43 protein-coding genes (1 of these 43 only partly in view) are annotated in these 52721 nt (G+C 43.4%); 4 read left to right on the top strand and 39 right to left on the bottom strand.

The features are described 5' to 3' along the window. The coding region (locus tag H7844_05375; protein ID MEO5356714.1) for a hypothetical protein at nt 1–449 on the bottom strand (449 nt) is incomplete at its 3' end. Nucleotides 450–819: 370 nt separating this feature from the next. Then, nucleotides 820–1020, bottom strand: coding sequence for a hypothetical protein (locus H7844_05370; protein MEO5356713.1), 201 nt, complete (start codon nt 1018–1020; stop codon nt 820–822). A gap of 251 nt (nt 1021–1271) precedes the next feature. Between H7844_05370 and H7844_05365 the strand changes: the two genes are divergently transcribed. The 3 genes from H7844_05365 to H7844_05355 all read left to right on the top strand — a co-directional run bounded on the left by H7844_05365 (nt 1272) and on the right by H7844_05355 (nt 4475). Next, nucleotides 1272–2756 carry a hypothetical protein gene (locus tag H7844_05365; protein ID MEO5356712.1) on the top strand — a complete coding sequence of 495 codons (1485 nt, stop codon included), beginning with the start codon at nt 1272–1274 and terminating at the stop codon, nt 2754–2756. Between the two features lie 159 nt (nt 2757–2915). Next, entirely contained in the window at nt 2916–3992 is a 1077-nt protein-coding gene (locus H7844_05360; protein MEO5356711.1) for a radical SAM protein, read from the top strand. A 207-nt stretch (nt 3993–4199) separates the two neighbouring features. After that, nucleotides 4200–4475, top strand: a complete 276-nt coding sequence (locus tag H7844_05355; GenBank protein MEO5356710.1) for an alanine-zipper protein — start codon at nt 4200–4202, stop codon at nt 4473–4475. A 10-nt stretch (nt 4476–4485) separates the two neighbouring features. On the opposite strand, the gene H7844_05350 is transcribed toward H7844_05355, so the two are convergent. The 10 genes from H7844_05350 to clpS all read right to left on the bottom strand — a co-directional run bounded on the left by H7844_05350 (nt 4486) and on the right by clpS (nt 17213). Next, nucleotides 4486–5391: a L,D-transpeptidase family protein gene (locus H7844_05350; GenBank protein MEO5356709.1), complete on the bottom strand. Its 906-nt coding sequence runs from the start codon at nt 5389–5391 to the stop codon at nt 4486–4488. Then, nucleotides 5392–6126, bottom strand: a complete 735-nt coding sequence (locus H7844_05345) for an RNA methyltransferase (GenBank protein ID MEO5356708.1) — start codon at nt 6124–6126, stop codon at nt 5392–5394. A gap of 253 nt (nt 6127–6379) precedes the next feature. Beyond that, nucleotides 6380–9448 carry an efflux RND transporter permease subunit gene (locus H7844_05340; protein ID MEO5356707.1) on the bottom strand — a complete coding sequence of 1023 codons (3069 nt, stop codon included), beginning with the start codon at nt 9446–9448 and terminating at the stop codon, nt 6380–6382. Next, nucleotides 9445–10557, bottom strand: a complete 1113-nt coding sequence (locus tag H7844_05335) for an efflux RND transporter periplasmic adaptor subunit (protein ID MEO5356706.1) — start codon at nt 10555–10557, stop codon at nt 9445–9447. Before H7844_05335 ends, H7844_05340 begins: the two co-directional genes overlap by 4 nt. Next, on the bottom strand, nt 10557–11888 hold the full coding sequence (locus H7844_05330; GenBank protein MEO5356705.1) for a TolC family protein: 1332 nt from the start codon (nt 11886–11888) through the stop codon (nt 10557–10559). The genes H7844_05335 and H7844_05330 overlap by 1 nt, the downstream gene beginning before the upstream one ends. Before the next feature lie 191 nt (nt 11889–12079). Further along, nucleotides 12080–12994: a cysteine synthase family protein gene (locus tag H7844_05325; GenBank protein MEO5356704.1), complete on the bottom strand. Its 915-nt coding sequence runs from the start codon at nt 12992–12994 to the stop codon at nt 12080–12082. Between the two features lie 21 nt (nt 12995–13015). After that, nucleotides 13016–14005, bottom strand: coding sequence for a cysteine synthase A (gene cysK, locus H7844_05320; GenBank protein MEO5356703.1), 990 nt, complete (start codon nt 14003–14005; stop codon nt 13016–13018). Continuing rightward, complete coding sequence (gene aat / locus H7844_05315) at nt 13996–14673, bottom strand: leucyl/phenylalanyl-tRNA--protein transferase (protein ID MEO5356702.1); 678 nt, start codon at nt 14671–14673, stop codon at nt 13996–13998. Before aat ends, cysK begins: the two co-directional genes overlap by 10 nt. Continuing rightward, nucleotides 14673–16898: an ATP-dependent Clp protease ATP-binding subunit ClpA gene (gene clpA, locus H7844_05310; protein ID MEO5356701.1), complete on the bottom strand. Its 2226-nt coding sequence runs from the start codon at nt 16896–16898 to the stop codon at nt 14673–14675. Before clpA ends, aat begins: the two co-directional genes overlap by 1 nt. Then, nucleotides 16899–17213 carry an ATP-dependent Clp protease adapter ClpS gene (gene clpS / locus H7844_05305; GenBank protein MEO5356700.1) on the bottom strand — a complete coding sequence of 105 codons (315 nt, stop codon included), beginning with the start codon at nt 17211–17213 and terminating at the stop codon, nt 16899–16901. Between the two features lie 286 nt (nt 17214–17499). Here clpS and H7844_05300 point away from each other — a divergent pair, with 286 nt between their 5' ends. Continuing rightward, a complete protein-coding gene (locus H7844_05300; GenBank protein MEO5356699.1) occupies nt 17500–19938 on the top strand; it encodes a glycogen/starch/alpha-glucan phosphorylase in 2439 nt (812 codons plus the stop codon). 180 nt (nt 19939–20118) lie between these two features. On the opposite strand, the gene H7844_05295 is transcribed toward H7844_05300, so the two are convergent. The 27 genes from H7844_05295 to H7844_05165 form a co-directional block, all read right to left on the bottom strand. Further along, entirely contained in the window at nt 20119–21618 is a 1500-nt protein-coding gene (locus H7844_05295; protein ID MEO5356698.1) for a DUF2142 domain-containing protein, read from the bottom strand. Next, complete coding sequence (locus tag H7844_05290; GenBank protein ID MEO5356697.1) at nt 21609–27050, bottom strand: glycosyltransferase; 5442 nt, start codon at nt 27048–27050, stop codon at nt 21609–21611. The genes H7844_05295 and H7844_05290 overlap by 10 nt, the downstream gene beginning before the upstream one ends. 10 nt (nt 27051–27060) lie before the next feature. Continuing rightward, entirely contained in the window at nt 27061–29076 is a 2016-nt protein-coding gene (locus H7844_05285; GenBank protein ID MEO5356696.1) for an ATP-binding cassette domain-containing protein, read from the bottom strand. 11 nt (nt 29077–29087) lie between these two features. Then, the gene (locus tag H7844_05280) at nt 29088–29915 is read right to left on the bottom strand and encodes an ABC transporter permease (protein ID MEO5356695.1); all 828 of its coding nucleotides are present in this window, start codon (nt 29913–29915) and stop codon (nt 29088–29090) included. Nucleotides 29916–30113: 198 nt separating this feature from the next. Continuing rightward, nucleotides 30114–30263 carry a hypothetical protein gene (locus H7844_05275; GenBank protein MEO5356694.1) on the bottom strand — a complete coding sequence of 50 codons (150 nt, stop codon included), beginning with the start codon at nt 30261–30263 and terminating at the stop codon, nt 30114–30116. Between the two features lie 19 nt (nt 30264–30282). Then, a complete protein-coding gene (locus tag H7844_05270) occupies nt 30283–30519 on the bottom strand; it encodes a transposase (GenBank protein MEO5356693.1) in 237 nt (78 codons plus the stop codon). A 108-nt stretch (nt 30520–30627) separates the two neighbouring features. After that, nucleotides 30628–31404: a nucleotide-binding protein gene (locus tag H7844_05265; GenBank protein MEO5356692.1), complete on the bottom strand. Its 777-nt coding sequence runs from the start codon at nt 31402–31404 to the stop codon at nt 30628–30630. 1030 nt (nt 31405–32434) lie between these two features. Then, nucleotides 32435–32545: a transposase gene (locus H7844_05260; protein ID MEO5356691.1), complete on the bottom strand. Its 111-nt coding sequence runs from the start codon at nt 32543–32545 to the stop codon at nt 32435–32437. 867 nt (nt 32546–33412) lie between these two features. Then, nucleotides 33413–33664 (bottom strand): hypothetical protein, encoded by a 252-nt coding sequence (locus H7844_05255; protein ID MEO5356690.1) that lies wholly within the window; start codon nt 33662–33664, stop codon nt 33413–33415. Nucleotides 33665–33699: 35 nt separating this feature from the next. Continuing rightward, the gene (locus H7844_05250; protein ID MEO5356689.1) at nt 33700–35058 is read right to left on the bottom strand and encodes a YchF/TatD family DNA exonuclease; all 1359 of its coding nucleotides are present in this window, start codon (nt 35056–35058) and stop codon (nt 33700–33702) included. After that, the gene (locus H7844_05245; protein ID MEO5356688.1) at nt 35055–35945 is read right to left on the bottom strand and encodes a hypothetical protein; all 891 of its coding nucleotides are present in this window, start codon (nt 35943–35945) and stop codon (nt 35055–35057) included. The genes H7844_05250 and H7844_05245 overlap by 4 nt, the downstream gene beginning before the upstream one ends. 40 nt (nt 35946–35985) lie before the next feature. Then, nucleotides 35986–36672 carry a SprT-like domain-containing protein gene (locus H7844_05240; protein MEO5356687.1) on the bottom strand — a complete coding sequence of 229 codons (687 nt, stop codon included), beginning with the start codon at nt 36670–36672 and terminating at the stop codon, nt 35986–35988. 42 nt (nt 36673–36714) lie between these two features. After that, complete coding sequence (speE, locus tag H7844_05235) at nt 36715–37548, bottom strand: polyamine aminopropyltransferase (GenBank protein MEO5356686.1); 834 nt, start codon at nt 37546–37548, stop codon at nt 36715–36717. Between the two features lie 22 nt (nt 37549–37570). Next, nucleotides 37571–38734, bottom strand: a complete 1164-nt coding sequence (locus tag H7844_05230) for a type III PLP-dependent enzyme (protein MEO5356685.1) — start codon at nt 38732–38734, stop codon at nt 37571–37573. 3 nt (nt 38735–38737) lie between these two features. Next, on the bottom strand, nt 38738–39643 hold the full coding sequence (gene ftsY, locus H7844_05225; protein MEO5356684.1) for a signal recognition particle-docking protein FtsY: 906 nt from the start codon (nt 39641–39643) through the stop codon (nt 38738–38740). Nucleotides 39644–39793: 150 nt separating this feature from the next. Beyond that, on the bottom strand, nt 39794–40876 hold the full coding sequence (gene aroB / locus H7844_05220) for a 3-dehydroquinate synthase (protein MEO5356683.1): 1083 nt from the start codon (nt 40874–40876) through the stop codon (nt 39794–39796). Nucleotides 40877–40881: 5 nt separating this feature from the next. Further along, nucleotides 40882–41391 (bottom strand): shikimate kinase, encoded by a 510-nt coding sequence (locus H7844_05215; GenBank protein MEO5356682.1) that lies wholly within the window; start codon nt 41389–41391, stop codon nt 40882–40884. A 257-nt stretch (nt 41392–41648) separates the two neighbouring features. Continuing rightward, nucleotides 41649–42776 carry a hypothetical protein gene (locus H7844_05210; protein ID MEO5356681.1) on the bottom strand — a complete coding sequence of 376 codons (1128 nt, stop codon included), beginning with the start codon at nt 42774–42776 and terminating at the stop codon, nt 41649–41651. A 62-nt stretch (nt 42777–42838) separates the two neighbouring features. Continuing rightward, nucleotides 42839–44020 carry a chorismate synthase gene (gene aroC, locus H7844_05205; protein MEO5356680.1) on the bottom strand — a complete coding sequence of 394 codons (1182 nt, stop codon included), beginning with the start codon at nt 44018–44020 and terminating at the stop codon, nt 42839–42841. Nucleotides 44021–44128: 108 nt separating this feature from the next. Beyond that, entirely contained in the window at nt 44129–46420 is a 2292-nt protein-coding gene (gene pilQ / locus H7844_05200) for a type IV pilus secretin PilQ (protein MEO5356679.1), read from the bottom strand. A gap of 79 nt (nt 46421–46499) precedes the next feature. After that, nucleotides 46500–47819, bottom strand: a complete 1320-nt coding sequence (locus H7844_05195; protein ID MEO5356678.1) for an AMIN domain-containing protein — start codon at nt 47817–47819, stop codon at nt 46500–46502. After that, nucleotides 47816–48286 (bottom strand): pilus assembly protein PilP, encoded by a 471-nt coding sequence (locus H7844_05190; GenBank protein MEO5356677.1) that lies wholly within the window; start codon nt 48284–48286, stop codon nt 47816–47818. Before H7844_05190 ends, H7844_05195 begins: the two co-directional genes overlap by 4 nt. A gap of 26 nt (nt 48287–48312) precedes the next feature. Next, a complete protein-coding gene (locus tag H7844_05185) occupies nt 48313–48897 on the bottom strand; it encodes a type 4a pilus biogenesis protein PilO (GenBank protein MEO5356676.1) in 585 nt (194 codons plus the stop codon). Further along, nucleotides 48897–49481 carry a PilN domain-containing protein gene (locus tag H7844_05180; protein ID MEO5356675.1) on the bottom strand — a complete coding sequence of 195 codons (585 nt, stop codon included), beginning with the start codon at nt 49479–49481 and terminating at the stop codon, nt 48897–48899. Before H7844_05180 ends, H7844_05185 begins: the two co-directional genes overlap by 1 nt. Continuing rightward, nucleotides 49478–50542, bottom strand: coding sequence for a pilus assembly protein PilM (locus tag H7844_05175; protein MEO5356674.1), 1065 nt, complete (start codon nt 50540–50542; stop codon nt 49478–49480). Before H7844_05175 ends, H7844_05180 begins: the two co-directional genes overlap by 4 nt. A 419-nt stretch (nt 50543–50961) precedes the next feature. Beyond that, the gene (gene truB, locus H7844_05170) at nt 50962–51834 is read right to left on the bottom strand and encodes a tRNA pseudouridine(55) synthase TruB (protein MEO5356673.1); all 873 of its coding nucleotides are present in this window, start codon (nt 51832–51834) and stop codon (nt 50962–50964) included. Then, a protein-coding gene (locus H7844_05165) for a bifunctional oligoribonuclease/PAP phosphatase NrnA (protein MEO5356672.1) crosses the window boundary here: on the bottom strand, nt 51835–52721 show its 3' portion. 109 nt of this gene lie beyond the right edge of the window; the window shows 887 of its 996 coding nt (coding positions 110–996); its start codon lies beyond the right edge, outside the window; it ends in the stop codon at nt 51835–51837.

Below are 52721 nucleotides of genomic sequence, written 5' to 3'. Positions count from 1 at the left end.
AGCCGTTTTTTGATAGAATTCCCATACTGCTGAAAGGCCAGGGCGGGGTTGGTAAAAGCACAATGGCTGACTATATGCGGTGTAAAATCTGATAAGTTTTTATCAATTACAGCAGCCGGCGTTTTTAATATATGGAGGCTTTCGATACTGCCAAGCGGAGTGTCTGTCTCTGATTCCTCAGCCATTGACCACGGGAGATTCAGGATTTCGCTGTCGGAGTCAATGAGCCGCAGAGCGTAATGATTGCCGGTTGCAAGTGCATCTTTGACAATGGCCTTGACCTCAGAGTTAGCGTTGATGATGTATGAAAGCTCTTCTTTTAGCGGCTCAAGGGTTTTTTTATCAGCTCTCCCCCTGCTTTCCATCTCTTCGGCAAACTGCAAGCCGAGTTCTTTTAAGTTGCTCCTTTGCTCGTTGGAAATATTAAGTGTAACGCTTATCCATGGCATTGATACCCTCCTCCTCTGTCATAGCTAACATCATGCGAATTTAATTTAAACAGGAACACATTTCATACCAAGCTGTATTCATAAGCATATCACAGGCGGCTGGGAACAGGCAACTCAGGCGTACTTTTTCGTACGTTAATGTGCCTGTGACAATGCCGGCAAAGTTAGACGAATGAAGGCTACTTAGTATTACCAATTATATACAGTAGCAGATATAGAGCACAAGACGAAGTTGTTGTCCGAAATCCGACATAAAGGAGAGAAACAATATACTGAACACTCTCTAAAAATAGGGGGGAACTGCCAAAAAGTTTAGTAACTTTTTGGCAGTCTAAGGGGGATGAGGTGGATGTGTATTTAGAGCAACGTCTTATTTCGTATAGTACGGCATTGTTACCGATGCGGCCTCTTCTCTTACATGTCTGATAGCGTTCTCAAAATTGCTGTTCATCGGTAAGTCAATTTTCCCATGCTGCCTCAGCGCCATTATCACCGACATTATCTGTTCATCCTCATCAAGCATATCAAATGGTACGGAGCCCTTTACAACTACTGTTTCCTTTGCATTCATTGTGTGCCTCCTTATACTAATTATCTTTCTACCTAAACTCTGTCTGTTAGTCTATTAAGCCTAAGCTGATTATTTTTAAAACTATATTATACATAGCAAAAACTATGCCACGAGAGCAGAACTCGTATTTCTATACAAACATTGAAAAAATACTCTCCGGCTTATGACAAATATTTGCCGTTTCAGGGAAAAATTTTCCCGAATCAGGCAAAAAAGTTGTAACGTTATAGCCTTTTTTGATACACTCTCTCATGAACAATAATCAAACACCTGCGGAGGTGCTGACAAAGGCTCTTTACGGACTTATAATATGCCGCCTTGACGGAGCTTTTCTTGATTCCAATAAAAAAAAGGAGTATATAGACCTTGTTAAAAAGGGAATAGGCGGTTTTTTACTCTTTGGCGGCAAACGCAATGAATTAAAAGATTTCATTGCCGATATCCAAACACAGGCCGACTATCCTCTGCTGATTGCCTCAGATATTGAAAAGGGAACAGGACAACAGGTGGAGGGTACAACCGTTTTCCCATGTCAGATGGCGGTAGCTGCGGCTTTTTATAACAGAGACGATAAGGACTCCGCTGATATCACAAGACTTTTGCTCTCAATCTGCTCTGAGGCCGCTGATGTGGGTATTAATATGCCGCTTATTCCGGTTCTGGATGTTAACACCAACCCACTGAACCCTATAATATGCAACAGGGCTTTTTCTGATGATCCGGAAAAAACTGCATGGTATGGCCGCCTTTATATTGAGACAATAAAAAAGGCAGGGCTAATCTCATGTGCCAAACATTTCCCAGGACACGGCTCCACTCAGAGTGACTCCCACCTGACACTTCCCGTAATTCATAAAACCCTCGGTGAGCTTAACGAAATAGAACTTTATCCGTTTAAGGCGGCCATTAACTCAGGGGTTGACTCCATAATGGTGGGACACCTGAGCCTTCCTATGATAGACTCCCTGCCTGCCACCGTTTCTATGGAAATCGTAACAAACCTGTTGCGGCAAAATCTGTCTTTCAACGGAATTATTTTAACTGATGCTCTTAACATGGATGCACTTAAGGGTATCGAGGATGTACACACCAAGTGCTTAAACGCAGGAGCTGATGTGTTGCTTCACCCTGTTAATGTAACACAGGCTGTGTCGGAATTGCTTAACTCTTTAGACAACGGCACTCTTAAACAGCAGCGTATATTGGAATCATCAGAAAGGGTGTTGCATTTAAGAAAAAAACTAAAAACAACTGCTGCTACAGCCGCCGATTATGAAAGCCATAATGACTTATCACGCCGCTTATTTGATAAGTCTGTTACTCTGGTTAAGGGGGATGCCCCACCCTTTATGAAAAACTCATGTGACGTTAAATTTATCTACATGGGCGGTTTCTCTTCAAGGGTGTTTTTGTATAACCTCTTTGGGGGCCATAATATCATGGATAAACCCTTTATTGAAGGCAAGAAAGTAGTGGCAGCCATATATACCTCAATCTCCGCTTTCAGTAAAAACTACGGAGTTTCAGAGCTGGAAATAAAAACACTTAAACGTATAATCAAACGTGCCGGACACACAACAGTAATCTCCTTTGGCAACCCCTACGTGTTGAGACACTTTCAGGAGGCGGATGTTCTTATTGCCTCATACGATTCCTCTGAAAAGGCCGAAAGGGCGGTTTTACGTTGTCTTATGGGAGAAACACCTTTTAGCGGACATCTGCCCGTTAAACTATAGTGTGATATGCTCAGAGCATTTTGAGAGCACTGCCCAGGGTTAACAATTTACAGCCCCCCTGTTGACAAGGTTTATAGTATGGAGTATTATAATAGCCGGTGTTATGGAGAGTCTGCTATACATTGTGATGATTACGAGTTCATATCATTTGGTTAAGACATGAGTCTTCTTTATACAAAAATGAAGATATTCCACTTTAGAGAGAAGCTGGAGTCGCTTCCCATAGAAAACCCTGAGATTTTGCCTCCGATTCACATAAGAATAAAGCCTACAAACCTGTGTAACCATAATTGCAGCTACTGCGCCTACAAAGCCGATAATCTTCAGCTTGGCAAAGACATGAACAGGCGGGACAGTATTGCCGGGGATAAAATGCTGGAAATTATAGAGGATATTATAGAAATGGGAGTTAAGGCTGTTACTTTCAGCGGCGGCGGCGAGCCGTTTTTGTATCCTCACCTGATTGAGGCCGCCAAAAGACTCTCAGACTCTCCGGTAAAGTTTGCATCCCTTACCAACGGTTCAAACCTAAGGGGTGAGGCGGCTGAACTCTTCGCTCATAATGCTCTCTGGATTAGAGTCTCCATGGACGGCTATGACGATGAAAGCTATGCCGGATACCGCGGGGCCGGCCCTGGGGAGTTTACAAAAGTTATGACAAACCTATTAAATTTTAAAAAGCTGGGTGGCGGATGTTATCTTGGCGTAAGTTTCATTGTGGATAAAGCTAACTCCGCAAATGTGTATAGTTTTGTCGGCAGACTGAAAGACGCCGGAGTTGACAGCGTTAAGATATCACCGTGTATCGTAAGTAATTCAGGGGCTAAAAACAACGCATACCACAAGCCTTTTTTTAACACTGTGCGGGAGCAGACACAACGGGCAAAGGCTGATTTTGGAAACGCCGGTTTTGAAATTTTCGACTCCTATCATACGTTGGATGAAAAGTTCGATAAGCCCTACGGCTGGTGTCCGTACTTGCAGATACTACCGGTAATAGGGGCTGATTTAAATGTGTACTCTTGTCAGGACAAGGCATATAATCTTGAAGATGGGCTGCTTGGTTCGCTGTCCCCTGAAGATGTAAGGTTTAAGGATTTCTGGCTTAACGGTAAAAATAAATTTTTTAATATAAACCCTTCAAAGGTATGTAACCACCACTGTGTGGCAAACGAAAAAAATCTGTTGGTCATGGAATATCTCAATGCCGATAAAAAACACTTGGGATTTGTTTAAATGATAAGGGTTGTAATGAATCAACAAGTGCTGTTTAAGCGGCTGTTAACGGATAAAAAAAGGACAATGAAAAATTTTATAAAAAAACTTGATTTATTTGTTTTGGATGTTGTACTATGTCAATGTATTATGTTGTGCAAAGCCTTGCTATAAAAACCGTACATTCAGGCGGTTATCACGAAAAACCTTTAAAGGGAGGTATAGCGAATGAGACGTATAACGTTATTACTGTTGTTGGCCTTTACGCTTGTAACCTTTGGTTGTACTTATGAGCTCAGGAAAGAAGACAGAGATTATCTTGAAAGCGTGAAAGATAGCGCCAAGAAGTCAGCTGATGAGGCCAAAATGGCAGCAGACAGAGCAGAGTCAGCAGCTAAGAAAGCAGCAGCAGCCGCAGCAGCAGCAGAAGAGTCTGCAAGAAAAGCAGAAAGAGCCGCTGAAAAATGCGACAAGTGCTTTAAGAAAACTCTGAAAAAGCACTAAAAACACTATTTTATCTTGAAATTACAGTGGGAAGGCCTGTTGCTTTCTTAATGGCATCATTTAGTAAGCCGGTATCAACAAATTTAAACAGGTCCTTCCCACTAAGTTTCTTCTGAGCCAGTGCCAATAACTCATCCGGTTTAGTTATATTATCCTCGTTATAATTATTATGTACTTCTATATATATTTTGTTGTCCTGCTTAGCGACTTTTACCGGTTCATAGATGATTTTAACTTTCGTATTGGGCTTTACGTAGCCAAACAAGATTGCCACCTGTTCGTTATACATTCTTATACAGCCGCTGCTTACCCTATGCCCAACGCTATAGGGTATGTTGGTGCCGTGAATCCCGTAACCACTAACTGATAGTTGAAGCCAATGCTTCCCGAGAGGATTTTCAGGCCCTGGTTGTACTATAGACGGCAGCTCCGGAAATTCATCCCGTATGTGCTTTGGCGGCTTCCATGTAGGATTAACAACCTTACTTACTATACGATGACTACCCAGCGGGGTTGAATAGCCCTCATCGCCAACCCCTACCGGATAGGTTTTGACAAACTTGCTGGTTTTAAAATTAAAAAAGTAGTACAACCTCATCTCTGCAAGATTTATGACAATGCCATCGTCCAGAACTTCCGGCAAAATCCACTTAGTCGGTATGGTGACAATTGTTCCAGCCCCGGGAACCCATGGGTCTATACCATTGTTAGCAGAGACAATTGCATTATAACCGATTCCATACGAAACAGCAACATCATGAAGTGTGTCATTGTCGTTGTTAATCTGGTAGTACTGTTCAATTCCTATAACTTGTCTTGATGGATCGTTAAGTGAAAAAGTCCCGCCGGCAAAAGAATTCACACCTGTTAATAAAACAAATATGCTTATTAAAAAAGTACTTATTATATGGTACATCTATTCCCCCTCTGAAATTTTTTTATTTATATGGCTGAGTATTCCATGAATCATATCAACTTCCCACATCATCATACCACAACGGCCTAACAGATGTTTAATGTTACGCATAATTTCCCCATGGAGGTCATGGCTCCCACGCTTACCATACCCCGATGCCTTCAGAGTGTCATCTATTCTGCCATAGAGCTTGGTCAACTGATGAGTGGTAGCCCTTGGTTTTACCTTAAAAGCTGAATCTATAACAAAAACATCGGAGAGCTCATAAGCTGTAAGAAGTACGGCCTGAGCAAGGTTAAGTGAGGGCTGAGCGGCGGAGGTGGGAATAAAAACAAGAAAACCACATGATTCCACCTCTTTGTTGTTAAGCCCATTGTCTTCCCTGCCGAAAATCAGTGCTACCTTGCCTTCAAAAGACTCCACAACTATAGTCTTTGCCGCCTCACCGATGGGTTTAAATATGCCACGCGTTTTACCAAAACGCCTCGACATTCCTATAACAAGGTGCATATGCCCTACCGCCTCCTCAAAACTTTTATAAACAACAGCCTGCTCCAGCACATCCTCAGCACCATGGGCAAACAAGTAGGCGTCTATCGAAAGGTGGCCGTGAGGGTTTACCAACACAAGATTTGTAAATCCCATATTTTTGATAGCACGGGCTGAGGCTCCGATGTTGCCGGGCTCACGCGGCTCAATTAAAACAAAATATATATTCTCTGAAGCACTATTCACTAAAAAACCATCAAATTACATGCTTAACTAAAATCCCTGATATTATTTCAACAAGCTCTTTACCGGATATTGCGGGTAAAATATTTAAGAAGCAAGCGTTTTTCATTTGTTTCTTTTCATTTAATTGTACTTTTATTTTAACAACTGAAGGTAAAGAAAAGTCAAGAGATAAACCTGATACCGAGTTGCATTCATTCGCCTAATGCCAAGTAGTAGTCAAAAGAGCAACGAGGTGGCACCATCCTCCTTGTAGCTATTTAGCGGTAAATCGTCTGTTAATTCTATCCAGATACACATAGAAAACCGGTGTAACGTACAGAGTCAGCATTTGTGAAAACAGCAGGCCGCCGACTATGGCAAGTCCTAGGGGTTGACGTGCCTGAGCCCCTGCTCCTATGCCAAGAGCTATGGGAAGCGCTCCTAAGAGAGCGGCCATCGTAGTCATCATAATAGGACGAAACCGCACCATACACGCCTGATAAATTGAATCCTCAGCTGTGCTCGACCCTGACCTTTCAAGAGTCAGCGCAAAGTCAACCATCATTATCCCATTTTTCTTAACAAGCCCGACAAGCATTATAACGCCGACAAAGGCATACATGTCCAACTCCTTATGAAACAGCACAAGGGTGACAAGCGCACCGAATCCGGCAAGAGGAAGCGATGTTAGTATCGTCAGCGGATGAACAAAGCTCTCGTACAAGATGGCAAGTACCATGTAAATCACAGCGATTGTGATAATAAGAAGTACCAGCATGGTGTTGGATGATTTCTGAAATTCCTGAGCTGAGCCCTGAAATGAAGCAGTAATCGTCTCAGGCAATACCTCTCTTGCAAGTTCTGTCACCTTGCTAACGGCATCTCCGACAGACGTTCCGGGGTTAAGGTTAAACGATATTGTAGCCGAGGGCAGCTGACCTGTGTGATTAATTTGCAGTGGCCCTGAGGACTCGCTTATCGCCGCTATTGTGCTAAGCGGTACGAGCTTTGAATTGCCGCCTTTGAGGTATAGCATGGAAAGGGCGGCAGGATTCTTCTCATATTGCTCCTGCACTTCCAGTATAACGTCATATTCGTTTGTGTCGCCGTATATGGTGGATATAAGGCGTGTACCGTAGGCGGTATAGAGAGCGTCCTGAATTTGCCCGATATTTAAGCCAAGCGCAGAGGCTTTGTCTCGGTTGATTTTAACGTCAAGCCGCGGGGTGTTTAAAACAAGGTCGTTGTTAACTGAATTCAGACCATGTAACTTTGCCATTTTTTCGGTAAGCATACTTCCATACTTATAGAGTTCCGCCACATCTGTTGATTGAAGAGTAAACTGGTACGTGGAAAAGGTCTGATGAGCGCCCAGTTGAATAGGAGGCGGATTTTGTAAAAATGCCCATATGCCGCTAACTGAATTTGCCTGCGGCCAAAGCTCCATTATAATCTGATCAACCGATTTCTTTCTTGTGTAAAGGTTTTTTAGTATCGGAAAGATTATACCGCTGTTGTTGCCCTGAAAACCAACTACCGATACCATGTTTTGCACATCAGGATGTTTCATGACTATGCGTTCAACCTGCTTGTGATGAGCCACCATATCGTCAAAGGAAATATCGTCATCCCCCTTGGTGGCAACTATAAAGAAGTTCTGATCCTCTGTTGGGATAAACCCCTTGGGAATTACCGCAAAGAGGTGAAATGTTTCAAGAAAAATTAAAACGGTCACCACAAGTGTTGCAAACTTATGCCGGAGTATAAACTTTAAACTGCCGCTGTAGAGCCTAAACATTCCGTCAAAGAATTTCTCAAATATTGCGTAACGCCGGCTATGTTGTTGTTCGTTGTTTTTGTGAATGAGAAAACGGCTGCACATCATAGGGGTAAGAGAAAGAGAGACAAATCCTGAAATCAGGATAGCAACCCCGATACTTATTGCAAATTCGTGAAAAAGTCTTCCCATAATGCCGGCCATAAAGAGGATCGGAATAAAGACCACTACAAGGGAAATAGTCATAGAAATAATGGTAAAACCTATTTCACGTGAGCCGGTGAAAGACGCCTCAAGCGGACGTTTGCCCATCTCCGTGTGTCTGTAGATGTTTTCAAGCATAACCACTGCGTCATCCACAACAAAACCCACTGAAAGGGTGAGCGCCATCAGAGAAAGCGTATTTAAACTGTAGTTAAGTATGTACATAACTGAGAAAGTGCCGATAATCGACAGCGGCACTGCAACCCCGGGAATAACCGTGGCACGAGCGCTTCGTAAGAATATAAATATTACGATTGTTACAAGGATTATGGTAAAAAACAGTGTAAACAGAACGTCTCTGACAGAGGCACGTATAAAGTCCGCCCTGTTATACAGCATAAATACATTTACCGACTCAGGGATTTTCAGCTTAATCTGAGGCAGCATTTTTTCAATCCTGTCGGCAACTTCAACAGTGTTAGAGCCCGGCTGGCGTTTAACGGCAAGTATGATAGACTCTGTGGCTCTGTCTTTGCTTACATACCATGCGTTTAGTTTGTCATTACTAGTGCTGTCATGCACTGTGGCCACATCGCGTATTCTTACCGGATAGCCCTGCGAGTAGGAAACTATCAAGGGTTCGTATGATTTAGCGTCAAACAACTGTCCGGTGGTTTTGATAATATACGACCTATAGGGCCCCTCAATGGTTCCAGTCGGCATATTGACGTTTCCGGTTTTTACAGTCTTTGCCACCTCGTCAATACCTATACCCATAGAGGCAAGCTTGTTGGGGTCAACCTTAATTCTGACTGCGTACTTAGAGCCGTAAATAGCCACCTCTGAGACGCCGTTAATCATAGAGATACGCTTGCCGATAAAAGTGGAAGCATACTCGTAGAGGGCTGCCATGGGCATGGTTTCAGAGTTAAGGGTTATGTAGATAATTGGATTGTCGGCAGGGTTGGTTTTCTTATAGGTCGGGGGGGCCGGCATATCGGGTGGAAGCTTGGCCATGGCAGCGGATATGTAGGAGTTGACGTCCTGGGCGGCGGCGTCAATATGGCGGTTCAGTGAAAACTGAAGTGTTATTGATGTTGAACCGGTAGTGCTGGTTGATGTCATAGCCTCAAGGCCTGCAATTTGTGAAAATTGCTCCTCCAAAGGGGTTGCTACGGATGCCGCCATTGTCTCGGCACCGGCTCCCGGCAAGGATGCCGACACCACTATCGTTGGGAAATCCACTGTGGGAAGGTAATCAAGCGGCAGGTTGTTATAACTCAGCAGCCCAAATATCAACAGGGCGCACATTACAATTGTTGTTGCAACAGGTCTCTTTATCCAGATTTCAGATAAATTCACTTTTCCTTTCCGGGGTTTTCATCCTCTTTCACTATCACCACTTTTGCACCAGACTTTAATTTCAACTGTCCGTCCGTTACAACTGTCTCTCCAGCGGCTATCCCTTTAGTTATAACCGCCATGTCGTTATAGACCCTGTCAACCGTCACTAAACGCTCCTGTGCGCTCATATCGTTTTTCACAACATATGAGTACTTACCACGCTGGCTTTCTTTAACAGCTCTGTTAGGGATAGTTATTGCATTGTCCTCAACGCTGAGGCGTAACGTTACCTTGACAAAGCAGCCATCCCACAGGGTCTTGCCGGCATTTTGGAAAGTGGCCATAAGTTTAAACATACCGGTTTCTTTGTTGATTGTATTATCAATAAAAGTAAGTGTTCCCTCGGTTATTTTTGTTTCGTCGTCTGAGGGTGAGGCTGTGACTTTAAGTTCCCCGGCTTCCTTGTGACGTTTAACCTTAGAGAAGTTACCCTCAGGTAACGAAAACACAACATAAACCGGCGATAGTTTATTAATTACGACAAGTTTAGTGTCAGTGGTTTTAACAACATTACCCTCATCGGTTAAATGAGCCCCTGTGGTTCCCTCAATCGGGGACTTGATGTAACAATATGAGAGTTTGATTTTTGCATCCTCAAGCGTTGCGCGGTCAGCCTGAACCATTGCCTCATATACCTGTGCGCTTGAGGTGTTTTGCTCATATTCAGAGAGTGAGACTGCACCTTTTTCCTTTAAAAAAGCATATCGCTGTGCCTGAGCCTTATAAAAGTTGAGCTGCGCAATGTCTTTTTGAAGCGCTGCCTCCGCCTGCCTCAATGCCTCTTTAAAAGGAGCAGGGTCAATTGTAAAAAGCAGGTCGCCTTTTTTAACATCGGCACCGTCTTTAAAATGTATTGATTTCAGAACTCCCGTCACTTGAGAAAGTATCGTGACGGAATCATAAGCCTGTACGTTTCCAATTGTGGAAAGCTCAACTGGAATTGCCCGTGTTTGTGCCTCTGCAATCTTGACCGGCACAGGAAAATCCATCCCGTCTTTGGGGGGCTTAGATTTGCAGCCCAAAATGATAAGACAGATGGAAACTAAAAAAAGTGTCTTAATTTTCACTATTTACCCATGGTTTTTTCAATAGCGGCAATTGCAAGTTTGTAATCGTACAGGGCGTTGATGTGAGTCAGGTTGGCGTTTTGAAGAGTAACCATAGCATCGGTAAGTTCTACCGGGCTGCTCAGGCCGGATTCATACCTGATTTTAACAATATCCCTGTTCTCTGTGGCTTGCTGCAACTGTATTTCAGCATTAGTGATACTTTCTTTTGCAAGTTTGAGGTCAAGATATGCCTTCTGGGTACCGCTTTGGATTTCAAGTTTGAGAGCATCTATTTTAGAATCAGCCGTTTCCAGATTTGCCGCCGCCTCAGCCACCTTGTGTTTTGTCTCAAGCCCTTTAAAGATATTCCAACTAAGCGTAACTCCGGCGTTCCAGCCGTTATCAACCGGATACTGGCTGCCGTCAAACATGTAGGAGGCGGTGCCTGAAATCGTGGGATAGTAATCGGTCTTAGCATATTGTATGGATTTTTTAGCGGCTTCCTTTTGGGCGATTAGTGATTTCAAATCAGGACGGTTTTTTAGAGCCCGTTCCATGGCCTCTTCAAATGTTATATCAAACGGTGCATATGAGAGAGCCTCGGTAAGCTTATATTCAGAGATTGAGTAAATTCCCATAGTATTATTAAGAGTAACCCAGGCCTGCTTGAGAGTGCTTTCAGCCTTTAAGAGAGTTAACTTGGCATTGCTTAAATCCACCTCCGCTTTGGTCACGTCGTATTTGGATTTAGTACCGGCCTGATAGAAGTTTTTAGCTTGCTGCAGGTGCTGAACAAACTGCTTAACGGTTTCCTTGTTGACATCGGCAGACTTGAGGGCCTTTAGTACACCAAAGTATGCTTTTTTAACATCGTATATGATGGAGTCGAGTTTTGTAGCATAATCCATATTGGAGGCGTCAAGTTTGAGTTTACTGATTTCAAGGTTTGTGCTGATTTTGCCGAAGTCGTAGATGGTTTGAGTAATGCCCAGAGCAGTGTAGAAATCAGAGTTATTACTGATTTTTTGAGAAGTTGCAGAGTAATCGTGCACTAACTGAGTTCTCTTATAAGAGTAGGAAAAGTCAAGTTGCGGGAAAAATCCGGCACGTGCCTGCCCAACCTGCGCTTCCTTAGCTTTTACAGTGTAATAGTAGCTCAATAGTTCCGGGTGCTGCCTGAGGGCCATATCAACACAGGAATCAATGGTAAGCACTGCCCCCGGGGCTATTGTGTTATCCGCACAGTGTAAAAATGAGGCTGAAAGAAGTATTATTACAAAAAAAACCGCCACGAATAAAATATAAAATTTTTTAGAAAAATGTGATTTTAATCTTAAGAAACTTTTCATTGGTGTTATAGCTCCTCAACTTTAATTTGATATGTTGACAATTTTAATAATTAGTGTTTCCACTGCCGATAAAAATGCTAACAATAATTTTAATAATTTGTCAAAGGGTGACCGAGATAAAAAAAATCCCAAAACAGCGAAAAGAAATTACTCTTATCCTTGAAGCATTAGGTGTAGTGGAATGATGTGGCTTAATCAATACAGTGGCTGAGGTATCTGTCGCCGCCGTCGGGGAAGATGCAGACAATTACCGCCTCATCTCTACCCTCAGACTGAAGACGCCGAGCTAAAGCCAGCGCTCCTGTCAAAGCCGCACCTGATGAATGCCCCACGGCAAGCCCCTCTATTCTTACCAGCCGTCTCACCATTTCGTAACTCTCATCGGTTCCCACAAAGATTGTCTCATCGGCAAAGTTCAAATCATATATGCCAGGCACTATGGAGCTTGCCATGTGCTTTAAACCCTCTATGCCGTGCATGGCGTCATCCGGTTGAACTGCTATCACCTTTATGTCTCTATTGAATTCCCTCAGAGCCTTACCTGTGCCAGTTATCGTGCCCCCGGTGCCTACGGTTGCCACAAAGTGAGTCACCGTGCCGCCGGTTTGCTCATAAATCTCCGGGCCTGTCGTTAAATAATGCGCTTTCCAGTTTGAAGGGTTGTTGTACTGATCCGGCATGTAGTACATTTGAGGGTTTTCATTATAAATTTTCCTTGCAAGCCGGATTGCCCCGTCTGAACCTTCAAACGGGCTTGAATATATAATCTGTGCTCCAAAACCGGAGATAATCTTCTTTCTTTCGGGGCTTGCGTTTTTGGGGATTACTATTGTCACCTTATACCCCCTTACGGCCCCTGTCATTGCATAAGCTATGCCGGTGTTGCCGGAGGTTGAATCAATGATTATCTTATCCGGTGTTAACTGACCCGCCTCCCGGGCATCTTTTATCATCTGAAAGGCAGGCCTGTCCTTGACTGATCTGCCTGGGTTATACATCTCAAGTTTTGCATATATCATTATACCCTTGCTCTTAAGCCCTGTTGCACCATTTAGGCGTATAAGAGGCGTACACCCTATCGTATCTAAAATACTGTTAAGTATCAAAATCAGGCACCTTTCATAGTGTTAAAATGTCTTATCGGCATCGTTTTCCCAGCCGGAAAACAAAGGGGTGCTTAGGTATCGCTCCCCTGTATCCGGAAATACAGTAATAACCTTTTTTCCTTTTCCAAGTTTCCGTGCCGTCATCACCGCTGCATAGAAATTAGCGCCGGAAGATATCCCGGCAAGTATCCCCTCTTTCCTGATAAGAAGTCGTGCATACGTGTAGGCATCCTCATCGGAGACCTTTATTATCTCATCAATCAGCCCTCTGTTTAATACATTAGGAACAAACCCCGCTCCAATACCCTGAATCCCGTGGCTTCCAGGCGCATCCCCTGATAACACGGCACTAAGCTGCGGCTCAACAGCAACTATCTTAACCCTGCCGCCAAACCTTTCCCTTAACAGCTCTCCCACCCCGGTTATCGTGCCCCCTGTGCCAACCCCGGCTACAAAAGCATCCGGCTCTCCCAGCTCTTCTATTATCTCAAGCGCTGTGGTCTCCTTATGAGCCGCCGGATTTGCAGGGTTTTTAAACTGTTGCGGTTGAAAATATCCGTTTTGCAGGGCAAGCTTATTTGCTAAATCCACGGCTGTTGCCATGCACGCTCCCTCAGTTAAAATCAACTTGGCACCAAAGGCTCTGAGCATAATTTTCCGCTCCTCACTCATCGTCTCAGGCATTGTAAGAATAAGCTTATACCCCTTAACGGCACAGACAAAGGCCAGCCCTATACCGGTATTTCCCGACGTTGGCTCTATTATAGTATCCCCTCGGTGCAAAAGACCGTTTATTTCAGCCCTTTCAATCATTGCGTTACATATCCTGTCCTTTACAGAGCTGCATGGATTAAAAAACTCTATTTTAGCGTATATATCGGCAAGGCTATTGTCCTCAACCGCCCTTGTAATCTCAACTACAGGGGTCTTTCCCACTATCTCAAGGACTGAGTTAAGCGGTTTTGAAAAAGACTTAAGCCTCTTTTTTATTTCCTCTGTGACTACTGCCATTTGATTTTAACCGGCGGCACTTCCACTGCTTTTTTCAGTATCGCCAAAAACTCCTTTCTTGATATCTCTCTTGCTCCCATGCTTATTAAATGCTCCGTCCTTACCTGACAGTCTATTAAATGAAAACCTAATTCTATCAATTTTTCCACAAGGAAAGCAAAAGCTACTTTTGATGCATTAGTTTTTTTTGTAAACATGCTTTCGCCAAAAAACATCTTCCCTATACTTAAGCCATAAAGACCGCCGGCAAGCTCCCCCTCTTGGCGGCACTCCACCGAGTGGGCATAGCCAGAATCAAAGAGAGCTATATAGGCTTCAATCATTTCCTCTGTAAGCCATGTCCCGTCAGGTTTATTTATCCTTGCTTGAGCACAGGCATTTATAACAGCACTGAAATCGGTGTCAAAGGTAACGGTAAATACCCCGCGGTTAATTACCTGCCTTAAACTCCTTGACGGCTTGAATTCATCTGGAAACATAACAAGCCTTGGGTCCGGTGACCACCACAGGATGGGGTCTCCCACGGAAAACCACGGGAAAATAGCTCTTTTATAGGCATAAATTATGCGTTTTGTGGAAAGGTCTCCACCAACCGCCAGCAGTCCGTCCTTTCGTGCATCTTCCACAGGCGGGAAAGATATCTTATTGCTGAGAATATGAACCGGCATTAACCGCCGTAATCAAACGACAGGGCCCCCTCTGATACGGAAATATTAACCTTACCCCCTCCCTGAAGTTTGCCAAAGAGAATTTCCTCAGACAATACTGTTTTTATCTCCTTCTGTATAACCCTTCCAAGGGGTCTTGCTCCAAATTGAGGGTCAAATCCCTTCTCTGACAGCCATACCCTTGCCTCATGGGTAAATGAGGCGGCAACCCTTTTGGTTGAGAGCTGCTCAGAGAGCTCAGCCAAAAACTTACCCACCACCATGAGCATTATATCAGTGTTAAGCGGATTAAACGGTATTATTTCATCAAGCCTGTTTCTGAACTCAGGACTAAAGAGTTTTGTTATCGCCTCCTTGCTGACAGAGGTCTGCTCACCACTTTTGCGGCCAAAGCCGATAGTGCCCCTGTCCATTTCACGTGCTCCGGCATTAGATGTCATTATCAGAATAACATTTCTGAAGTCGGCTTTTTTCCCGTTATTATCGGTAAGAGTGGCATAGTCCATCACCTGTAGTAAGATGTTGAAAATATCAGGATGTGCTTTTTCTATCTCATCAAGAAGCATTACGCAGTAGGGGGTTTTTCTGATTGCATCGGTAAGAAGTCCGCCCTGGTCAAATCCAACATATCCGGGAGGTGCTCCTATAAGCCTCGCAACAGAGTGTTTTTCCATATACTCACTCATATCAAACCGCAGGAAGTTAATGCCAAGTGTGGCGGCAAGTTGTTTTGCTATCTCAGTTTTACCCACACCGGTTGGGCCTGTAAAAAGAAAGCACCCTGTAGGGCGCTCCTGAGAGCTTAGTCCCGCTCTTGAGCGCTTTATGGAGGCTACCACAGAGTCCACTGCGTGCTCCTGACCGTAAACTACTTTCATCAGCTCATCTTTGAGCGCTTTAAGTCTCTCTGAGTCTGTTGCGGATATATTGCGCGTCGGTATCTTAGCCATCTTAGAAATCACTTTCTCAATATCCAGCGGAGATACCGTCTTATGGGACGTTTTACTCAGTTTAATAAAAGCTCCCACCTCATCAATAACGTCTATGGCCTTATCCGGCAAATACCTGTCGTTGATATACTTGGCGGACAGCTCCACGGCCAACCGTATTGCCTTTGGCGAGTACTTAACCTGGTGGAAATTTTCATAATATATTTTAAGGCCTGCTAAAATACGGTAAGTTTCCTCAATAGTCGGCTCTGATATCTCCACTTTCTGGAAACGCCTCGAAAAAGCCCTGTCTTTATCGAAGTAGTTTTTATACTCCTCGTAGGTGGTGGCGCCGATACATCTGAGGACACCGGAGTTAAAAGCCGGTTTGAGGATGTTTGAAGCATCCAGTGTGCCGCCGCTGGTTGAGCCGGCCCCGATAACTGTATGTATCTCATCTATGAACATGATAGCTTTTTTAATTTTCTTTAAAGCATCAATTGTGGATTTGAGCCTTGCTTCAAACTCACCTCTGAACTTTGTGCCAGCTATAAGAGCTCCCATGTCAAGCAAGAAAATCTTTGTGTCTTTAAGCGTCTCAGACACCTCTGCCTTGTGTATTTTGAGAGCGAGCCCCTCTACTATTGCAGTTTTACCGACTCCCGGTTCACCCACAAAAATAGGATTGTTTTTCCGCCGTCTGCTAAGTATCTGCACAGTTCTTTCGACCTCCGCCTCCCTGCCCACAAGCGGGTCTATTTCACCCTTAGCCGCTTTGTCAACTAAATCCACGGTAAAGAGTTTGAGAGGGTCTTTTCCGCCGCGCTTGTGTGGCTCTCCCTCAAGTCCTTCTTGCGGCGGTGACATTTTTGAAATTCCGTGGGAAATATAACTTAGTATGTCAAACCGTGAAATGTTCTCCTGCTTAAGGAAAAAAGCGGCATGAGAGTCTTCATCCTCTAAAATTGAAGCAAGTAAGTCCCCGGCTTCCACCTCGTTTTTACCTGCTGATTGTATGTGCAAGATTGCCCGCTGAAGAACACGGTGAAAACCTACAGTCGGTTGTGGAAATTTATCTTTCGTGCCCGTCATTGTAGGTACATTTTTAATAAAAAAATCATTTAACACCACCACAAGTTTACCGACGTCCCCGCCACAATTTGATATTATATCTATACCTTTTATGTCATGGAGCAAGGCATAGAGTATATGCTCAACCGTGATGTACTCATGGCGGCGGCCCTTTGCCTCCTGTATTGTCGCCTCAAGGCTTATTTCAAGCTCTTTGTTTAACACTTAAGCCTCTTCCATAGTGCATTTTAACGGATATCCGTGTTTCAGTGCAAGCTCGTGAACCGCCAGAACCTTTGTTTCAGCAATGTCCTTTGTATAAGTGCCACAGACCGCCGAGCCACGCTTGTGCACATTTAACATTAAACTTGTCGCCTCCTCAGGTGACTTATTAAATATGCTCTCCAGCACATACACAACAAAATCCATTGTAGTGTAGTCATCGTTTAACAGAATGACCTTATACAATGAGGGAGATTTAAGTTTTTCCTTTATCCCGGACTCAAACGTCCCTTTGATTTCCCGCCATGTCTTTCCCATACTTATTATGTTATATACTAACATATTGAGTTATTTTTGAGGAAGTACCAGCTGCTGTTTGCCCACTGCAAACTTATTATTTCCAACCTCTTTTGTGGGAAATAATAAAAAGGTGTGGGAAAATATTTGATTTACTTATGGGATTGTGTTATCATTGATATGTATTATCGGAGTTATAGTTAAATAACGACAACGGAGGGAGTTTAGTTTAAGTAACACGGTGGCGGAAAAGCATTCAAAAAACGACAGATTAAGCATACTCAGAGAGTGCACGATAAGCACTGAGGTGGATGCAATTAAAACATCCTTTTTGCACCATCTGAAATATACACTTGGAAAAGACGAATATACCGCCACTAAGCGTGACTGTTATAAGTGTATAGCGTATGTTGCCAGAGACCATCTGATAGATAAGTGGCTGAAAACACAGCAGACTTATTATGACAAGGACTCCAAACGGGTTTATTACCTTTCCCTTGAATTCTTGATAGGACGCTCCCTGGGGAATACTCTGGTCAATCTGGATATTGAAGAGGCAGTTAGTGACGCACTGGCTAAAATAGGTTATGACCTTGAGGAAATAAAGACTTACGAGTGGGACCCCGGGCTAGGAAACGGCGGGCTTGGAAGGCTTGCAGCCTGTTTTCTGGATTCCCTTGCCTCACTTGAAATTCCCGCTTACGGTTACGGGATACGTTATGAGTACGGAATTTTCTTTCAAAGAATACGAAACGGCTATCAGTTGGAGACTCCGGACAATTGGCTCAGATACGGTAATCCGTGGGAGATAGAGCGCCCTGAGTACCTTTACATCGTGAAGTTCTACGGCAACGTAAAGAACTATGTAAACGGAGGCGGTTACTTACGCCACGAATGGGTAAACACTCAGGATGTCGTCGCTGTTGCTTATGACACGCCAATTCCTGGATACAAAAACAATACGGTTTTAAACATGCGTCTGTGGTCGGCCAAGTCCTCAAGAGAATTTGAGCTGGGATATTTTCAACACGGTGATTACGAACGTGCTGTTTCTGATAAGGTTCAGACTGAGACAATATCCAAGGTGCTTTACCCTAATGACAATATGTTTGAGGGTAAAGAATTGCGCCTCAAGCAAGAGTATTTTTTTGTCTCTGCAACACTGCAGGACATAATAAGAAGATATAAGAAAAACCATCCCGAAAGAGCTGATTTTAACAATCTCTCCGATAAGGTGGCTATACAGTTAAACGACACACACCCTGCCATAGCGATAGTTGAACTTATGCGGATTCTTGTGGATAACGAATGTGTCGGCTGGGAAAGAGCGTGGGAAATTACGACGGCTACTTTTTGTTATACAAACCACACCATTATGCCTGAGGCTCTTGAGCGCTGGTCTGTGCACCTGTTAGAGAAGGTGCTACCAAGACACCTGGAAATCATCTACGAAATAAACTTTCGTTTTCTCAAACAAGTGGAAGCACTCTATGGCGGCGATGTTGAAAAATTAAGAAACATGTCTTTGATAGAAGAGGGTGAGGAAAAACGCATAAGAATGGCAAATCTCTCTATTGTTGGAAGCCATTCGGTAAATGGAGTAAGTGCTCTTCACACTGAGATTTTAAAGGAATCGCTATTTAAGGATTTTTATGTTATGTGGCCAAAGAAATTTAATAACAAAACAAACGGTATAACCCAAAGGAGATGGCTGAGGCTATGCAATCCATCGCTTTCCGCCCTTATTACGGAAAGCATTGGGGATAAATGGGTGAGGGATTTAACGGAGCTTAAAAAACTCATACCACTGTCTGAGGACTCTGTGTTTTTAGATAAATGGCGGGAGGTTAAATGGTCTAACAAGTTGAGCCTTGCCAAATGCTTTGAGGGCCACAACAGGGTTAGAGTCGATGAAAACTCTTTATTTGACTGCCAGTTTAAGCGAATTCATGAGTATAAGCGCCAGTTGCTTAATGCCATTCATGTGGTCACACTCTATAATCGGTTAAAGGATAATCCCCAAATTGATATGGTTCCAAGGACTGTAATATTTGCAGGGAAGGCCGCTCCAGGATACTTCATGGCTAAACTCATAATTAAACTAATAAATTCCATAGCTCATAAGATAAACAATGACCCTGATATAAAAGACAAACTGCGGGTGATTTTTGTAGAAAACTACTCAGTCTCAATCGCAGAGACGCTTTTGCCTGCCGCTGAACTCTCAGAACAAATATCCACAGCGGGCACAGAGGCTTCCGGTACCGGCAATATGAAATTTGCCCTAAACGGGGCACTTACAATCGGCACACTGGACGGCGCAAATATCGAGTTGCAAAGAGAGGTTGGGGAGAGGAATTTCTTTGCTTTCGGCCTTACGAACAAACAGGTTGAGTCGCTAAGGAACAGCGGGTATAATCCACGTGCCTACTATGACAAAAATCCTGTTCTTAAAAGCGCTATAGACATGATAGATTCAGGATATTTTTCACCGGAGGACCCCGGTCTTTTTAGACCCATAGTGGATTCTCTTCTGAACCACGGTGACAGGTTTTTACTTTTGGCCGATTTTGCCTCATATGAAAGCATTCAGCAGCAGGTTTCTGAAACGTATAAAAATCAGACACTCTGGAGCAGTCTTTCCGTACAAAATGTTGCCAATATCGGGTATTTCTCAAGTGACAGGACTATCATGGAGTACGTAAATAATATATGGCACGCCTCTGCTGTTCACATTAAAATCTAATACCAAGTTGCATTCATTCGATTAACTTCGTTGACATCGTCGAAAACTCCTTGACGTCTCCTCTAAAGGGGAATCCCTTGTAAGGGGAGGTGTCGCTTGTTCCCAGCCGCCTGCGTTTACTTCTGACTGCAACTTGGTATAAGATGATAGTCAAAGATGAACTGCTCTTTTTTAATTTGTCTATCCGTAATACCTGTTAACTAGGGTGATTAGAGTTGCCGTGGTTGAGTAAACGCAATAAACAAACAAGATTGCTCTTGCCGTGTAAGTGTTATTCCGAAAATAATTTATTAACCTTATGTGGCGGTTAAAAACCGTATTTTTGTATCTTAAGTGTTTTTTAGATAGAAAAGAATCGTAGAACATAAAAAATATAAGCGGCGTAAGCGGTATAAAATATCTTCCCTGAATATCATAGATAATTTTTTCTTCAGGCGGCGTCCATGTAATAAACATTAAAGTGGTTATCAGGACAATCGTGAGGATACTTATCATGCCCATAAGGGTTTTATGCGCGGCGTTAATCTTTATATTATTGTGTGTCTGTTCTGTAAGGGCTGTTAATATTAATGTCAGGTAGTATGAATAAATAAGGAGCTTTGGTAAATAGGTATCTGTCCAGCCAAGTTTACCAATTAACTGTATCATATAACCGTTAAAACAGCTGCTATAAGTCAGCCCCAGCATTTTAAGATACTGAAGCGGGCTATGGAGGACAAAAAAAATCTTTGCTTTTGCCAGCGAAACATCATAGCCGCCGTCTGAGGTTATTGTTGCCATGGCAAAATCCCTGATAAGAAAATGCCATGCGGCTGAGGAAATGACGGCTAAAGCAATGAGGCATAAAAAGGTAATAGAATACTTCAAAACTGTGTTTCCTCTGAGTGCTATTTTGTTTACCGGTATTAAGAAAAATAAAAAAAATAGAAAAAAATATCCCTGTTTGGATAATGACAGAATAACGGAGATTATAAAAATAACCGCAATATAAGCGCTTCCTGACTTTACATCATCACCATAAGCAAAGCGAATAACAGTGGAAATAAAAAGAAAGGAAATCCCGTTTGTAAAAGCATCCGGTGACAGAGACGCCCCTATAAACAACGATATGGGAGTAAGAGCCAGCAGTGTAAAAACCCACTTAAACACAGGAACTGTTTTAATAGACAGGTAACACAATGCCAACCAGAAAAAAAGGTTAAACATCCTGCCCAGATAAAACAGTTTGATGGGAGAGGGATGAAACAATCCGCCCAGAGCCACTCCCAGCGCTTGCGGAAGATATGGAAGGGGACTATACCTTGCAGTGTTGTAAAACTCTATAAATACCCTGATATGCTTGTTAAGGGGTAAAGAGGCAACGGCAAATATATCCTCGACTTTTTGATGATTTTCCACATGAAAAGGGATGTTCTTTGATACCGTTTGAGCGGTTACAAGCAATGCTTGAGGAAGAAAACCGCCGACTTTGCCTTCTTTTTTTTCTGCAATCCATCCACCCTCGGAAATCTGATAAGTACGATAGAAGTGGTTATACTCATCCGGGGTCTGAAAAGGAGGTGTAATAAAGAGCATCAATAAACCGGCAAAGAAAGCAAAAAAGACAAAAAAAAGCTCAGGTTTCTTTAGTAATGCCGGTGTCTCGTTTCCGTGGTAACTGAACGCTTTTTTTATATCCATTTCAAGGCGTAGATATTGGTAAAATAGTCCTTCCTGTTAACGTAACCGGCCTCGTTAAGGTCTCTGATTATCTCCGGGGCATAAACAGAGGCAATTATTATAAAAGGCCGCGTGCCGGCATCAGGCGGTTTTAGCACCTTTTCCTCAGGAGAGTAAACGGTAAGTCCTTTAACCACTGAGCCCCATTTATTGCAATCTCTGTCAACAAAACCGGCCGGTACAATGTTATATCCCGATAAGACAGAGAGCGTTATCTCTCCGGCCTGCCCGCAGCCCCATATGTAAATAGGCCTCTTTACTGGAGACTTCGTCAGCTTTACCCTCATCTGCTGAGCATATATCTGCTGATACTTCCTATGTGCCCGTTGAGTTTCCATAGCGGGGGTTTTGCCGGCAACCGATAAGGCATCAGGGGCAAGCCAGTAAAGTCCCGTGTATTCGGGAACACTCATCAGCTCATGGTGCAGCCCCAGACGCAGAAAAAACTCCTGATCGCCGTTAGCAACGTATGATTCATCAAAAAAACCGATTTCATTATGCACGGCCGCCCTCCACATAGGATGTGGCCCGACCATCGGTATCTGAAGCAGCTGCTCATAACTAAACTCAGGCCAACTGAAGTCATTATAAACTGTGTGTAATTCAAAACTTTCATTTGGGTGTTTGGTCTGAAAGGTGTTACCATAAACAAGTGCTATATCGTGGAATTGCTCAAGATATCCGGCAAGGATTTCATAAGCATCACTGCGCAGCCGGTCATTTGTACTCATGGGAGTTATGTACTTACCCCGTGCCAATTTTACCATCAAATTCCAGGCGCTATAGACCCCTATACGGCTGCCGGTTCTTATATAAGTTATATTATGATGTAGTCTCTGAAATTCTTCTACTATGGTTTTTTCATTTTCCGGTGAGGCGGCGTCAACGATTATTATCTCAAGTTCATCACCAATAGTCTGATTACATAAATCCATCAGACACTGCCTTATAAAGCGCTCGGACTTGTAAGCCGACACTATGGCCGTAACAAGATAACTATAGCCGGTCTTGTTGAATGTAAACTCCTTTTTTTGAGGAGTTTCACTGCCCCATGAAATTTTGAAATTATCAAAATTAATAAATCCCTCCGGAAGTCTCCACACAGGCATTTTCTTGACAGAGTTCCAAGCCGACGGCGATTCAAAAATTATCTCAGGCTTTTCCTTGTATAATGAGACCTCAGAGAGCGCTTTTTTTATTGCGGAATTAGCTGTCTCAGGAGTTATGCTCTTAACACAATAATATGTGCCGTATCTGCAATTCCAGTTACATCCATAACAGTTAAGCGGCAGACTTACCGCCGTAGTGGCCGGATGATATGGTATAAAGCGCCCGGGATGACCCCCTCCAAGCACTACCACGTTTGGTATGCCATAGACACAGGCCATATGGGCTGCTATCGAGTCAGTCCCGACAAACACGGCACTGCGCCTTATCATCGCAGCCATTTGTCTGAGGGTGGTCTTACCGGTCAGATCAAATGTCCGCCCCTTAAATCTTTCTTTGATCTTAAGTGCCGTCTCAGTGGCGTCACCTCCACCTAAAACACATATGTCATAATCATGGAGTCCCTCCAGCGCTTCATGAAACCTCTCATAAACTTTATAATTATACTGCGAACCGGGAGCAACAACTATCAATTTTCGGCTTACTACACTAAAGGCTGTGAACATTAAATCAGCATAGTGTTCATCGTCGGGTGTACTCCACAGGGCAGGAGTAATTACAGGGTTTTCTATTCCAATTGCTCTGAGAAATTCCTCGTGGCGTTTAAGCTCAGGTTTATTTCTGTCAGTGGTTTCTATTATATGTGTATATGCCGGATTATTTATTTCTCTCTTATCTACGGGGAAGTTATTACCGGAGTCGCCAAAGAATGCGATCTTTTCTTTAGCAGCGCTTTCAATTGTGAAAAAATCTGAAAGCGGCTCCCTCGAGCACTGGCTGTTTAACGCAACTATTGGGTTTAGGTCCCTCAGAGCTTTAATTATCTTGTTTCTGTAGAGTTCGTCGCAGGCTGCGAGTTGTTTATTTACACCAATAATGTTATCGACAAACGGGCAGGTTTCATAAAGCTCTTTTACGTGTTCTTGACACAGGACGGTTATTTGATAACCCTCATATTTTTTCCTGATTTCCGGGAGCATCCCCATCGAAAGCAAAGCATCGCCGATTGAATCAAGCCGTACCCACAGCAGAGACGGTTTTAGTGGTTTGATTTTATTAACATGAACACTCTTCAGAGAATGCACATTCAGGTTTCTTATAAAAGTGGTATTTAAACGGCTTCTTTGTTTGAGAGCCCTGAGTATTATTTTTTGGTTTAACTTTATTTTATTGTAATTAGCCTCACCTTTTAAAATTGCATCAAGAATCTTAACTTTGGAAATTCTCTCAGGCTTGCCTAAGTTCAATCCGTTAAACTCATTTACCAGTTCAATCAGTTTATCACCCCTCATAACCGTAATCGGCACAGAGCCGGCAAGAATGCTGAACACTGTAAAATGGTATCTCCATGAAATCGTAAAACGGCAAAGTGTAAGCATGGAAATCATCTGAGCGGGGGTATAATAGTTGTTGGGTACAAGGATTGCAGTGTGTTGCATTAAGCTTATGACGGACAATGAGGCTTCTTTATCAAAATACTGCCCCTCTCTGGTTTCATTACAAAAAAAGGCCACTACAAACCCGTGTTTGTCAATCAACTCATCTAGTGCAGCGGCCAGTTGTTCCTTTATGTGGCTTTGATTTAGCCATTTTTCATTGACAACGTTGATTCCTATAAGGGGTTTGCCCATATCAATGCCGGTAGAGGCCAGATAATCTTTTGCCCAAACAGGGTTAATATCATCTAAGGGGGTAAGCCATGCAAGATCGGCTGTTGTCACAACATCTGATGGATTTATACCAAGGCCAATCAAAACCCGCCTGCTTCTTTCACTTCTGACAGTCCATGAATTTATGCCCGAAAAACCCTTATAAAAAAGATTCTTGCCCTCCTCGCTCACAAGCATGTCAACCCCTGTGCCGATAGCATGAACCTCGATGCCGTGTGTAAAACAGAAATCGTATTTATCACCAAGGACCCTCAAAGGCCAGTCGGTACTGAGCATTTCTGTAACAATCGTTGCACCGATTACAAAAACACAATCGGCGCTGAGGCATAGGGATTGGCATGTCAGCGTATCCGTGTAGTCAACAAACTCATAATACTCAGGGAACACTTTTAGAGCAGGTTCATTTTTATCCCACACCTCGATAGTCGTTGCCGGGGGTAATTTGTACAGCGATAAAAATCCGAGCATCATAGCCTCATCGCCGATATTGCCTGCGCCAAGGCCTGAAAAAGAAACATGAATTTTCAAACTGTTTTCTTTAACAATAGGAAGATGCGACTCAGGGGACGAAACAGAGAGTATCTCAGGTGGTGGTAATAGCGCTTCCGCTGTTTGTTTAATGAGTTCTCTCTCGCGGTTAAGAATCCGCTCCGCCTCGGAGTTATATGAATCTATCCCCTCCGCCGACGTCTTTTGGTTACCTCGGGCTCTAAACCCCCCGATAAGTGCATCAACACTGTAGAGCTGTGCGTGCCGGAAAAACCTTGCCCACAGCTCAAGGTCTCCGGCATACTTAAGTGTACGGTCAAGATACCCTCCTGCCCTTTCCCACAGTGAAGTTCTCCAAAAGGTGGATTCCTGCTGAATATGGGGAGGACCGATTTTTCCCTCCAGATAGTACCCTCTGCACCACTGTGGGATGGGGTCAAGCATATCGGCTAAGTCGCCGTTTTCCGCCCACACCGTAGGTCTGCCCATTACCCATTGCACATCTCTGTATGCCATAAAAACCTTAGCCACGTTCCAAAGCGCTCCGGAATGGAATTTGTCGTCAGAATTTATCCAGCCCATTATTTCACCGGTTGCCAGTTTAAAGCCGTCGTTTATCGCCCCGTACTGTCCGTCATCAGGAGCACTCCGCCAGTGTGAGATATATTTCTCGTAACGTTTTATTATTTCCACCGAGCCGTCGGTACTGCCGCCATCCATTATGATGTATTGCAGATTGGGGTAATTTTGATTGATTACAGAGACAATACATTGCTCAAGGTACGCCGCCTGATTATATGATGGTGTTACCACCGTTATCTCAGGCAAGTGCTGTTTAACAGTCCCTGTGGGTTTTACTACCCTCATGTTTTTATAACTCTGCAAGGTTAAATTAATAATTTCAACATCCGAAACAAATTTGTTTATTGCACCAGGTGGAGGGGGTGTTTTATCTTTAGGATTTAAGTAACCTCCCTGGAGATAAATTTTAGGATTTTGGGATAAACCTTTAAGGGTATTTTTTGCAGCAAAAACAATGCTCTCCGGTGCGATATCGCTAATGCAATGGTAATCTCCCTCATACTTACATATCCAGTTACATCCGTAACAATTAAGCGGCAGGGAGACAGCCGAGGTCAGGTTTGAATAAGGGAAAAACCTGCCCATGTGTCCGCCGCCAAGTATAACCACGTTTGGAGTACCCACAGCGCAAGCCATGTGGGCGGCGGCTGATTCCGAACATATGGCAAGTCTCGATTTTCTCAAAACAGACGCTGTTTGTCTTAAACTAGTGGTTGCAGTAAGGTCAATGCACGTACCAGTGAAGTTCTCAGACAGTTTCCTCCCCAGAGCAATCATATCAGAGCCACCTGCAATTATTAACGGAAAATCACGAAATACCTCCATTACCTCTGAAAACCTAGGGTATATTCTGTAAGTACATTGGGCGGAAGGTAAAATCGCTATGGGTTCATTGTTTTTTAATCCATAGCGGTTAAAAATCTCTTCTGCAACTATTTCGTCCCCTGGGGTTGTATAGACTATGGATTTGAGCCCTGAGACATTAATTCCAAGTGCTCGGAGGAAATCATTGTACCTCTTAAACTCAATCTTATGAGAACCCTCAGAGATTATAATATCTGTGTAGAGGGCGTTATTAGCGTCTCTTTCATCCTCTGTTATATTACACGTGTTGCCGCTAAAGGCAGCCGTGTATTTAGCGCCGCTTTGAAGGGTAAAGATATCGGTTATCGGCTCTCTTGAGTAAACAGAGTTCAGTGCAAAGAGGGGTTTCAGCTGTCGTACACTTGAGACTATCACGTCTCTGTACTGAGTTTCCTCACAGGCCCGTTTCTTATCAAAGGTAATGATGTGGTCTGTGTGAGGACAGGCTTCATAAAGTTCACTTATGTGATGCTGGCAAAGCACTGTTATTTTTAACGTTGGATATGTCTTTTTTATCTCGGCAAGCATGGAGATGGAAACGACCGAATCGCCGATTGAATCTCCCCTGACCCACAGGACATCGGCGTTGTCTGATTTTTTCAATGCCTGAGCTAAGCTCATAACAGTCCTTCTATGGCGTAAACCTTGCAATACAAAAGCCGTATTTTTCTTCCGATACTTTAAGAACCTCAAACCTGGGATCTGATTTTATATGGAGAAAGCTTTTGTAGTGTTTAACGGCAAAACAATCTTTTAAGGCTATAATACAAGGGGCGGGAAGCCGTTTTATCAGATACTCAAACTCAACATAACCCATATGGCCGGCACTGTCAAGGACAACAAAGTCCGGCTTATAAGAAAACTCGGAGAGACATTTTCCGAGTAAGTCATCAGGGAGGTCCGGGAAATCGGTTTCTTTAAAATACATCTCAACCCGCTCATTTTCCTCGTAGTCAACAAATATACCGGTGTATTGGAGGTGTTTAACAAATTTATCATCAATTTCGTCTTTAGATGGAACGATATTTCTGGGTACAGAGAGGCCGTTTAACAACCTGACCTTACCTATGAGGCCGTTGCCGGTAAGATTTGAAACAGCGGCTTTGTGGTGTTGCGGGTTTACCTCTATGGAATAAAATATGGCATCATCATGGCCATAGTCTCTGAGAGCCGACGTGATAATTGTAGTTGAACCAAGGCCCTGATACGTGCCTGTTTCAATGATTCTCAGGGGACGGAATTTTTGAAATATTTCCTGTACAGACAGGGCCAGGTCTGAGGTGCTCTCAGCGCCTGACATCCCCTGTGCGGCATCGTTAGTTCCTGTTATAATAATGTTTCCGGGTATGTTGGGAGTTGAAAACCAGATGTTACTCGCAAGCAAGGCAATACCGTGAAACGGCAGCATCAAAGCAGGGTTATGGGTAACTGTCAACGGCCCCAAAGAATCCACCCTGTCGTGTGTAAACACCTCGTCAATAGTGTTGTATGTCGGCTCTGAAACCCCTGCACCAAAGGTGTACTCGCCAGGCTTGACTGTAAATTGCAATTCAATGCAAACAACAAAAGATGCTCCTCGCTGCATATCCGGAAGGCGCATTCCTATTTGTCTGGGGCCGCCGCCGAAGATGAAATTTCCCATTCTGTCAAACAGTGTGACAGCTACATTTAAGTCTGATACCGGTTCTTTAACCCTAATCAGAAAGTTAAACATAAGAGAGCTCATCATATCCACGGCAAATGTATCAAGACCGTCCTTGTTGGTAACTCTGAGAGCGGCGATTTCCGCACCACCGCCTGTGCCGTGCCGTGGGGTTCCCTCAGGGATAACATTGCCGGCGATGATTTCCTCAGGGCTCATAAGTCCATGCGTTGAGGGTGATACTGTGTCGGCGGTTAGTTTTTTATTGGAACGTTTCGGGTCAAAGTACCCGGCATAGCGGCTTATCGCCTCAACAGCCGGCCCAATGTAGTCCACCTCTCCGTTTTTGAGCAACACAGCCCTGCTGCAGAGCTTTCTTATCGCCTCGAGGTCATGTGATACAAACAGGCAAGTTGTCCCCCCGCCTATTATATCGCTTATGGTATTAAAACACTTTTGCTGGAAAAAGATATCTCCCACACCCAGAGCCTCATCTACAACCAGGATATCCGGTTTAACATTAACGGCACAAGCAAAGGCCACCCGTATATACATACCGCTTGAGTATATCTTCATAGGCTGGTCTATAAATTCCCCGATGTCCGCATATTTCTCAATAGTCTCCATGCGCTCATCCATTTCCTCTTTGGTAAATCCCATGAGGGCGCCGTTCATATAGACGTTGGCACGGCCTGAAAATTCAGGATTAAAGCCGGCTCCGAGTTCCAGTAACGCAGAAATCCTGCCATTGGCTATGACCTGTCCCCCGGTCGGCCTTATGATGCTGCAGATAATCTGAAGCAGTGTACTTTTCCCTGAACCGTTTCTGCCCAGTATCCCCACTGCCTCACCCTTGTCAACATCAAAGGTGACATTTCTGAGGGACCAAAACTCGTGGTGGTATTTTTTCCCTTTAGGATGAAACAGCTCCTTAAGCCGATCCCTGGGAGATGAAAATATTCTGTATTTTTTGCTGACATTGTCAACAGTGATCGATTTATTCAAGTGCTGTATTCCTATAACAATTCGGCAAAATCAAGCTTGAGACGTTTAAAGACAAGTGCTCCTGCAATGCCGACTATGAAACTGGTGGTTCCCACAATAAGAAAACCTTTCCAGTGGGGATGGTCAATGCCAAGAAGCGCCAGACGATAGCCGTCAACGACATAATACATGGGGTTAAGTTTAAGAAAAAACTGCAAATTAGCCGGAGCCATGGACGATTCATACACAATCGGGGTATAAAAAAACCAAAGGTTGATAAACACTGTGATGATCTGCCCGATATCCCTGACATAAACATTAATGCTTGAAATGAGCCAACTGATTCCAAGTGAGGCGAGACTCAGAAAAAAAAGATAAACCGGAAGATATAAAATAAGCAGGGTGAGGCGTTTTTCAAAGATAAGGACAGCGATAATAATTATGGCACCCATGATAAGATGGTTGACAAGATTAGACAACACAACGCTTAGGGGCAGCAGCTCAGACGGAAAAAGGCTTTTGGTGATAAGGTTTTTATTTTCACTAAGAATCCCTATTGAGCGGTTAAGGTTTTCGGAAAAAAACAACCACGGGCTTAAACCACAAAGCAGCCACAAAACAAAGCTCCCTGAACCTGCACCGGCTCCCAGTCGCACTCTCATGACAAAGGAAAACACAAAGGTATAAGTAATAACAGTAACAATTGGTTGAATAACCGCCCAGAAAAACCCTATGAAGGACCCCGTGTAGCGGCTTTTGATATCCCTTACAACAAGACACCACAGCATATATCTGTTATTTATTACATCCGCTATAAACCTCTTAGCCGGTGCAACTATAAATTCCCTTTTATCAGACATAATAATATATACAGATTTCTAATGAAAAACCTGTCTTATATTTTTTACAGAATCCATCAATGAATATCATATCACATCCGGAATAAAAAATAAAAGAATGGCTTTCCACCCGAAATCCGATATAGAAAAACCTGTAGCCCGTTAAAAGTGGTTTTTGAGCAGAAAATTCAGATCACAGCAGATTATCCATTTTTTCTACTATAAAAAGTTTATTTTTTCATCAACAATACTAAAATCAATATGGATTTTTATCATTTTATATGTTTTTGAACATGACTCTCCCTGTATTTTCTTTTTTCCATCTTTCCCATAGCTTTTTTTAGCCACTACATAACAGGCTATATTCAAAAGTTTTCCTCCGTATCTCTTAAAATATACCAAGTTGTTTTATTCCAACTGCTAATTTCAGAATTACCTGTCCTGCATGACTCACTATCCGCCCTGCTACCTGTATCATCTTCCACCTTAATGTACTTATCGTGTGTTTAGACCAGCTCTCCGGACATGTCTTCATTTTAAAACCCACAAAGAGATTGTACGCTATCACTCCTATTCTGAAAAATATCGCATTTGCATTGCACTGACCGCATGGCATCTGTTCCATACCAAATCCAATCTTTAGCTCTTTGTTTAAATTCTCCGATTCCCCACCAGGAAATTCTATTCAGAAGAGCATTTTGTGTCATTGCAAGACCTGACCCCTTTGTCTGCTTTAAATTAATCCTGCACCAGTTAGTCTTTTCCGTATTTTCTCACTGACCTCAAGTATGCTAACAGTAAAAGGCAAATAGAGGACTCCGCTGATATCGGAAGGAATTTCGATATCCCCCTCCTTATATAGGATAACAACATTTTCACGGCCTAATACACCCATAAACCAGCCTAACTCCATAATCACATTTTGACGAGCTCTCCATTTCTTCTCGGTACTATCTAAACCTTGAGGGATAACATCATCAGGGGTCAGAAGAACGAAAGCAAATCTACATGTTTTGGCATAAAACTCAAATTTTTCTACTATGGTGAGTCCTCTGTCATCCTGTTCATGAAGGATTATCGAATTGAGGCCTAACTCTGATAAAAAGCTCTTTAATTCGTACTTATTTGCCTCATTGTGTCCGTGGACAATAAAAATCATATTCCCTTGTTTTTTCTTATTCTCGAAGAAAGCAACACCTTTCGGAGTAATAGTAACACAAATTTTATTTTCTTTATCCATGTTGAGTCTAATTAATTTATTTTCGCTTTCTAAAAATGAAAGTGCAGCAGTATATAATTTATCCTGTTCTTGAATGGAGCTACAATCAAGAATTGGATCCAATTTCTTATGCAAACGATCATGCCAATCATTAATATTTATGCCGATCATTCTAAGAAATAAAGCATCATCTATGGGCATAGACGATGTATCGGCTAATGTGATTCGGGAATAAATATCTGCTAAGGCTTCATTAATTATCTTATTGACCAAGTGATCCGTTGTATTCATTTGCTATCCTTTTTATTTAAATTCATAAATTGATCTAACTGTCATTGACAATAAATTAACCTGTCCCTCATTTTTCCCTTAAATACTTTCGAAATTACAGTCGTCATTTAATTTCCTTTTTTTAGCACACCAAGTATAATTTTATCTGTAATGCCAGATAAAGGGGACAGCTCCTAAAATCTCCATAAGCAACATTACACATAAAACCTTGTTGGTCTAAACTACGATTCTAAGCTTAATTATAAAAGATTACTATGTGGAATTGCCATGATTTCCTCTCCATAAATAATTTCCATTAAGTCATGAGAAATCTCTTTCTATAATTTGCATGATAAATTATTTACCAGACTTGTGGTTTTGTCAAAAAAGCGAATCGTAATGCAGCAATTCTCGGTGAGGCTTAAAAAGCATTGAAGCAATTAGTGGGATATTCTGTTTTTAGGTTCTATAACGTTTAGAGTGTGTAGAAAAAAAAGAAGCAGTCCCTGTCGCTTAAAAAGAGTAGCCTTCAATTAGCTAAAAATGTCAAATTTTCCTTCTGAAAATTGCTCCACATTGTTACGCCCCTGCGGGTGACGTTTTTAACCTTTCGGCTGTGGAAAATGTATGAGACGGGGAGGGCCGTGGGGAAGGGACCCCAAACCCCGCTATCCAATTTGTCAAAAAAGCAACATATTTAAAGAATAATGTTATAACCAAACAATTCAAAGAAGAAAGTAAAAACACTATAGGGTATAATCTACAATATTTATGGATATTTTAAACAACACCTCAACCCCAACTTAACTGAGGACGAATTTGCTTTAGGGAATCCACCACATACCGGAGGCGCTAATAATCACAGGGATAAATGTATATCATTTAAAGATGATGGCAGTTACACAGAATCTGAGAAGTATAGTGGATTATAAAAATCCTGACTTCATCACTTGAGAGAGCTAACATATTGAAATAAAAGAAAAAAGCGAAAAAGCAGGGCACTACAGCGCTTTTGCCATAGACAAAAACAGTTACGGTCCTAATACAAAATCTATACTATCGTTCGTCTCTCATTGATGAATACAAACAGATAGCCTGAAAATGGATCAAGATTTAAAGACCGCTCCACAGGTAATGATAACCCGTTTATTGACTTGCGCATATCTGTACTCCCTGAGGCCAAATACACCCGAATATTTGAGCTCCTTTAATACATCATAGCCCCTCCAATGCCCTCAAAAGTTTCTGTAAGACCAGAGGATTAAAATTATCTTGTACCTCTATCCGATACTTTGAACCTATATGCAGATTGAGAGATAGGCATACACTCTCTTTATTTTGCTCCGCCACTATTCGTACTTGATGAAATACAGGCTCTAATGAAGACCAGCTCAGTTTCCCTTTCCAAAATCCAAATGATTTTAACCCCAAATTATGCCCTCTACAGTATTACGCCTGTGTTACTCCGCTGTTACTCCATGCATTAACATGTTCACTCCAAAATTGTTGTGACAACTCTTTCGTTTGTCTCTTTGTCTTGTTTGCCATACCGTGCCCCCTCTTTTTTCGCTCAAGTATGACACCTCTACTTAATTTTTTGTAAGATGGGGTTAACTTGACGCTTACTTTGCTGTTGTGTACAGCGACTAATCGGGCTTACCATGTTCCGCTAAAATTGCATGCTGATGGGTTAGCTTCTGCCTATACACCGATGGGTTTCATGTCCGTGTAACATTATTTGGGAGAATGCCAACCACCCATTCACCTTTTGGTCGAAGCCTCTCAGCATCTTTGGCTTTCAGGAGTCACGGCGTTTACGGCAGTTCACTTATGTTAAGCATACCATCTGAAGCTTAGCACCCTACTGATTGATGCTATCAGTTGTTCCTCCTCTCCTCACGGGTTGGAGTTAACGGGTTACATTGTCGTCCGGGCTTCAAACAGATGCGTTACCACCTCTGCTTGCCAGACTAAGCTACCTGCTACGGAAAACAGGGTGAAGTCCTTATTTTATAAAGCTTTAAGGTAATTAAAGCGACTTCATGTCGCACCCCAAAAACTCCCTCAGTTCATCCAGTGAATTGGCTTTCTTTATAAGATTTTTAAACTCTTCCAATTTATCTACAGTATCTATGGCTCTAATCATATTCATTAGCTCAAGCCCAACTAAACCAAATTTGAGCTCAAGTCCTAATTCAATGCCTTCAAGTAACCCATCACGCTTACCCTCAAGTAATCCTTTCAGTTCACCTTCAAGTAACCCTTCTTGTTTCCCAGCCATTTTACCTCTAAGTTCACCATCAAACAATCCCCTCTCTACCCCAGCATATTAAGATGGCGCAGCCTGAAGTTTACTCCAAGCTCACGGGCAATCTCCCTACATCGTGCAACGTCTGTCCCCGGGGCGTCAACAACAGACACGGTGACATCAGGAATGTGTTTTTTGGCTTGACGTATAAAATCCAAAACACCCTCGTAAGCGTTTTCAACGGACGGTACACAGAGCCTGTTGTAGGTCTCCTCATCCTGAGCATTGAGGCTTATCGAGATTCTGTCAACCAGACCTGATAGTTCAACAACTATGTTGCGTTTGTGGATTATGTTACCGAGCCCGTTTGTGTTAATCCGTACCCTGCCGCCACGATCCTTTATGTACCTTGCCACTGTTTTGACATTCTCCAGTTTAAGAAGCGGCTCGCCATAACCGCAAAATACAACTTCATCGAATTTTGCCGGATCCCCCATGGCACATACCAACTCCTCCGCCGAGGGGTCATGCTCAAGGCTCAGATTATGCCCCTTTACCGTGGCATTTACGGTTCTCCGGCAAAACGTGCAGTGGTTTGTGCAGGAATTAGTCATATTGAGATAAAGCGAATCCCTTATTTGATAGGCGATTTTACCGTCATGTGAAGGCTTATTAAGGCCAAACAGATTTTGAGCGTTTAGCGTGGTGATTCTGTCAACATCCTCTACTGAGATTCCTCTTAGGCCGGCTATCCTCGCGGCAGTGTGAATTATATAGGCAGGCTCGTTTCTCTTACCTCTGTACGGAACAGGGGCTAAGTATGGCGCATCGGTCTCTATAAGCAGATAGTTGTCACTTACAGCATTTACGGTTTTTTCAACATCAGGATTATTTTTAAATGTCACAGTACCGGAAAATGAAACATAAAATCCCATCGAGGTTACCTCTTTGGCGATTTCAGCATTCGCCGTAAAGCAGTGCAAAACCCCCCTTGCCACTTTGTGCTCCTTAAGCATCCCGATGGTGTCCTCTGAGGCTTCACGGCTGTGAATTATTAAAGGCAGCCCTGTCTCTTCAGCCAGCTCCATCTGCATGGCAAAAGCCTGCCGCTGCACATCTTTGGGGCTGTGGTTGTGGTAGTAATCAAGGCCTGTCTCACCAATTGCCACACACTTTTGATGTTTACACAGTGACCGCAGCTTTTCATATACTGAGGCGCTTAAGTCCTTAGCCTCATGGGGATGAATTCCAACTGTAAACCGGACATTTTCATAAAGTTCGGCAATAGCCCTGCTTCTTTCATTGCTTGCAACATCTGAGGCAATCGTTATGAGTGTCGTTACAGAGGCCTCGGCCGCCCTTTTTACCACCTCATCAACAACACCCTCAAAGGGCGGCATCTCAAGGTGGCAATGGGTATCTATCATAGGTTTGCCTCCGATACGGCAGGGTTTTCGTCATCGTGTTTTATAACATCATGGGCTTTTATAATCATAAGCGCTATAAATGCCATTACAATTCCGATAAGTATGGTCGTTATCGCTATGGCCAAGTAGGAGGGAGTGTTGTTAATGACATTTAACACTCTCTCGTATTTTTCATGTGGCAGCCCCGACAGAATTCCGCTTAGTACGCTGTTTGAAAAATTGTACAAGGCATTTGTCTCTGAAATACTCTCCATTGCACGGCTAAACAGTACATTTACCACAGATATGGTGACAGCTGATGTAAGGAGGGTTAAATAGACTGAAAAGGCGGCATTTAGGTTATGTTTTACCAGTTTTATACTTTCCTTTATTGCGGTGAAAGAGTGCATGTCGCTCTTTATTATCGCAACATATGTAAACATAAAAAAGAAACTGACAAGTATTGCCGGAACAATAAGCAGCATTGCTCCAACAACAAAAAGAATACCAAAGAGAGTTCCGGAAAACAGCAGTGAATAAAATTTTTTTACAACCGCCACAATTGCTGCCAAATAGCCGAAGGTTCCCTTTTCAATAACATCACGTGCCATTACAAGAGTCAGGGCATGAACAAACATCTGTATATAAAAGTTCACAAATGATATTGTAACAAATTTCTCGACAAGTTCTTTAAGCAGAGTCAAGTCCTGAGTACTTGCCTGCTGTGCGGCTAATTTCGTTATTCCCGGCCCCAGATACTTATATGTGAACATGGATAAGATCAGAGAGGATATTATCGTCGGGGTAATTATTAATGAGTTTTTCCTTATTGCAAGGAAAGAGTCCTTGGCAAGGGGTATGAAATCAATATTTTTAGCCACTTGGTAATAATAACATATTTTTATCATAAAAGAGCACAGCTAAGTGCAGGAGCTGTTTAATAAACCTTTAATGAAATAAATTAAAATTATTTTTTATAAACAACACCGCCCGCTCATAATCCTTAAATTTTCTTTCTGTCTCTTTAAATTCCCTGAAGTGTGCGGAGCGTCTGTTGTTTTCCACCCTTACGCCGATATCGGCATGAAGCATTTCATGGTAAATAATATACTCCACAAGGTATTGCGGAATAACAGGTTTATCAAGTACCGGATTTATGGAAATAACACCGTCCTTAGAATTATAACTTCCGAGCCGCCGCCTTTTGGCTATACCCTGTGATGTGCGCTTTGCCCACGTTATGGCACAGCTGATGCTCCCCTGAAAATACGTGCTGTTAAGAGCATCAAACACTTCCCGCAAATTATGAAAATTACCCCTTGTAATAATTGTTCTTTTACGGTTTACAGAAGGAGCTTTTATAGAGCCGGCATTATCGTTTATAAATTTCTTTATAACAACTGCTTTTTTTTTCTTGTTTGTTGCAATCAGGGCGATTTCTTTGATTACACCGTCCGGGGCGCCCAGAAACATTCTGTGCGCTCTTACCACAACAGTTTTGCTTATAGTGTTTATTGTAAGCAGACTTGATGAGTTATCGGTTATGGTAAGATTAACCGGCATGGACGTGGTCTTTTCAAGACAGCTCTTTAATCTGTTAAAACTATCAATCTCTACCGGTATGCCGTCAAACATAGTAATCTAAATTCTGAACCATGATTTATCTAAGTTCTGGTGTTACCACTTAAGCTCTCTGTTGATTAGCTTGTTGTAAAATTTCTTTGTCACAAAGAGGCGTTCATGTATTTCATCGTCATAGTATTTGGTTTCAATCTCAAAAGGCCGTCTCATTTGCCGCGGGTTGAGGCCGTTTGTGGAAACAGCAAAAGCCCACCAGTTGCCCGGATAGGTAGCTATGCATTGGGTGTAAAGATCTACCACTGGAAAGACTCTTTTAAGGTTTTCCTGCATTTCAATTACAATGTCCTTGTGGAAGTGAAGCGATTCCGTGTGAGTGACAAACATGCCGTCTGAGTTCATCGAGCTTTTCACGTTTTCAAAAAACTCCTTCGTAAACAGCGTTCTTGCAAAACCTATGACATCTGTGGAATCAACTATCGTAATATCTATATTTTTAACACTTCTGACAAACTCAGCACCATCCATAACTCTTATCTCTACCTTTGGATCATCCACAGAGGAGGACACCTCAGGGAAAAACTCTTTGGAAACTCTGATAACCGCCTCATCTATTTCAACAAAATAGACTTTCTCCACACTCTTGTGTTTAAGCACCTCTTTCACCACACCCCCATCGCCCCCGCCTATTACAACCACCCTCTTAGGGTCAGGGTGGGAGTGCATCACTACCTGAGTCAAAATCTCATGGTAAAACAACTCATCCCGCTCTGTAATCTGCACAATGCCGTCAAGCAAAAGCATACGGCCGAAAAATGGATTCTCTATTACCGTCAGTTCCTGAAATTTGCTCTTTTCCTTGTGCAGAATCCTCTGCACCTCATATGTGTGGGCTATCGGTGAGTATGGTTCCTGCTCGATAAATTTTATCATTTTAAATGTTACCTCCTTTTATCTATATAATAACAGTACTTGGAATAGCACAGCCGTTAAATTCCGACGCATAGGAAACCGTATATGCCCCTGCGGAAAGTACAAGTATCACATCCCCGGGCTCAGGCTCATTTAGATACACGTTTTTATCTATAACATCAAAACTGTCACAACTGGGGCCGGCAAGTACCCATTGCTGCTTAGCGGCGGTATGTGCAGCCGTTTCAACAATATAACTGTACTTAATCCCTCCTATGCTCTCCATTAGCCCGTTAAACACACCGGCATCTATATAAAGCCATTTTTCGTTTAGTCTCTGCGCCTTCCCCGTCACCCTTGATACCATAATGCCTGCATCCCCTACCATAGAGCGTCCAGGTTCCAGATAAATCTCCACATCCGCACTAAATCTTTGCCTGATAATAGTATCTATATTCTGCTCAATTTTTTCAACCCCCGGAACGTCCCTCGTGTACTTTATCGGATAACCGCCCCCGATATTAAGCACACTGAGCACAATCCCTGCCGCAGAGGCCATATCAAAGACATGCCCCGCCTTATCTACCGCTATATTCCAGTTGTATATGTTATTACACTGCGACCCCACATGAAAAGTGACTCCCACAGGGTTTAGGCCATAGTCTGCGGACATTTTAATCAGAGAAAAAACCTCTTCTATTTCCACTCCAAATTTTCTGCTTAGCGGCCACTCACTGCCCTCATTGGGAACTGACAACCGCATATAGACACTGCTGCCCGGAGCCAGCGCCGACATTTTTTTAACCTCAGCAGGTGAATCCAGAGAAAACAACCTTATGCCATAGTTGTAAGCGGCTGTTATAAAATCAGGAATCTTAACCGGATTGCTTGATATTATCCTCTGAGGGGCCACACCAAGGGCCGCCAGCATGTTTAACTCCCCCATCGAGGATATCTCAAAACCCACACCGGTACGCTCCAGAAAACCCAAAACCTCTGTGGAAGGGTTAGCCTTAACGGCATAAAAAACCTTAGAGTTGTTTATCCCCCTGCCGATACTAACTACATTTCTTCTCAGTTTATCACCATCTATTACAAGTACCGGTGTTTTCACTTCAACAGAGTCAATGTAGTTCAGAGTTTTTAGAAATGTCGTCTTATCTACAAGCTTTGCCAGTGATTCGTCTATATTAAATGTCTTAACCATATTTTAATCAAACAAAGCAGTTACAAAGTCCTTAGGGATAAAATCCTGGCAATCATTGATTCCCTCTCCAACCCCTATAAGACGTATTGGAATATTCAGTTCCTTTTTAATTGCCAGCACAATGCCGCCCTTTGAAGTGCCGTCCATCTTGGTCAGCGCTATACCGGTAACACCTACGGCCTCATTAAAGAGCTTTGCTTGCGCAAGTGCATTTTGGCCGGTTGTAGCGTCAACAACAAGAAGAGTCTCATGAGGGGCGCCCTTGATGGATTTTCCTATTACTCTTTTGATTTTCTTAAGCTCTTCCATCAAGTGTGTTTTAGTGTGCAGCCTCCCGGCAGTGTCCACGATAACCAGGTCAATGTCTCTGGCCTTGGCAGCCTCAACAGCGTCAAAAGCCACAGCGGCAGGGTCTGAGCCGTGTTGGTGTTTTACAATTGAGGCCCCTGAGCGTGCCGCCCAAATATCCAGCTGCTCTATGGCCGCCGCCCTGAAAGTATCTGCTGCCGCAAGCATGACCGAGTGCCCTTGCGCTATTACCCTGGAGGCAAGTTTGCCTATTGTTGTGGTTTTACCCACTCCGTTTACTCCCAGACAAAACACTACAAACGGCCTCTCGCTGTATAAGACAAAGGGCTGTGGAAGCCCCAGTATGGAGCTCATCACTGCCTTTAAATAGTCCTTTATATCGTCTGCTTTTTTTATTTTTCCAGCTTTAAATTCCTGTTGCAGCCCCTCTATTATCTCCGTTGTCGCATTCACCCCTATATCGGAGGTAAAGAGTATCTCTTCAAAAGCCTCTATTGTTTCAGTTGTTACAGCCTTGCCTGAAAAAAGCGTCTCAACGTCCATAAAAAGAGTTTCTCTGGTCTTTTTTAAACCGGACTTAAGTGTATCAACAAATCCCATGACGTCCTCCTAATAAGAAACTCAATATAAATCCTTGTTTTTTATGTTTTTTTACCTGTTATTGCCGTCTGCAAGCGGCAATTCAGTCATTTCCCCTGCATCCCTCAATGGCTGAAAATTTCTTACCGGATTTAACTTCATAAACATATCTTAGCTCCTTAACACCGCCTCAATATCCTCACTGTTTATGCCTTTGAGCACTTTTACCGTGCCAATCTTTTCGGGCAGCACAAATTTCAGCTTACCGCTTTCCGCCTTTTTATCGTAATTCATAGCGTCAAGCAGCGCTTTGACGCTAATTTTGTTTGAGTCAATTGAAACCGGTAGCCCATAACTCTCTATTAAGTCCATAATATCATATGATTGCTTTTCATCAAAAATACCCAATTTAACAGACAGCTTACTCTCCATATTCATACCAATTGCCACAGCCTCTCCGTGCAGATACGTTCTGTAGCCGGTAACCGACTCTATGGCATGTCCGATGGTATGCCCAAAGTTTAATATCTCCCGCAGCCCCGTCTCTCTCTCATCAAGAGACACAACCTCGGCTTTTATCCGGCACGAGCGGCTTATAATGTGTGAAATAGCAGTGTATTCTTTGGCAAGAATCTGTTCCCTGTGGTTTACTAAATAATAAAAAAAATCTCTGTCTTTGATTACTCCGTATTTAATTACCTCGCCTATGCCGCTTATGGTTTCACGTATGGGAAGGCTCTGCAAAGTATCAGTATCTATAACAACAAGGCGAGGCTGATAAAAAGTGCCTATCATATTTTTGCCGATGGGATGGTTCACTCCGGTTTTACCGCCGACAGAGCTGTCAACCTGAGAAAGAAGTGTTGTCGGCAACGAAATATAGTCGATGCCCCTCATATAGACGGATGCTGCAAAGCCGGTCATATCCCCGACCACGCCGCCCCCAAGGGCAACAAGTGCCGACTTCCTGTCAAGCCCGCCCCTGAGCAATTCGCTTAAAATGTAGGAAACCCAACTGATGTCCTTATACTCCTCACCATCAGGAATAAGAACGCAGCCTGTGTCAAAGCCGGCCTCATCAAGTGAATTGATAACCCCTGCACCGTAAATCGAAAAAACGGTGGGATTACTTATCACGAAAATCTTCCGCCCTAACCTCAGTTGTGACGCCAGCCTGCCCACATTGTCTATGACACCACTGCCTATTATAATCTCATAGCTTCTCGGCCCTAAATCTAAACACAGGCTTTCCATAGGTCTCAACACACCGTTTTCCAGTACTCTGTTATCTCCTGTGCTATTACCACAGGGCTTTTACCATCCGTTTCAACTGCTATATCTGCACTGCGATAACAAGCACTCCGCTGTGCAAGTAGTTCCTTTATTCTCTCATATGGATTTTCAACTTTAAGGAGAGGCCTGTCTGTGGTGCCTTTAGTGCGCTGAAGGATAGTCTCGGGTGTTGCCATAAGGCAGACGATAAGACCGTTTTGTCTTAAACAGGCTATATTTTCTTCCCTCAGCACAATTCCTCCGCCGGTTGATATGACTAGCCCACCTTTAGCTGAAACCTTTTTGGCCATTTCAGTCTCTTTGTCCCTGAAGGCAAGTTCGCCATATTCTTTAAATATGTCACAGATGGACAATGCGTTTTCCGTCTCTATCTCCTCATCAATATCCACAAGCTTCATGCCCAGTTCTTTGGCAAGAATTCTACCTACGGTGGTCTTACCGGTTCCCATAAAGCCGGTCAATACAATGTTTTTCACTCTGTCCTCCGAGATAGTGGTATCACCAATAAATCATAATCACTCATTATAAATACACCTCTTAACACGGTGTGTCTTACACCCCTGCTTTGACAAGATGTTTTTTCAGGCCACACCTTCCCTGATGGCAGAGGCTGGGGAAAGATGTCATAAGAAGTCTTACCCCCCACTCTACTCTTCCCCCGCAAGGGGGGGAGGGGAGCCGGGTTTTCTCTAAGATATTCCTTATAATATGCCATAAAGCCTGAACCACACGCTTACGGCAGCGTTACAATAGTTCCGCCCTCACCTACCGCTACAAACTTACCGTTGCCAAAAGCTATCTGATTGAGTGTATTGTAAGTTGGCGAGGTTTTAACCGTCCATGTGCTGCCATCTGTGGAGGTCAGTAGAATACCATTTGTACCTACTGCGTAATATGTATTGTTACCATAGGAAATACCGTTTAAGTTTTGCTGAATTCCACTGCTGCGTGCTGTCCACGTGGTGCCGTCTGATGAGGTCAGTATAGTGCCGTTTTCACCCACTATTAAGAAAATTCCTCCGGCATAAGTTATATCATAAAGTGCGTTGTTTGTGCCTGTGGACTGAGTGGTCCATGTCGTACCGTTTGTGGTGGTTAGAAGTGTGCCGTATTCGCCTACTACATAAAATGTGCCGTTTGCATAGGTTATGTTGTAAAGATTATTAGAGGTGACATTGCTAGATAACGACCATGTTGTACCATCGGCTGAGGTAAGTATGTTTCCGTTTGCACCCACTGCTATAAAAGTGCTGTTGACGTAAGCCGCCCCATAGAGATTACCCAAAGTAGCACTACGGTTGACGGTAATCCAGCTTAAAGAAGAAGAGGAGGAGGCAATAGTAGCTTGTGAGCCTACCACAATAAAGGGATTATACCCATAGGCAACTCCATAGAAGTTAGCTATATTAGAAGTGCCCGTACTGTTATCGAGACACTCACCTGTTTGGTACCATGTATCACCGTCTGTTGATATAAGTATAGTGTTTCTGTCTGTTGTAGCACCGTTGCAGCTGACCTGAGACTGCCAGTCGCCGACTACTACAAAATTACTGTACTTAAAAGTGTCATATTTAACGCCATTTAACGCATACGATAATCCTGAGCTTTGCAGCGTGCCTGTGGCATTATCAGGGAGCACTGTTGTTGTTGTAGTGTTGTCTGAGCCTGAGGAAGTTGTCGTCGTTGTGGAAGACGTTGTAACACTTGTGGTACCTGCGGTTGTAGTGGTTTCAGTGGATGAGCTGCCTGAAGATGTGCCGCTTGTTGTGCTTTCACCGGCTCCGCCTCCACACCCTCCTCCTAAGGAAACCAACAACGCCAGCATTACCAGATATGCTAATAACCTCTTATTCCTAACCATAAAGTCACCTCTTTACACAAATTTTATTAGTCTGATTAATATTTCTGATTCTTTTTCATAAACTAAAAATCTCTTACATATTCCATATACTTTTTAAAGTTCCCAATTGTCTCATCCATAGTATCGCCCCCAAACTTTGTAAGCAACAGGCCGGCAATAGTTGTAGCCATCACAGCCTCGGCTATAACCGAGCAAGCCGGCACGGCACAAACATCAGAGCGTTCATATGTGGCCTCTATGGGAATTTTTGTTTCTATATCCACGGATTTAAGGGCTCTTCGCTGAGTCGGAATCGGCTTCATCGCAGCCCTTATAAGAATCGGCATACCGTTAGACATGCCTCCCTCTATGCCTCCGCAATTATTGGTCTTCCTTACAAATCCACTGCTCTTTTCATAATATATTTCATCCATAACATCTGAGCCTGGATGTAGCGCCATGTCAAAACCACTGCCGGTCTCCACCCCTTTTACAGCCTGAATCGTCATAACAGCTTGCGCTAAAAGGCCGTCAATCTTTCTGTCCCATTGTACGTGGCTTCCCAACCCTACCGGCACATTAACTGCAAACACTTCAAATATCCCGCCCAGAGTATCTCCCCGCTCTGTGGCCACCTGTATTGCGCTAACCATACGTTGGCCGTCTTCCTGATAGGGACATCTGACCTCTGAGCCTTCCGCTCTCTGATGAAGCCGCTCTAATGCTCCAGGGTCGTTATAAGCCTCTGAAGAGCGCTTACCAACCCCGCCTATGTTTATCACAAAGCTCCCTGTTTTAATTCCAAATTGTCCTATAAACTTTTTACACAGAGCGCCGACGGCTACCCTCATCGCAGTCTCCCGTGCCGATGATCTCTCAAGAACATTTCTTACATCTTTAAAACCATACTTTATCGCACCACAGAGGTCAGCGTGTCCCGGACGTGGCCTGGTTACCGCCGCAATACCGCCGTTTTGCAAGGGCTCAGCAGACATACCTGCCACCCAGTTTTTCCAGTCACGGTTGTCTATTTTTAACGTTATGGGCGAGCCCAGTGTTTTGCCCCATCTGACCCCTGAGAGAAACTCCACACTGTCGCTTTCTATTTTCATCCTGCCACCCCTGCCATACCCCAGTTGGCGCCTCTTTAAATCCAGATTTATATCTTCAGCCTCTATGGAAAGGTTTGACGGCATACCCTCTACTATTGCAACAAGAGCCTTACCGTGAGACTCGCCGCCTGAAAGTATTCTTAAGTGGGGCATTTATTTATAAAATTCCCTGTGCATTTTTATAAAATATATAAGTCCAGCCGCCTGCCCGTTTTATAACACAAACATTTAAGGGTGGGCAACAGCTGAACTTATTATGATTTAACCTGTTGCACCATCATCTGCATCTCTGTTGAGAATCCGGGGGGTTATAAAAATCAGATATTCACTGTTGTTTTTAGTTACTGAATCGCTCTTAAATAACCAGCCTAATACGGGAATATCCTTAAACCACTTTGTGCCTTCCTCAGATTCCTTTATATCTTGCTTGAATATGCCGCCTAAAACCAGTGTTTCCCCATTTTTTATGAGTACCTTTGTATCCTCGGAAATCTTCTTTGTACGCGGAGCCTCGCTTCCACCGATTGTTGTCATACTGACATAATCCTCTTTGGTTATGTTCACAGCCATTATGATTGAATTGTCCGGTGTTACCTGCGGCGTAACTGAAATACTTACAGTGACATCCTTAAAAGCTGCTGATACTACGCTTGAACCTCCGGAGGTGGATATCTGCGGGTAAGGAATGCTCTCTCCCTGCGATATTGTTGCCTTTTGGTTATCCATCGTCAGAACTCTGGGGCTGGTCAGTATTTTCCCCTTATCAGCCGACTCAAGGGCTTGCAGCTTAAGGTCAAGGCCCAGGGTGCCAAGGGCGTTGAGGAATCCCAAAACAATACTGCTGCTTGTGCCTCCCACTGCGGTTGGTAAATCCGCAAGGTACGTAGAGCCGGTTAAACTGCCCTGCCCTGCAACACCGGTACCTAATTTCCACCCCTGCGATGAATCATATTTTTGGTATCCACCCCAACTGACCCCTATAGTGTCCACCACGTTATTTGAAACTTCCACAATCCTTGCCTCTATTAGTACCTGCGCTGTGGGCTGGTCAAGACGCTTTATCATCTTATCTATTTCATTCATCACCTTCTGCAGGTCTCTTACTATCAAGGAACCTGTCCTTGCATCCGATGTTATACTTCCCCTGGGTGATAACATATTACTGTCTTTGTTTTGAAGAAATGCCTTAACATCATCAACTTTTGCATAGTTTATATGAAAAATCTTTGTCACCAGGTCCTCGATAGCCTCTTTGGTAACCTTCAGGTCAGACTCTGCTCTTGCAGCATCCAGTTCCCGTTTCTTTTCATTATCAAGGGTTGTCCGCGTGGCAATTCTTATTATATTACCGTTGACGTCACAGCCAAGAGCCGGGGAGTTCGTTTTCAGTATAAGCTCCATAACCTGGTACCAGAGGGCATCTTTTACCTGCATGGTGGTTGTCCCTTTCACGTCTGAATCAACCACAATATTACAGCCGCTTTCTTGAGAAAGAAGCTTAAACACAGAGACAATATCTGCATTCTGGAAATCCAGAACCAGAGTGTTCTGTGAGCCACAGGGGAGGCTTTTACCGCAGGAACTCACTGTAGCTTTCTGATCGTCGGAGACCTGTTCAACATACTTAGTCATTGCATCAGGGCTGGTTTTCCCTGAGCTTTTAGCCTCACTCCCTTCCACTGCCTTTGAAGGTACAGCTAAGGAGCTCTTTGCCGCGTCTTCCACCATATCAACTGTCGTTAATGACACGGTTAAGGTGTCAACTCCTGTCAACACCTTTGAACTTGTACCCTTATCAAGATCCATCACAATACGGACTCCGCCGTTTCTGATGTTCCATTTAAAACCCTTTACAGGGGCGGCAACCTTATCGGGCGCGGCGGCTGCCAACGTAACTCCGGCAAGATCCATAACAAGATGGTCATCGTATTTCGAGACATCCGGGACCAGCTTGCCGTCGCCCTTGATAATCACATTTACCGTGTCCTTATCCCGTTTAAACTGTACGCCCGTTATAGCGGCGGCTTTTTTACCGGCGGAAGCACCCTGCTCTGAACTTACTTTCTCTATTAGGCCGTCAAAATCCGCTGCATCACCTGCCGCCCTGTCTGAGCCGGTCTGTTTTGTCATATTTACCGTCAGTACGTCACCGCTGATAAAGTGAGTTGTCTCAAACGGTGCGGCCATGGATATCTCAGCGATTGTGGAAACAACCGGCAGTGTCTTTGCTTGAAACTTTATTTCTGTTATTCCCTCTTTCTTAGACATAAGGCGGTCTGTAAAATGCCCGGGCTGCACTCCCTTTAATTCAACAAATATTTTAAAAGGGTCTCCGTCACGTGTTACGGCATAGTCAAACCCCTCAGTAACTGTAAATCTGACGGCATAATCGTAAATATCAACAGTTTTGAGCACTTTGCCGCCGGCATCGGTCTCCCCCGGCACATGTTCTCTTACACCCTGCCTAGACGTACAGCCATTCAGTGCAGACATAATTAATAACAATAAAATAAGCGATAAAAAAACTCTCACTTTTCTTAGCGGTAAATTCATATTCTTCACTTTACCTCCCTCACGCTATAGCTCTGAAACAGTATAAACATCTAAAACACATATGAGACCCTCCGTGGCCCTAAAGCCGGCTGCCTTTTTTCTTATGTTTTTTAAGTGGTTTCCTTGTGGTTTTTGCTTTAACCGGATGTTTGGCCGAATCCACGGTAACATTTAAATCAAGTCTTAGTTTGCCGTTTTCCGAGGTTATATTGGCCTTTCTTATCGTCTTTACGCTTCCGTTAAGACCGGTCAGCGTTATATTTAAATCTTTTATTACTATCTGGCGGCCTGTTGTTTCCTCTGTATCAGTTGCTGCTTTATTGCTCTGCGGGTTGTATATCCTGATAGTGTTGTCAATGACTGTCTTTTCAAGGTTATGTGTCCGCAGTATCAGATCAAGTGCCTTTTGCCAGGACATATCCTTTAGTTTTATCGTTATCTTACCGGCTACACCCGGGTCTAACACAATGTTTGCCCCGCTTACTTCAGATATAAGCCTTATTATGGAGACCACATCTGCATCTTTAAAATCAAGTGATATGAGATGGTCCTTAAAGTCAGGCGCTTTGGCGACGGCTGTCTCAGGCGTAGATTTCTGAAGCAAATCATCTGTCAGCTTTTTTGTGCTCCGGATGTCTTCCATCTTACTCTGAGCCGAGAGCCTTACCGAGAGGCCTTTGTTATGCAGTTGCACATCATACTTAACCTTATCGGCTAAATCAAGTACAATCCTTACTTTATCTTTATGCTGTCCCCATCTTATTCCAGTCAGCGGACTTTGCACCCTTACCTGAGCCATCGGAAACAGCTGCACTGACGGTATATCAACAACAATACGCCCCTCAAGGCTAAACACATCCGGAACCAGAGGGCCGTCTCCTGCTATCTCCACAACAGAGGTGTCATCAGTTTGTTTAAACTCTATACCGGTTATGAACTTACCCATTGTGCCGGAGTCAATCGTTTTCATACTCTCCTCGGCACGCAATAGTTTCATTTTAAGGATGTTACCTTCCTGTAACGGCTCAATGGTAAAGGCTGAATCAGAAGTTATCTCCAAATTGCTGCTCTCTGAGACGGTTACATTGTCCGCAGTGCCGCTTACGGCAATCACCACCGCAGGCGTTCCCTGCCCTGAGGAGAGTGTTTTACCGTCAAACCCCTCGGCACTGACCCCCTGCAGAAACACACCGTGTGTTAAACGGCTGTCTGAGTGCAAAATCTCATAGTTAAACGGCTCCACGGCTTCCACTTTTATATTAAATCCGGAAATCTCTATATTGGTTATTTTGTTAAGAGCGCCGGAGGCGGCACTCTCAGAGTCTTTCTTAACAGACGTACAATTGCAAAGCAATAGAAGGATGAGACCGGCTAAGACAGCGTTTCCTCTTCCCGTCACTCCTCCTCCTCTTTTCTTAGCCTGATTTTAGTAGTAATCGGTACCGGCTTCCCGTATGGATCTGTGCTTTCCTCTGTAATTATAAAATTATCAGAGTTAATTTTTGACACTATGCCACCATTTGGCCCTATCGGCGTTCCTTCCCTTATTACAAAGGACTTTCCGCCGGTAATAGTAACCAATGCGTATTTGCCCTGAGGGTCCGAGAGTATACCTGAGAGCTGTATTGAGCCTAAATCAACAAGCTCAAGCGGAGAGAGCACTCTCCTCTTTTTACCCTCTTTAGTCTCAGTACGTTTCCTTTTATTTAAGTCAATTATAGACATGAAGGGGTCACGCCTTCCCATTGCGTTGTATGGATAGATTACAGGTTTAGGGATTCTGGCAACAGGAGCCGGCGGCACCTCTTCTGGAGGGTTCTCAGCAAACAGCGCACCTTCAGAGGCAAACAATGCCGCCAATACCATCAGTGGTGCTATAAAAGCAGGCTTTTTCAGTTGCCCTCCGGTTCAGGTTTAGATGTAAAAGTGCTTGTGTTTAAGTTGATAGACAGCATTACATCATCTTTGCCTGCCTTATCAGCCTTACTGAGTGTCATCTGAGATACATTTACAATCCTGTTAAGGGAGGTTATTCTGCTTAAGAAGTCCCCCAATTGGTGGTATGAGCCTCTTATATCAAGCCTGACACGGGTTTCATACAGAATCCCGCTTGCATGTTCCGCCCTGGGCAGTGGCTCCCACAGAGCTATCACAAGGCCGGAACGTTTGCAGTCATCCGATAACTGCTTAAGGAGGCTTGAAATCTCACCTTCCACGGGAAGCTGCCTTTTTATCTCTGCATAATCCACCTCCGCCTGGGCCAGCTCTTCCTTTAGTCTTGCAAGGTTGGCTACTTTCTTTTGAGCCTTTGTTATCTCATCATCCAACGACTTTATCGCCGTTTTTAATTTTTTTATCTCAGCAGTCTTAGGGCTGTATATCACAAGATAAAATGGTACCGCCACGAGAATAAGAGGCAGCACTATAAACAATATCCTCTGCCACTGGGGCAGTTTATCAAGGTCTATCTTTTCCACTAATGTTTGGCGGCTCCGTCTTTTGGCTCTTCCGTGTTTATCGCCAACTCTATTGAGTAACTGACCACATTTACATCTGAAGTTGAAGAGCCGGTTGCCCTGCGCAATGTTGTGTCCTTAAAGAGTTTAGAGTTCTTCAGGTTTTCTACAAAAATGACCACATCATCATTAGTAAACGCTGTACCATCCATTGCTATCTTGTTGTCCGAAATGTTTAATTTGTTAAACCATACGTTATCAGGCAGCAGCTTACTGAGCTCGTCAAGCACCTTTACCGGGACGCTCTGAGCCGCCCTTAACTGCATTATAACCTTTTTATTGTCTTCTATCTTTTTGAGCTTCTGCTCAAGCTTATCAACATCACCTATCTTTTTTTTCAAATCAGCAAGCAGGACGTCTTTTTGAGCTTTCTCTTTCTTCATTTTTGTTACTTTTCCGGACAGATGAATATACATAAACAGGGCTGCGCCAGCGGAGATAATAAATACAAGTATTATAAAAAGTAAAGTTGCCGGTACCGGCGCAGCAGCTTTCTTCCTCCTCCTTGCTTTCCCTTCCAGTGGAAGAAGGTTTATTTTTATCATCTGTCGCCGATTTTCCTTATTGCCAGTCCCACGGCCACTGCGGCTATGGGCGCTATTAAATCCAGTTGCTTCAGATCAAAGCTCTTTGGGATTTTCATATTTTTAAATGGGTTAATATGAGTCACCTGGTAACCTGTCCGTTCAGACAGCCCTTCTTTCAATCCATGAACAAGACTTCCGCCCCCTCCAATCATAATTTCATCTATAGCTTCCATCTCAGGAGAGTCACTGAAATAATCAAGGGATCTGCGTATCTCCATTATAATTTGCTCATTAGCACTCATAAGCACCGTTTTAGCATCCTCCGGTGAAACCCCATCTACAGACTCACCGCGCTTTAGGCGTTGTGCCGTCTCATAAGGCAGCTTAAACTCACGCATTAGAGACTCCGTGTGAATCATGCTCCCGATTGAGCTGTCTTTAGTAAATACGGAAATACCGGTTTTCAGTATGTTTAACGTCACTTTCGATGCTCCAACGTTTACTATTGCTATGTTTTTAGGTTCCTCTCCCTTTACCTTGTAGTTGATTTCATACATGTTTTCAAGAGCAAAGGCATCTACATCCACTATCACAGGATTAAGCCCGGCTTCCTTGACTGCATGTATATAACTGTTTAAAAAATCCTTCTTTACGGCCACAAGCACAACATCAATCTGCCCCTGCTCCTCCGCAGGTCCTATTATCTGGTAATCAAGATTTACATCCTCTATGCCAAAAGGCACGTACTGTTCGGCCTCATAACGAATGTTTTCGTTTAACACTTCCTCTGTCATCTCCGGCAGCACTATCTTTTTAATTATAACCGATGAGTGCCCGGACAGTGATATAACCACATTTTTACTTTTGATACGGACTTTTTTTATCAGCTCTTTTATCGCCTCCGACAATTTGGCAGTGTCGGCAATATTATCTTCCACTATTATAGAGGGGGCTAATTCAATGTAATCGAACAGCTCCAGCTCGTAACCGTCCCGTGTATCTTTCAGCTGGACGGCCTTTATAGAAGAAGAACCTATATCCAACCCAAGAAGCGATTTACTTCCTAACAATTCCAACATTGTGAATTTTTACATAATTTAACAATCTTGTCAAGTGTTTTTTCTATTTTTTCTACACACTTAACAAAAAACATTAAAAAACAGCTTTAACTATTTCCACGGCAGACTCTTTATTTTTGATATATTTAAGAACTTCATATATTTTCACTAAATTCCTGTGTTATTATAATGTTATCATCAATTTACAGAGGGGCAAAATGCATCAGAAACGATTATTTTGAAAAATGCCAGTAGTCAATGATAAATACTGGATTCCGGCTTTCGCTCGGAATGACAGAAAAAAAAGAATAACAGAAAAGGAAAAAAGAATGACTAAAAAGAAAAAGGAATGACGCCCTCCTTTGTCATTCCCGCCTACGAGCTGGAATCCAGTTTTTTTCTTTTAAGTATCTTGCGCCGCTATAATCTGCCTCAGCTGATTACCTGCTTCCAAGCATTGTCTGTAACCTTATGCCATCCTCCAGTCTTTGTGCTATTGCCACAAGAGTTCCGCCGGAATCTTTGACTCTGTAAAAGGGAACCCCTGAGTCTGTAGCCGGCATGGAATTTATAATTCTGCCGTTTAAAAAGTCCCTCATCTCAGCAGCATCAAGAGCGATTTCATGAAGATGGGACAGTGCCGCATCCATTGAATAAATCCCCATGTTTTCAGAGGCTGGTTTTTCTAACTGAAAGGAATCATTGATTGTAAAACCACCAACCTTTGTCCGCACAAGGCTGTGAATATGCCCGCAAGTACCTAATTCCTCTGCCAAATCAGCAGCCAGCGCCCGAATGTAAGTCCCTTTGGAGCAGAGTACCCGTATAGTTAAAAAAGGATTTTTATAATCCAGCATCTCGATTTCATATATGGTTACCGGGCGTTTTGCCCTATTTATCTCTATCCCCTGCCGTGCCAGTTTATACAACGGCTGCCCGTTTGACTTAAGAGCGGAAAACATCGGGGGCGTTTGCTCTATCGCCCCTGTAAAACAGCTGAGTGCTGCGTTTATGTGTTCTGAGACATCCGCACTTACGGCTGATTCCCTAACCACCCGACCCTCTCTGTCAAGGGTATCGGTGGCAACACCCAGCCTGATTGTTGCCACGTATTCCTTGTTAAGGCCGACAAAGTATCCGGCAAGTTTTGTAGCCCTGCCGGTCATCACAACAAGCACACCTTCAGCCAGAGGGTCCAAGGTGCCGCTATGGCCTGCTTTTTTGGCTTTAAGGATGGACTTCAATCTCTGTATTGCCCCATGAGATGTTATGCCACAGGGCTTATTGAGGTTTATAACTAAATCCGTAAGCACCTACAGTGCTTTTAACTTCTCAAGTAAGTTTTCCTTAAGTGTTTCTATCGTGCCGGAAACCCTGAATCCTGCTGCATTTCTATGCCCGCCACCGCCAAAGTTACCGGCTATGGCGGCTACATTTATATCTCCCTGTGAACGAAGTGACACCTTCCACGTCCCAGGGCTGTACTCTCTGAAAAATGCTGAAATCTTTACGGAGTTAACCATCAGAGGGAAATTCACAAAATTCTCGGTATCTTCCCCAACCGCCCCTGTCTCCTTAAACATTGCCTCAGTCACTACCGCTGTTGACACAAAGCCATGGATGTCCAAAGAGGACATCATCTGTTTAAATAACATAAATTTAGCCTCAGACCAGTTATTGTAAAGACTGTCGGCGATATATGAGGGACTTACACCTGAGTCAACCAGTTTGGCACAAACGCCCAATGCATCGGCAGTGGTATTGCCAAACCGAAATGAGCCGGTGTCAAAAGCAATAGCTGTGTAGAGGTTTTCGGCCATGGATTTTGTCATATCAACCGAAAGCGCATTTATCAAATAATATATCAGAAGGCCGGTTGCAGGGCTTTTAGACACTATCCAGTGTGCATCACTAAAGTGCCCTCCGTCGCCCTCATCCGCACTTACCTCCCCCTCTGTTTCATAGTCGCCGTCTCCCATCAAGTGGTGGTCTATTACAAGCGTTTTTTTAAATTGTACCTTTTCAACCGCCGCCCGCTGTGCAGTGTTGCAATCAACTATGATAAGAACAGTTGACAGGGCCTCAGGGAAGCTGAAATCATTTGAAAACATCTGAGAGCCGGAAAGAAAAGAATACTGGGCGGGGAGAGCGTCTCTGGACTTTATAGCAACCTGTTTTCCCATACACATAAGAGCCTCGG

It is taken from the genome of Nitrospirae bacterium YQR-1 (assembly GCA_039908095.1).
Taxonomy (GTDB): domain Bacteria; phylum Nitrospirota; class Thermodesulfovibrionia; order Thermodesulfovibrionales; family Magnetobacteriaceae; genus Magnetomonas.
This window is presented reverse-complemented; position numbering and strand designations above follow the sequence as displayed.

Excerpts from the sequence above, each read along its gene's own strand:
- H7844_05260 (MEO5356691.1), bottom strand. The coding sequence starts at position 32,545 with ATGCGCAAGTCAATAAACGGGTTATCATTACCTGTGGAGCGGTCTTTA.
- H7844_05180 (MEO5356675.1), bottom strand. The coding sequence starts at position 49,481 with ATGATAAAAATAAACCTTCTTCCACTGGAAGGGAAAGCAAGGAGGAGG.
- H7844_05190 (MEO5356677.1), bottom strand. The coding sequence starts at position 48,286 with ATGGTATTGGCGGCATTGTTTGCCTCTGAAGGTGCGCTGTTTGCTGAG.
- cysK (MEO5356703.1), bottom strand. The coding sequence starts at position 14,005 with ATGGCAGTAGTCACAGAGGAAATAAAAAAGAGGCTTAAGTCTTTTTCA.
- clpS (MEO5356700.1), bottom strand. The coding sequence starts at position 17,213 with ATGGGAAAGACATGGCGGGAAATCAAAGGGACGTTTGAGTCCGGGATA.
- speE (MEO5356686.1), bottom strand. The coding sequence starts at position 37,548 with ATGATAAAATTTATCGAGCAGGAACCATACTCACCGATAGCCCACACA.
- H7844_05210 (MEO5356681.1), bottom strand. The coding sequence starts at position 42,776 with ATGGTTAGGAATAAGAGGTTATTAGCATATCTGGTAATGCTGGCGTTG.
- H7844_05245 (MEO5356688.1), bottom strand. The coding sequence starts at position 35,945 with ATGATAAAAATATGTTATTATTACCAAGTGGCTAAAAATATTGATTTC.
- H7844_05175 (MEO5356674.1), bottom strand. The coding sequence starts at position 50,542 with ATGTTGGAATTGTTAGGAAGTAAATCGCTTCTTGGGTTGGATATAGGT.
- H7844_05350 (MEO5356709.1), bottom strand. The coding sequence starts at position 5,391 with ATGTACCATATAATAAGTACTTTTTTAATAAGCATATTTGTTTTATTA.
- aat (MEO5356702.1), bottom strand. The coding sequence starts at position 14,673 with ATGCCGGTTCATATTCTCAGCAATAAGATATCTTTCCCGCCTGTGGAA.
- H7844_05360 (MEO5356711.1), top strand. The coding sequence starts at position 2,916 with ATGAGTCTTCTTTATACAAAAATGAAGATATTCCACTTTAGAGAGAAG.
- H7844_05280 (MEO5356695.1), bottom strand. The coding sequence starts at position 29,915 with ATGTCTGATAAAAGGGAATTTATAGTTGCACCGGCTAAGAGGTTTATA.
- pilQ (MEO5356679.1), bottom strand. The coding sequence starts at position 46,420 with ATGAATTTACCGCTAAGAAAAGTGAGAGTTTTTTTATCGCTTATTTTA.
- H7844_05250 (MEO5356689.1), bottom strand. The coding sequence starts at position 35,058 with ATGATAGATACCCATTGCCACCTTGAGATGCCGCCCTTTGAGGGTGTT.
- H7844_05240 (MEO5356687.1), bottom strand. The coding sequence starts at position 36,672 with ATGTTTGACGGCATACCGGTAGAGATTGATAGTTTTAACAGATTAAAG.
- ftsY (MEO5356684.1), bottom strand. The coding sequence starts at position 39,643 with ATGGGATTTGTTGATACACTTAAGTCCGGTTTAAAAAAGACCAGAGAA.
- H7844_05370 (MEO5356713.1), bottom strand. The coding sequence starts at position 1,020 with ATGAATGCAAAGGAAACAGTAGTTGTAAAGGGCTCCGTACCATTTGAT.
- H7844_05265 (MEO5356692.1), bottom strand. The coding sequence starts at position 31,404 with ATGAATACAACGGATCACTTGGTCAATAAGATAATTAATGAAGCCTTA.
- H7844_05230 (MEO5356685.1), bottom strand. The coding sequence starts at position 38,734 with ATGGTTAAGACATTTAATATAGACGAATCACTGGCAAAGCTTGTAGAT.
- aroC (MEO5356680.1), bottom strand. The coding sequence starts at position 44,020 with ATGCCCCACTTAAGAATACTTTCAGGCGGCGAGTCTCACGGTAAGGCT.
- H7844_05290 (MEO5356697.1), bottom strand. The coding sequence starts at position 27,050 with ATGAGCTTAGCTCAGGCATTGAAAAAATCAGACAACGCCGATGTCCTG.
- H7844_05295 (MEO5356698.1), bottom strand. The coding sequence starts at position 21,618 with ATGGATATAAAAAAAGCGTTCAGTTACCACGGAAACGAGACACCGGCA.
- H7844_05355 (MEO5356710.1), top strand. The coding sequence starts at position 4,200 with ATGAGACGTATAACGTTATTACTGTTGTTGGCCTTTACGCTTGTAACC.
- aroB (MEO5356683.1), bottom strand. The coding sequence starts at position 40,876 with ATGGAAAGCCTGTGTTTAGATTTAGGGCCGAGAAGCTATGAGATTATA.
- H7844_05330 (MEO5356705.1), bottom strand. The coding sequence starts at position 11,888 with ATGAAAAGTTTCTTAAGATTAAAATCACATTTTTCTAAAAAATTTTAT.
- H7844_05270 (MEO5356693.1), bottom strand. The coding sequence starts at position 30,519 with ATGGAACAGATGCCATGCGGTCAGTGCAATGCAAATGCGATATTTTTC.
- H7844_05255 (MEO5356690.1), bottom strand. The coding sequence starts at position 33,664 with ATGGCTGGGAAACAAGAAGGGTTACTTGAAGGTGAACTGAAAGGATTA.
- H7844_05365 (MEO5356712.1), top strand. The coding sequence starts at position 1,272 with ATGAACAATAATCAAACACCTGCGGAGGTGCTGACAAAGGCTCTTTAC.